We start from the raw sequence: 57671 nt of genomic DNA, 5'->3' as shown, positions 1-57671 counted from the left end.
GCCTGCCAGGCGTCGAATGCTGCCTGCTCCGCCCGCCGGCTCTCGGCATAATTGTCGCGGAAGGCCTCGCCGAAGGCATCGGCGCAGAAATCCGATGCGGCGAACGCCTCGATCGAAGCATTGAGCGTGCGCGGCAGTTTCGGCTTGTCGAGATTGGCCAGGTTCGACGTCACCGGCGCCTCGAGCGGCAGGTCCTTTTCGATGCCCTCGCAGCCCGCTGCCAGCATCGCCGCGATCGACAGATACGGATTGATGTCGGCGCCCGGCGCGCGGTGCTCCAGCCGGCAGGCGCCGTCATTCGGCGTGGTGATGGCGCGGATCGGCGCGGTGCGGTTCTCGAACCCCCAGGCGACATCCTCCGGCGACCAGGCGCCGCGATCGAAACGGCGATAGGAGTTAACCGTCGGCCGGAACAAGAGATGCGTTTCCTGCATCCGCTTGAGCACGCCGGCGAGGAACTTTTCGGCGACCGGTGTCAGCCGGTTCGGCCCGGCGGCGAAGGCCGGCTTGCCGTCGCGCCACAGGCTGACATGGTGATGTGCCCCGCAGGCGCTTTCCTTGCCCGGCGGCTGGAAGCGCGTCATAAAGGTGGCGACTAGGCCACGCTCGGCGCAGAGTTCGCGCAGATGCAACTTGGCGCGCATGGCGTCATCGGCCGCCTGCAACGCCGATTTCGGCGTCAGCGCATATTCATACATGCCATAGCCATATTCGGTGACCAGCGACGCAACGCCGATGCCGATGCTCTTCATGCGGGTGATGAATTCGGCGGCAAAATCCTGATACTCGCCGCTGCGCACCAGATCATAATTGATCAGCGAATGGCCCCACGGCTTCAACTCGCGGTAGCGCCCGGCGCGCATCAGGTCGTGGTCGGCGTGGAAGATGCCGAACTCGTATTCCAGCGCGATCATCGGCTCGTAGCCGAGCGCCCTGGCGCGTTCCTCGACGCGGGCCAGCACGCCGCGCGGATCGAACGGACAGACCGCGCCGTCGAGCATGTAGGAACTCGTGATGGCAGAGGCGAATTTCGGCTTCCAGCCATGCTGGACGACCGTCGCCGGATCGATGATCCCCTTGATGTTGGGAAAGCCGTTCTCCTCATTGGCACTCGGCGAGGCGAAGGCAACATCGCCCATCGGCTGGCCGTCGCCATGGGTGACGCAATAGAGGATGGCGTTGATGGATTCGCCATAGGTCGAAAGTTTCAACGGCGTGATCTTGGAACGGAACGCCCCTGATGTGTCGACCGTATGCACCTCGATGAACTCGACGCCGCGCGTCGCCAGTTCGCGCTGCAGCGCCTCCAGCTTCGGCGCGTACGCTGCAGCCTTGTCCTCAAATTCCACGTTCAGACCTCCACCAGGAAAACTCGGAGCAATTCCAGGAAAAGTGTGAAACGGTTTTCCGTCCGGAATTGCGTTAGAAGAAAGAGAGAGACGCTCCGCTATTTTGCGTTGCGCCTGAAAAATCGCGACAACAGTTCATCGAGCTCGTAGCGCCCGCTGATGCCGCTCGGCCGAAAGGCCATGCAAAGCACGATGACGACGCCGAGCGCCACACCAGACAGCCCGAGCAATTGCGGCAGTTGGATGCCGGCGATCGTCACGCCGGATTCGATGCTGCGGATGAATTCGAGCCCGACCGAAAGCACGATCACGCCGGTCACCGCGCCGGTCACCGTCGCCATGCCCCCCAGGATCAGCATCGCCAGCGTGTTGAAAATCATCTGGAAGTAGAACAGTTTCGGGCTGATCGTGCCGGCGAAATAGGCGTAGAGGATGCCGGCCAGGCCACAGATCAGCGCCGACAACACCCACGACATCAGCCGTAGCTTTTTCGCATCGATGCCGAGTGCGGCAGAAGCCTGCGGGCTCTGGGCGCTGGCGCGGAGCTGCAGGCCCCAGCGGCTGTCCTTGAACAGCCGCGCCAGCACGATCACCACCACCGAAAACACCATCATCCAGGGCAGCCCGACCACCTTCGGGATGCCGAAGAAAGCCTGGTTGCCCTTGAACAGATCGGTCCAGTTGAGAAACACCGAATGAACGATGATCAAAAGCGCCAGGCTGACGATGGTCGCGGCGACGCCCGACAGGCGGCTGATCACCTTGCCGCTGACGGCGGCGACGATGCCGACCGCGATGAGCGCGATGAGCGCCGACGACACCGGATCGAGTTGCAGCGTCGCAAAGCCGAACGGCGCATGGGGGATCGACAGCTTCTTCATGGCCAGCGGCGTCGACAGGATGGCGACGCCATAGGCGCCGAGGCCGACAAAGGCACTGTGGCCGAGATTGGCTATGTTGCTGTTGCCCATGAACACTTGCAGGCCGACGACGACGATCAGGTTCACGAAGGCGCCGAGCGCCAGATAGGTGTAGTAGGTCGGCGCGAAATTCAGGATCAGCAGCCCGACCACCAGCACAGGCAGCGACGTCACCAACCCGCCGATGAGCGAGCGCGTCAGCGCAGCACGGGGCTGTGCGACAGCAGCAGGCGCAGATGCGGTCTCTTCGATTGCCTGCGACACCTCAAATCTCCTTGTCGCCGAGTTCGACCCGCTGGCCGAGCAGGCCTTCCGGCCGGTAGACAAGCAGCGCGACGATGATCACGTAGGTCAGCGCGTCCTTGAAGCCCCCATATTCCTGCGGCAACGCAACCAGCAGGCCGACCTCGATGAAGCCGAGCAGCATGCCGCCGGCCGCCGCCCCCGCCAGCGAGCCGAAGCCGCCGATCACGCAGGCGACGAACGCCTTCAAGACCAGGCTGAAGCCAAGATCGGGCGAGACGCTGCCGCGCCGCGCGATGATGAAGACGGCGGCGATGCCGGCCAGCGCGCCGGAGATGGCGAAGGCGGTGGCGATCACCCGATTCGCCTTGATACCCATCAGCCGCACCGTGGCGAAATCGCGCGATGCAGCGCGGATGGCGAGGCCAAGCGTCGAGCGGTTGAGAAACAGCACAAGGGCCAGGATGGTCAGGCCGGAGACGATAAGCTCCATCACCTGCAGCGACGACACCGCGAAAGGACCGAAGAACCACATCTGGTTCAGCCCGTTGAGGATCGAGACCGATTGCGGCTTTGGCGAGATCAGCAGCATGAACAGGTTCTGCACGACGATCGAGACGCCGAAGGCGGTAAGCAGCCCGGTCGTCGTCGGCGCATAGCGCACGGGCCGGAACGCCACCCGCTCGAAGGCGATGGCAGCCAGCGCCGCTGCGGCGACAGCAAGCAGTACCGCAACGATAGGTGAGGTCATTCCGAGCGCGGCGGCCAGGAATACGCTGTAGGCCGAAACGCCGATGATCTCGCCATGGGCGAAATTGACCAGGCCCATGATCGAGAACACCACCGCGAGGCCGAGTGCCACCAGCGAATATTCCGCACCGAAGGCCAACGCATTGAGAAGCTGCTGCAAGGCATAGTCCATGTCGCCGCCTACCCGCCGATATAGAGGTTGAAGAGGCCGTGTTCGTCGGCAAGGCTGGACGGCGGCCCGCTGTGGCGAAGCGTGCCGGCACTGACGACATAGACGCGGTCGGCGAAGCGTAGCGCTTGCCTGGCGTTCTGCTCGACCACCAGCAGCGTCAGCCCTTCCGCCTTCAGCTCGCCGATGAAATCGAAGATCTGCACGACGATCTTCGGCGCCAGCCCTAGCGACGGCTCGTCGAGCAGCAAAAGCTTCGGCCGCGACATCAGCGACCTGGCGATGGCCAGCATCTGCTGCTCGCCACCGGAAAGCGTACCGGCCGCTTGCCCGTAGCGTTCGGAAAGAACCGGAAACAACGCCAGGAAGCGCTCGATATCCTGGTGCACGCCCTTGGGATCGCGCCGTATCGCCGCGCCAAGCCGCAGGTTCTCGCCGACCGTCAGATTGGCGAAGATGTGCCGGCCTTCCGGCGTCGAGGTCAGGCCGGCGCGAATGCGGTCCTCGGTGCGGACACGCGAAATGTCCTGGCCGTCGAGAACGATGCGGCCGGAAGCCGGCGTGACCAGACCGGTCAGCGCGTTGATGGTCGAGCTCTTGCCGGCGCCGTTGGGACCGAGCAGGGCGACAAGTTCGCCCCGCCCGACCTTCAGGCTGAGGTCACGCACCGCGCTCACCGCGCCGTAGCGGACGACCAGATTGTCGACGCTCAACACGACGAGGCCTGCGCTGCGAAGGCTCGATCCATCATGACTGATGCCCGTCAGTTCAGCGCCGGAACGAAGGTCGGGGGCGTGTCGGTGATCAGCACCCGCTTGCCGTTCGCGAATCCCATCACCGGCACCGCCTTGACCGGATAGCCCTTCTTCTCGGCGAAGGAGATGATCGGCGCCGTAGTGCCGGGATAACCGCCCGGCGCGCGGATCGCCTCGCGCAAGGCGGCGGGCTCAACGGTGCCGGACTTCTTCGCCGCCTCATAGCTGATCTGCACCATGTCGGCGCCGAGCGCGTCGAAGATGCCGTTGATCTTGTAGCCGTCGGCCTTGCACTGGGCGAGGAACTTGTCGATCGGGCTGTCGACGCCAGTCGCGCCATGGGTGGCGAACATCACCTTCTCCAGCGAGGCGGGATCACCCACGGTGCCCTCCAGCGACTTGTCGTCGAAGGCATCGCAGCCGGCGACCCAGCCGTCATAGCCATTGGCGCGCAGCTGGCGGATGAAAATGCCGACATCCGGCAGCACGCCGCAGATGTGGATGGCGTCCGGCTTCTGCGGCAGCGCCTTGATGCTGGCGATTTGTGGCGACCAGTCTGATGTGCCCCAGGAGTAGTTGAGCTTGGAGACGACCTTGCCGCCGAGATGTTCGAACACTTCGCCGAACCATTCCGGCAGCTTTTCCGAATAGGAACCGGCATCGGGCGAGACCATCAGCGCCACGGTGCGTGCACCCTTGCCGTAGAGCGCATTGGCGGTCGCTGCCGCATTGATCGGATCCGGCACCGCGCCGGCGATGAAATTGTCGAGGCCGGCCTGCTGCATCTCGAGCTGCGTGTTCGGCGCCGAGAACACTGTGGCGCCGTAGGGCGCGGCGATTTGCGCTGTCGGGATCAGCGCATCCGGGAACGGCACACCGGTGATGATCTGGGCGCCGGCGTCGAGGAATTTCTGGCCGAGCGACACCGAAAGCTGCGGATCGGAGCGGTTGTCCTCGATCATCAGCTCGACCTTGGGATCACCGGCGCCTGCAGCCTTGTTCAATTTGTCGGCCATGCAGCGTGCCCCTTCGGCCTCGCTGTAGGGCGCGTAGGTGCCGGTCATCGCCACGGCGAGACCAATCTTCAGGTCTGCGGCGCCGGCATGCGTCACCTGCAAAAGCCCCGCCGCCACGACCGCGGCCCCCAAAATCATCTTGTCCATTGAACCCCTCCTTCTCCCTTGTTGTTGACGTTGCGGGGCGCCGTCACGATGTCTCGGACTGCCCGACATAAACCTCGATGACGCGCGGATCGCGCCACACCATTTCGGTCTGCCCGGACGCGATCACCTGGCCCTGGTCCATGACACAGAGCCGGTCGCAAAGCCGGTTGATGAAGCGCAAATCGTGATCGATGACGATGGTCGCGCAGCCGACATCCCTGCGAATGCCCTCGATCGCCACCGCGAGCGTTTCGGACTCACCTTCATTGAGACCGGCCGCCGGCTCGTCGAGCAGCAGCAGCGATGGACCCAACGCCAGCGCGCGGGCGATTTCGAGCCGGCGCTGGCTGCCATAGGACAGCGTTCCAGCCGGAACGTCGGCGAAGCCGTCCAGCTGATATTGGGCAAGCAGTTGATCGACGCCGATGCGTGCCGCCGCTTCCGGCCGCACCGCCTGGCACGTGATATGAGCGACCTCGACATTCTGCCGAACGGTCAAATCCTTGAACAGGCGGATAGTCTGGAACGTACGCGCGACGCCCGCCCGGGCGCAATATTCGGGACCGTGGCCTGTGATCTCCTTGCCCCCCAGCCTGACACTGCCGGTGTCCGGCTTGAGCACGCCGGAGATGGCGTTGACCAGAGTGGATTTTCCCGCGCCATTGGGGCCGATCAGGCCGAGGATTTCGCCGGCCTCGCAGGCCAGCGAGGCACTGCGCAACGCCTGCACGCCGCCAAAGGTCTTGCTGACTGCCTCAACCGACAGCATCGGTCACATCTCCCATCCGGCCGATGGCTATTTCTCCTGTCGGCCGGTCAACAGGATGCTAGACCCCGGACTTTTCCATAACAAGTATTTTTTTCCATTTTAGAAAATATTCTTAAAGGGCTCGAACTTTCGAGCCCGGATTCCGGTCAGGCCGGGATCAGACCCCAGCGCCGGCCGGCAGCCCGTCGCGCGGCACGGTGTTCGACATCAGCATGATCACCGGCTCGTCGCCCAGCGCGATATAGGCATGCTGCATTTCGCCGTCGAAAAGAATGCTGTCGCCCGGCTGCAGCACTGTGGGGTCATAATGGATCGTGTGCAGTTCCAGGCTGCCGCTCAGCACGTGGATGAACTCCTCGCCCGAATGGCTGCGCCAGCCGCCGTTCTCCTCGAAGCTCCGCGCGCGCAGCGTTACACGCCAGAAAATGTTGGTCTTGTCGCGAAAATCGCTGCACAGGACCTCGAATTCCATCGCGTTGCCCTGGTGCAGGATGCCGCTGCCGGCGCGCGTGATCGAGCGCCGCGCCTGCATGCCCGGCTTCGGGCTGAACAGGAAGGAGGCCACCGGCACATGCAGCACGCCGGCGATCATCAGCGCGACGTCGACCGTCAGCCGGGCTTTGCCGTTCTCCAGTTTCGACAATTGCGAAACCGAAAGGCCCGAGCGTTCGCTGAGATCGCGCAGCGTGATGTTCTGCTCCTTGCGCGCATCGCGGATCTTGCTGCCCACATTGCCCTGCATCGCCCGCGCCCTTGGCTGTCGTGTTTCCAATTCGACAAACTCTAGCCGGGCGGCCTTGGGGCGTCCAGCCTCTAGAGCGATTCCAGGAAAAGTGTGCGGCGGTTTTCCCGGGAAAAGCGCATCGCGCTTTCCCTGGGGAACTGCGTCAAAACAAAGAGATAAAGCGGTTCGCCGTTCGGCGAATCGCTTTAGACGGCTACGGCTGGTTTCGGCCATAGCGACATCGCGACGGTGGCAAAGGCATCCTCCAGGGCGCGGCTGACGAGCTCGAATGTTTCCGGATCGGAAAGCAGGTCGTTGCGGACTTCGAGATAGAGGCAGGGCCTGCCCTGCTCCAGCCCGTGCCGGTTCAGCGTGTAGCCGACGGCCTGACGCCAGTCATACGGCTCGTTGTCGCCGATCCTCAACCCGGCCTCGGCGCCCCGCGCGCCAAGCGTTTTCAACACCGAAGTGACGAAGGGGGACGGCTCCCGCCACAGCACGCCGATGTCGACATTGCGCCTGACACCACCCATCACCGGGGTGAAGGAATGCACCGAGATCAGCGCCTGCCGGCCCGCCGCGGCCTCGATAACAGCCTGTTCGACCGGCGCCCAGGCGATCATCTTGCGCAGCCTGACATCGACTGCATCGGGTGCGAGATTGCCGGGCACCGGAATGCCGCCGAGATCCGGGCGCATGAAATCCCATTCGCCGGCAGGCCTGTTATAGTCGAGGAACAGCCGCGAATAATGCGCGACCACGGCCGGCGCCCGCAATGTCTGCGACAGGCGGCGCGTCAGGGCATCGATGCCGATGTCGACAGCGAAATGCGTGCCGAGATAGGGTGCTGAGAGGCCAAGGTCGGACCACGGCGCGGGCACCAGATTGCCCGCATGTTCGGCGATGAGCAGATAGGGGCTTGCCGCCTCGACGCGCAGCCGCTCGACGCTGGCGGCGGCCAGCGCGGCGATTGCTCCATCGTCAAGCCCTGCAAGGTTCGCGGCGCTCACCGGGCCGACCTCTCGATCAGCCGATGACGGAGCGGACATGATAGGCCTTCGCCGCCGTCGCTTCCGCCAGGCCGGCACGGCCATTGGTGCGCCCGAGGCCGGAATTCTTGATGCCGCCCCAGGGCAGGTGCAGGTCGGCGTGGTCGCAGCGGTTGAGATAGACCGTGCCGGCCTCGACCTCGTCGAGCAGCGCCACGCCGCGGTCGATATCCCTGGTCCAGATCGAGGCGCTGAGGCCGAAATCGCTGTCGTTCATCAGGCCGATCGCCTCGTCATCGCTGCCGACGGACTGGATACAGGCCACCGGCCCGAACAGCTCATCGCGCATGATCTGCATGCTGTGATCGACACCCACCAGCACTTCCGGCGCGACATAGGCGGCGCCGAGGCCAGAGGCCTTGAGCGTTCCGTCCCGCCGCATCAGCCGCCGGGCCCCTGCCCGCACCGCGCTGTCGGTGAGACCACTAATGGTGTCGGCCGCACTCGCGCGCACCACCGGGCCGACCATCGGCTTCTCGGCAAAGGGATGGCCGATGGTCCATTTCGCTGTTTCGGCGACCAGCGCTTCTACGAAGCGGTCATGGATCGCCTGGTCGACATAGATGCGCTCGACCGAGCAGCAGGACTGGCCGGCATTGGAATAGGTGCCCTCGGCGATCTGCGGGATCGTCGCCTCGAGATCGGCATCGGCGCGGACATAGGTCGGATCCTTGCCGCCGAGTTCGAGATGAACCTGCGTGAAGGTACCGGCAGCGGCGGCATGGACGCGCCGGCCGCCATTGACCGAACCGATGAAATTCACCGCGTTGAAGGCACCTGACGAGATCAAACGCTCGGCATCGGCATGATCGAGATGCAAGCTTTGGAACACGCCCTCGGGGCCGCCGGCGGCACGGAAAGCCTCTTCCGCCAGTTCGGCGATCAATGGCGTCTGCGGCGAATGCTTGAAGATCACCACATTGCCGGCCGCGAGCGGCGCGGTCACGAGATAGCCGAGCATTGCGGTCGGGTAATTCCAGGCGCAGATCGACAGATGCAGGCCGCCCGCCACCGGCTTGGCATAGCGTCGGATGTTTTCGTCCGAAGGATACGGCACATCGGCCAGCGTTTCCGGTGCGATGTCGGCAAGCAGCTGTCCGACCAGCGCCAGGCGCGGCGTCTCGTCGGCCTGCCACAGCGGCCGGCCGATCTGCCACGCCACCATCTCGGCCAGCGGCGTTGCCCGCGCCTTCATCTCCTCGCCGAAGCGCAGCAGGATCGCCAGCCTGTCGGCCAGCGGCGTCCGCCGCCAGGACGGCAGGGCGCCACGCGACCGGGTCAGCGCTGCCTCGATGGTGGAACCGTCGACATAAGAGCGCGTCGTGTAGGTCGAGCCGTCGACAGGAGAAGTCACGGAAAAGGTCCGCGCGCCGGAATGCAGGTTCATGCTGTTGAAATCCATCCGAGCTGAGAGGTCATTTTGAGGTACGATATCGCGATTTTCCATTTTGGCAAATTTTTTCTAATACCGCTTGATGGATTCTTAGTCCGCCCCTATTGTCACCCTCGATCGGCATTTCGACAGAAGCAGACGAGGGGTTCAGATGATCGCTTACGATTTCACCGGCAGGCATGCGGTCGTCGCCGGCGCAGGCGGCGGCATGGGCGAGGCGATCACGCTAGCGCTGCTCGACGCCGGCGCCTCCGTCACCGCCATCGACGTGAAGGCCCGGCCGGCCTCCCTCGCTTCTTACGACGACAGGCTCACCTTCGCGCAGGGCGATCTCACCGACGCCGCCTTTGTCGAACAGACGATCGGTACGGCGGGCCGCGAGCGCGGTGGCATCGACTATCTCGCCAATGTCGCCGGCGTGCTGTGGTTCGGCCGCGACAAGTCGGCCCTCGAGATGGATCTCGATGTCTGGGACGAGGTGTTCAGGATCAATTTGAAATCCTTCGTGCACACGGCGCGCTCCGTCGTCCCCCATATGCGCTCGGGCGGACGTGGCGGCGCCATGGTGCATTTCTCGACCATCCAGTGGTATCGCGGCGACGCCAACCCGCAGGACGCCTACCAGGCATCCAAGGCCGGCGTCTGCGCGCTCTCGAAATCGCTCGCCATGCAGCTGGCGGGTGAGCGCATCCGCTCCAACGCCATCTGCCCCGGCATGGCACTGACCCCGCTGCAGGCGCGCTGGGACACCGAGGAGAAGCGCTCGGCCGTGGCGAGTTACGCGCCGCTCGGCCGCATCGGCACGCCGCAGGACATGGCCAACGCGGCCTTGTTCCTGCTTTCCGACGCAGCGAGCTACATCACCGGCATCGAACTCGCCGTCGACGGCGGCCTGCTGATGCGCATGTAACCAGCACGCCCGCCGCCGGAGGCCATGGTCCAGACCGCGACCCTCAAGCTCGACAATTGCCGGCTCTCTCAGCGATCACAATCTGTCAACTTTCCGTTCCATGCCATCCCAGGGATTCGAACGCCCCTATATCGATATTGCGGGCCACGAACCGCCGGCGATGACAGGATCACCGCGACGCGACGGAGCAGATTGCCCGTGTCCGGAAAGCGATATCCATACCGCTTTTCCCGTTGATAGGGAGGCGCGACCATGCGCAATTTCACACCGAGGATCATAGCAATCGCATCGCTGCTGGCGGCGGTGCCGTTATCGAGTGCTTACGCGGTCCACCGCCACAGGATCGAACCGCAGGCCATGTCTGTCGAGGCAAGAGCGGTCCTCGACCAGTTGCAGGGCGTGAAGCAGGGGATTGTCGAGGCAAGGGATGCCAAGGCGATCACCCCGGAGCAGGAGCACGATCTGATGATGAGGGCCGACAGAATCCATCGCTCGGCCACGGACGGCGGCGCGTACCAAGGTTTGCTCAGCCAGATCGAGAATCTGGATCAGCGATTGCAGGATGATTCAGGCGGCGGCATCTACATCGGCGATGGCGCCGATGGCGGCTACTATCCAAACGGCTGACGCAGGCCGACAATGATCGCACGGTGCCTCCGGCGATTTTCGGAGGCGCCGGCTTTTCCGATAGCAGATAGAAGAAGGCAAACGCCTACTGAGCCGACGCGACAACGCAGACGGAAGCGATGTCTCCGATGCCCTGACCAGAGCAATCAGTTAGACTAGCACGCAGCGTCATGAACTGGCCGCTATCGGACAGGGGCCTCTCTCCAACTTTGGTACCCTCTGGACACAGCTGTGGAAGGCTGAAAAATGGGGAACGCAACTCCGCGTTTGGAGTTGAATCGGAACATGAGGAGGATGGCGCTGAATCTGGAAGACATTGCCGGCCATCCGGCCCTGCATCGCCATGTTCAGGCACAGTCCCTGGCGCTGATCCGGATCTATGAAGAGAGCCCGCGGCTGGCCTCCATTTTCGCCACGCAGCAGCGTTGGCTGATGGGCCATGTCGGCCTTGCCATGCATTTCAGGCGCGACTCGAACGACCGCCGCAAGGAGCTGACGGTATCGCGTTTCATCGAGTTTGTGCACCAGCACGCCGTGGCCAGCCGCAACACGGCGGACGCTTTCATCAAGGAGATGCTGCACTACCACATTGCCGAATATGTGTCGGGCGGGGACGGCCGCACACACCCCTTGCAGCCGACGGCGGCAACCGTGCAGACTTTTACCGGCTGGGTCCTTGCCCATTTGCGGACGCTGGATCGCCTCGACGGCGCTGACCGCTTGGCCAGGTTCCTGGAACACCCCGAGATGGTTGCCAGGCTGCAGCCTCTGGTGGCGGACGGCCTGCTTGCCTCCAAGCCGGTGCGCGAACCCAACCAGACCTTTTCCCTGTTCATCTGGCTCAACAATGGCGGCATCGTCATGGACTGGCTGATGTCGGGCATCGACCCCGATCATGCCGGCCTGGACCGGATTCCGACCAGCGTGGTTTCGATCGGAGATTTCGCCAAATGGCTCAAGCTGTCGCGGACCCATCTTGCCCGCAAGCTGCGCGCCGCCGAGGAACTCGGCAGCATCGGCTGGCTCGGCCAGCGCGGCCATTCGGTGATGTGGGTGTCGAACACCTTCTACCAGGAATACATGACCGTCCAGGCCGCCAAGCTGGCCATTGTCGATGCGGCCTTCGACGCCTGTTTTCCAGCCCCGGAAGACCGCTGAGGCTCGGCGCGGATCGATATCTGCCCGGACCGTGAACGTTATCTCCTGGCGCAACACCGCAGATGCCTTCCTCAAGGAGTTGCTGCATTACAATTTCATCGAGTACCTCTCGGCAACTCAGGATGGCCGCATCCGCCCCATACAGCCCACAGTGAACACGCTGGACACGCTCGCCGGCTGGCTGATGGCGCATCTGCACACGCTGGACAGTCTCGACGGCGCGAACTGTCTGGCGACGTTTCTGGAGCGGCCCGATGCGCCCGCCAGGGTGCAACCGCTGGTGGCTGACGGCCTGATCTCCTCCAGTCCCTTGCGTGAGCCCAAGCAGACCTTTTCGCTGTTCTCCTGGCTCAACAATGGCGGCGTGGTGATGGACTGGCTGATATCGGGCGTCGATCCCGACCATGCCGGCCTCGCCCAAATCCCGACAGGTATCGTCTCGATCGGCGATTTCGCCAAATGGCTCAAGCTGTCGCGAACCCACCTGGCACGCAAACTGCGCGATGCCGAAGACCTCGGCAGCGTCGGCTGGCTCGGGCAGCGCGGTCACTCGGTGATGTGGGTGTCGGGCGATTTCTACCAGGAGTACATGACCGCCCAGGCCGTGAAGCTGGCTATCATCGATGCCGCTTTCGAGACGGGCCTCCCGCCGGCCGCTGCCGGCGATTGCTCTATCTCTTCTAGAGCCGGCTCTGTTCGCATCCCCCAGCGCGGGATGCGAAAACGTGATATGCTTTCCCTACAGGTTTGCCGCTGCTTGCGCGGCACCTGTTCGGAGAGGAACCCGCATGAAAAAAATCTATGAGAAGCCGACGCTGGACAAGCGTGAAAGACTGTCCAGCGTCACGGCGGTTTGCGCGCCGTCGACTTGCGCGACCTGATCGCCGGGCGATCAGACCTCCAGCGTTCTCAGTCGATATCGAAAGAGACGCCCTGGGCGAGCGGCAGCGCCTTGGAATAGTTCACCGTGTTGGTGGCGCGGCGCATATAGGCCTTCCACGCATCGGAGCCGCTCTCGCGGCCGCCGCCGGTTTCCTTTTCGCCGCCGAAGGCACCACCGATCTCGGCGCCCGAGGTGCCGATGTTGACATTGGCAATGCCGCAGTCCGACCCGTCGACACCGAGGAAGCGCTCGGATTCCTGCAGGTCGCGGGTGAAGATCGATGACGACAGGCCGGCTCCCACCGCATTGTGCTCGTCGAGCACGGCGTCGAAATCCGAATATTTCATTACATAGAGGATCGGCGCGAAGGTCTCTTCCGTCACCGGCGAAACCTGGCTTTGCATTTCGACCAGCGCCGGATGCACATAATACGCGTCCGGGTGGCCGTTCTCGACCCGTGCCCCGCCGGTCACCTTGCCGCCATGGGCGGTGGCTTCCTTCAGCGCCTTCTGCATGGCGTCGAATGCCGCCTTGTCGATCAGCGGCCCGACCAGCGAGGAGGTTTCCAGCGGATTGCCGACCGACACGCTTTCGTAAGCCTTCTTGAGACGTGGAACCAGGGCGTCATAGACGCTGTCATGCACGAACAGGCGCCGCAGCGTCGTGCAGCGCTGTCCCGCCGTGCCCATCGCTCCAAAGGCAATTGCGCGCAGCGCCATGTCGAGATCGGCTGTCGGGCAGACGATGCCGGCATTGTTGCCGCCAAGCTCCAGCACGGCGCGCGCAAAGCGCTTGGCCAGGCGCGGGCCGACGTCGCGGCCCATGCGGGTCGAGCCGGTGGCCGAAACCAGCGGCACCTTGGGGTGATCGACCAGGATCTCGCCGACGGCACGATCGCCGATCAGCACCGGCGCCAGACCCTGCGGTGCGTCCGCGCCGAAACGCTTGACCGCACGCTTGAAGATAGCCTCGCAGGCAAGTGCGGTCAGCGGCGTCTTCTCCGACGGCTTCCACACCACCGCGTCGCCGCAGACCAGCGCCAGCGCTGCGTTCCACGACCACACCGCGACCGGGAAATTGAAGGCGGAAATGACGCCGACGACGCCAAGCGGATGCCAGGTTTCCATCATCCGATGGCCGGGACGCTCGGTGGCGATGGTCAGACCGTACAATTGCCGGGAGAGGCCGACGGCGAAATCGCAGATGTCGATCATTTCCTGCACTTCGCCAAGCCCCTCGGACGGGATCTTGCCGACCTCGATCGAGACCAGCCGGCCAAGCTCGGCCTTGTGCGCGCGCAGCTCCTCGCCGAGCAGCCGCACCAGTTCGCCACGCCGCGGGCCCGGCACCATCCGCCACGCCTGGAAGGCCTTGTGCGCGGCATCGATCACCTTGGCCGCATCAGCCGGCGAGATCGTCTTCAGCGCCGCGATCTGCTCGCCCGTCACCGGGCTCTTCACGATCAGGTCGCCGCCGACAAGCGCCTCCTTGGCCACACCCAGTTTCGCCAGAAGCTCGGTCGTTTCCTTGGCTATCGTCATTTTTGTCCCTTTCATATCCCGTCGCCATCATATGGCGCTGGGTTAAGCCTTCGCCGTGTCGCCCGCGTACCGAAAGGCACTTCGGGCACAGTCATGGCGTGGCATTACTCGTTTCAGGGGAAAATCACCACCCCGGCATGGTCCAAGCCCGAGCTACACGATTGAGCCAGATGGGCAGATGACGCTCAGTTTGCCTTTTTCGCCGGCGGGCGCACGGCGCCGTCCTTCATCAGCCGGTCGATGTGCATGCGGATATGGGCTGCTTCCGCCGCCGTATTGGCAAGCGCGATGGCGCGGTCGAAGGCGACGCGCGCCTCCTCGCCCCGGTCAAGCTGCATCAAAAGGCCACCCTTGAGGCCGAAGAAGTGGAAATAGCCGGAAAGTCGGTCTTCCAGCGGCTCGATCATGGCGAGCGCCTCTACCGGTCCACGCACCTTCGAGACCGCGACGGCCCGGTTGAGCGTGACCACAGGTGATGGCTGCATCTGCTCGAGCAAGCGGTAAAGCAGGTCGATCTCGTTCCAGTCGGTGTCCTCGGCCTTTTCGGCCCGCGCATGCAGCGCGGCAATAGCCGCCTGCACCTGATAGGGGCCGGGCTTGCGATGGCGCAGCGCCTTGTCGACCAGCGCCAGCCCCTCATCGATCATCTTGCGGCTCCACAGGCTGCGATCCTGATCCTCGAGCAGCACGATCTCGCCGCTCTCGTCAAATCGAGCCGGTGCGCGCGCATGCTGCAGAAGCAGCAGTGCCGTCAGCCCCATGATCTCCGGCTCGGTCTGGAACAGCCGCAGCAACAGCCGTGCCAGCCGGATCGCCTCTTCGCACAGCGGCGCGCGGGCCGGCGCCTCGCCGCTGTTGGTCGAATAGCCCTCGTTGAAGATCAGGTAGACCATGGCGGCGACAGCGGCGAGCCGCTCGGAGCGCTCGACGGCGCCCGGCGTCTCGAACGGCACGCCGGCGTCCGCAATGCGTGCCTTGGCGCGGGTGATGCGCTGCTCCATGGCGCTTTCGCCAACCAGGAAGGCGCGCGCGATCTGCTTGACGGTGAGGCCCGAGACGATGCGCAGCGCCACCGCGATCTGCTGCGTTGCCGGCAGATCGGGATGGCAGCAGATGAACAGCAGCCGCAGAATGTCATCCCGGTAATGCGCCCCGTCCAGCCGCTCGGCGATATCGCTCTCGGCGTCTTCCAGGTCGGAAATCTGGTCTTCCTCCGGCATCGGCGCCTGCTTGGCGCGCTTGCGCACCGCATCGATGCCGCTGTTGCGGCCGACAAAGATCAGCCAGGCCGCGGGATCACGCGGTGGCCCGTTCTGCGGCCAGTTCTTGATCGCCCTGAGGCACGCATCCTGGAAAGCTTCCTCCGCCGTATCGAGATCGCGGAAATAACGCAGCAGCGCGCCCATCGCCTGCGGGCGGGCGACGCTGATCGCCGAGCTGATCCAGGCGAGTTCGGTCATGCGGAAACCCTGGCGGGATTGAAGATCGAGACCGGCCGGATCTCATAGGAGCCGCCGCTCGGATTGACCTCGGAAAGTTCACGGGCGAATTCCACCGCCTCGTCGAGATCGGCGCATTCAAGCGTGTAGAAGCCGAGGAACTGTTCCTTGGTCTCGGCAAACGGACCGTCGATGATGACCGCTTCGCCCTTGACCTTCCTCAGTGTCGTCGCCGCCGTGGTCGGCAAAAGTCGCGCCACTGGGCCAAGCCGGCCGGCCTTGGCATACTTGTCCTGAACGTCGAGGAGATTGGCCATGACTTCGTCGTCCTGTGCCTTGCTCCACGAGCAGACGACATCTTCGGAAGCATAGCAGAGGATTGCGTAGAGCATGGCTGGTCCTTTTCTCTGTCAAAGGACGAAACAGTAAGACCGATCCCGACACGACGTCGATAAAAAAATCCGATGCGGCGGATTTGGCGGCCGCCGGTCGGCGCCAGTCAGCTTTCGCGCACCTTCAGCCATCGCAGCACGAGAGCCTCCTCGTCATCGAGACCATCGATCGAGTGCTTGCGCTTGTTGGCCTGCGCCATTTCGTCCAGCAATCGCCCCTCTGACCAGGCTTCGAAGACCTGCGGATGGATGTAGCATTTGCGGCAGACGGCGCGCGTGTTCCCCAGCCGCTCGGCAACCTTGTCGATGACGCTGTTCATCACCCGCTTTTGCAGCGCCTGGCTTTGCGGCAACTCCGTCTGTGCAAACAGCGAGGCTGCATGGATGGTGCCGCCCCAGGTGCGGAAATGCTTCGAACTGAACGCATCGCCAACAGCCTCGCGGATATAGCGGTTGACGTCCTCGGAGCGGACTGGCCGCCTGCCGCCGTCCTCATCGAGATACTGGAACAGCTTCTGGCCAGGCAGGTCCTGCGCGCCACGCACGATTCCAGCGATGCGGCGGTCGATCAGCTTCAGCTTCCACTCCTTGCCGGACTTGCCCTTGAAGGCAAAACGGAGGCTGGAACCAACGATATCGACATGCCGGTCGCGCAATGTGGTCAGCCCGAAACTCTTGTTGTCGCGGGCGTAGGCGGCATTGCCGATCCGGATCATCGTGTTGTCGAGCAGCCAGACGACCGCAGCGACGACACGCTCGAGCGGCAGGCCGTGACGGCGCAGATCGCTGTCGATCCTGCGCCGCAGATCCGGCAGGCTTTCGGCAAAGGCGACAAGGCTCGAATATTTGGCGCCGTCGCGTTCTTCGGCCCATTGCGGATGGTAGCGGTATTGCTTGCGTCCGCGCTGGTCCCTGCCGGTTGCCTGGATATGGCCGGCGGCCTCGGGCGAAATCCACACATCCGTCCAGGCCGGCGGAATGACGATCGCATCGATGCGCGCCGTGGTAGTGTCGGGAACCGGCCGCCCGTCCGGCCCCTTGTAGGAAAACCCCTTGCCTGTCTTCAGTCGCCGGATACCGGGCTCAGCATCGCTGACATAGGTAAGCGACGCATGATCGGCCGAGCTTTGCGCCCCGTTCTTCGGCGCACTATTTTTCGGCACAGCATCTTGGTCAGCCGAGCGGCTGGGCGACAATCCGGATTTTTGCAGCATGTCAGCTCCACGCAAATATCCGTAGATAAGCTACTGGCCGATTGCTGGTTCCACACGCGTCCGAAAAGCCTGTGCGCCGATATGCCGATATAGTGTCGGTCGCGGCGGAACCGGCGCCTACAGAGCGCCTTGCAGCTGGATCGACGGAGCTGACAAGCGCCGCCGAGCCGCGAGCTTGAACTTGTAGCGCAGACAGCGCCAGGCTTCCGAGCGTCGCTTGGGGGCTGCCGCGGCCACCGCCAGGAAGCGTGCCGCGGTGTCCAGATCGCCGCGCGCATAGTGGACCCGGGCGATCTTGAGGGCGACAAGCCCTTCCCTGGCCTTGAGCGCCGACATCGGGATGTTGCAGTCGGTAAGCGTGCGCAATTGTCGGCGCCAATCCAGGAAGCGCCGTACCGGGTTGATCGCATAGCGGTCATCGGAACGCACCGGCGAAACCTCATAGACCATGACGGGTTGCGAAACCATGGCGAGCGATGCCTTGCTCATCAGCCGCGCCCAGAACAGCGTGTCCTCGTCATAGGCCAATCCGACCGGGAACCTCGTCTCGCCGATCAGGGCTCGAGATGCCAGGACGCTGCCCACGGCGACCGACCGTATGTCGCCTTTCACATAGGCCGAAGCGTTTGCCAGGCACGCGGCTTGATAGCCGTTCGGCACCTTGATCTGCCGATCCTGGCCGTTCACCCGTCGCCGGTAGGCGCCCACGATCATATCGGCTTTCGGCTGCTCTACCGCCTTCCGGAGCAGCGAGCGCAATCCGCCTTGCAGATGCAGGTCGTCGGCATCGATCAGGTAGACCCAGGGATGGACCGCCTCGGCCAGCGCCACATTGCGAGCCCCGCCGGCATCGCGGCAACTGGCCGGCAGCACGCGCAACGGCAACGACAGTTCTGCTGCAGCATGCCGCGCCACGGCTGCCGTGCCGTCCGTCGATGCATCGTCGACCAGCAGTATCTCGCCGATGATCTCGGCCTCGCTGCGAAGCGACGCCAGCGTTGCCCCGATGGTCGCCGCCGCATTACAGGCAGGAATGACGACGCTGATCGCTCTCAATTACAAAACCCCGCGCTTCGCGCTTAAGAACACAATTATCGTCCACCTCGAAACGAATGCAGATTAGCGGCTACATCGGTGTTTGAGAAGCAGTCTTGTCCATTCCATCCAGAATTGCAGGAAAGAACCCGCTGCGTGTGCGGCCTGCTTTCAGGCCTTTTCGAGCACGACCGGAATGACATCGACAGCTTGCTCGCCGACCTGTCCTCCCGTGGTCTTGAGCACGCCGACGATCGGCGCCACGTCCGAATAGTCGCGGCCGTAGCCAACGGTGATGTGGTCATTGCTGGCCCGCATGCCGTTGGTCGGATCGAATTCCTGCCAGCCGGCATCGCGTCCGCACCAGACCTTGACCCAGGCATGCATGGCATCGGCGCCTTCCAGCCGGGGTTTGCCCTTCGGCGGGATGGTGCGCAGGAATCCGCTGACATAACCCGCCGGAATGCCGAGCCCGCGCAGGCCGGCGATCATGATGTGCGAAAAGTCCTGGCAGACGCCGCGCCTCAGCTTGAAGGCATCGCTGGCCCGGGTTCGCACCGTGGTCGCTTCGCCGTCATAGGTAAAATCGTGATGGATCCGATTGCACAGGTTCATGGCCGTGCCGGCGGCAGAGCCGGCGATGCTGTCTCGTGCGTAGGTGGTGATCGCACCATCGATGCCGGCGTGAGTGCTGGCCGTCAGGAAATGGTGCGGTGCATCAGGCGCCAGCGACCGCACCGCGGCGAGCTCCTGCCTGAGCCGGCCGATATCGGGCGACACGTCGAGCCCGGGCTCGGGTCGCGACACCGAGACGCGTGCGCTCATCCTGATGTCGAGCGCGTCATGCGCGTCGCGAAAGGCGATCGAGGTGACGTTGTTGCCGAAGAAATCGGAAAAGTCAGAACGCTCGTTGGGCGCCGGCGCAAAGGACAGGGATGCGGCGATGACACGCTGCACGCCTGATATCGTCGACGGCAGCACGCGGATCTGGTGGCGGCCGCCGCCGGCCGCCGCGGCATAGTCGTAGTGGAGATGAAGCCTGATGTCGTAGAGCATAATCTAGCCGAAATAGGCTTTGGCGAGGCTGTTGTAGAGGCCGCCGATTTCGTAGGCGAGCTCGTCCAGCGCCTTTGCCGTCATGTCCGAAGGCTCCTTGATGGCGATCTGGGTGTTGAGCTGCAGAATCTCTTTCGCCGCTGGCGACATGTGCCCCTCCCCGCCGACCGACGGCAACAGGCCGATCTCGGCCTTCAGCCTTTCGAGCTGGAACAGGATGGAGCGCGGATTAAGTGGATCGAGCGCCAGCAGGTCGATAACCGTGCGCCGGCCGGCCTGCACCGGATATTGCCGGCGGTGGGTCATCACGCTGTCGCCGATCTCCAGCATCATGTCGAGCGCGCCGTCCGGCGCCTTGGCGCTGGTCAGCCGGGACAGTGTGCGGGCGATCTGGATGCCGCGCTCCAGCCGGCGGCCGATCTCGAGGAAGCGCCAGCCGGCGAAGCGGTACATGTTCTCGTGCAGCAGGCCGGAAAAGCCGGCGAGCTTGCGCAGGATGACCGTCATCGCCCGGGTCGCGTCGTCGCCGGGCGCCACCGTCGTTGCGAACTGATGGATGGTCTTCGACAGGTCCTTCAGCGCCAGCCAGCCGTCGGGCGAGAAGCGGTCGCGGATCTGCCCGGCGCTGTAGACCGCACTATCCAGCGTGCCGATCAGACCCGACGGGATCGCCGTCTCGACGTCGATCCCGAACGGTTCGAGATAATCCCTGATGTCGACGAGCAGCGGCATGTCCGGGTCGGAGGTTTCGGCCAACCGCACATGATAGGCGCGCAGGATGCGCACTGTGTCTTCCGAGCGCTCGATGTAGCGGCCGAGCCAGGTCAGGTTCTCCGCCGCGCGGCTGGGCAGGCTGCCAGGCCTGGTGCGGGTAAAGCTGTCGCCTTCTTGCGGTAACAGCGTCTCGCGCTCGACCGGTTTGTCGCTGACAACCCAGACATCCGCTGCCTGGCCGCCACGCTGCATGGCGATCGCCGTCGGGTCGAGCGACAGGCCTACGCGGGCAAAACCGCCCGGCATCACCGTCCAGCCGTCCGGCGTGCGCGCCAGATAGACGCGCAGGCTCGCCGGCCGCGGCTCCAGCCAGCCGCCGACATAGACGGGTGTCGTCGAAAGCGTCACCGCTTCCTGGCCGACGAAGTCGCCGCCATAGCGTTCGATGCGCGCCACCAGCTCCGCCCGCTCGCCGGCGGACAGCGCCGAGCCGAGCTTCGTCTGTTCGTCATCCTCGAAGGCAAGTCTCGTCGACAGCGCCGGCCCGATCACCATGCGATCGATATTGGCCAGCACATGCGCGCGTTCGGTCGCTTGCCCGCACCACCATGTCGCGACACTTGGCAGCAGCAATTCCTCACCCCGCAAGGCACGTGAAATCTTGGGCAGGAAGGCGAGCAGCGCGCGCGTCTCCATCAGACCGGAGCCCAGCGCATTGACGGTCGCAACCGCGCCCTGGCGGATCGCCTCAACCAGGCCCGGCGTGCCGATCTGCGAATCCGGGCGCAGTTCGAGCGGGTCGGCGAAGGCGGCATCGAGCCGCCGCCACAACACGCTGATCGGCATCAGGCCGGAAACCGTGCGCACCATCAGCCGGCCGCCGGAAACGGTCAAATCCTCGCCTTCGAGCAGCATGATGCCGAGATAACGGGCGATATAGGCGTGTTCGTAATAGGTTTCGTTGAGCGGCCCCGGCGTCAGGATAGCGACGCGGCCGTCGGTTTCCTTGGCCATGCCGATCAGCGCATCGCGAAAACGGCGAAAAAAGCCGGCAAGGCGGTGCACATGCATCTCGCCATAGATATCGGACAGCGCGCGTGTGGTGGCGACACGGTTTTCCAGCGCGAAGCCGGCGCCGGACGGCGCCTGGGTGCGATCGCCCAGCACCCACCACTGGCCATCAGGCCCGCGGCCGAGCTCGAAGGCGCAGAAATGCAGGAAATGGCCGCCGGCCGGCCTGGTGCCAACGACGGGCCGCAAATATTCCGGACTGGCCGCGATCAGTCCTGCCGGCAGGATGCCTTTTTCGACCAGCCGGTTGGGCCCGTAGATATCGGCGATGGTTTCCTCGAACAGCTCGGCGCGCTGCACGAGGCCGGCGCTGATCGCCGCCCACTCGCTCTCCTCGATGAGCACCGGGACATGCGCCAGCGGCCATTCGCGCTCATTGGCGCCGGCCTTGTCGTAGACGCGGTAGTAGACGCCGGCATCGCGCAGATACTGGTCAGCGCGGGCGAAACGCTGGCCGAGCTTTTCAGGCCCCAGCTCGTCAAGCGATTCGATGAAATGCTTCCAGATCGGGCGGGGGTTGCCTGACGCATCGACCATCTCGTCGACGACGCCATCGATCGGCTGGTAGTGCTCCAGCAGGCTGTGGATCTGCGGCTTGCCGCGTACCCTCTTGTGATTCCCCTTTGCCATCGCTGATCAGAGTCTTGCCGGCCGCCGAAGGTCAAGGGTCATCGGGAAATCTTCAGCGGGTTGTTCCTCACGCAGCACATAGGCGGATGGCGTATGGCCGCGCGGTTCGAAGCGGGCGAGCCGCCTTGCCTCCGCCTCGTTGCCATTGACCGGAAAGGTGTCGTAATTGCGCCCGCCGGGATGGGCGACATGGTAGACGCAGCCGCCGACCGCCCGGCCCGACCAGCGGTCATAGATATCGAACACCAGCGGCGTGTTGACCGGCAGCGCCGGATGCAGGCCTGAAGCCGGCTGCCAGGCCTTGAAGCGTACGCCCGCCACCGCGATCTCGCGGTTGTCGGTGACCTTCATCGGCACGATACGGCCATTGCAGACCACCGCATGGCGTTCCGGATTGAGCCCTTCGGTCTTGACCTGCAGCCGTTCGACCGAGGAATCGACGAAGCGCACGGTGCCGCCGATCGCGCCCTGTTCGCCCATGACATGCCAGGGTTCGAGCGCTTGGCGCAGTTCCAGCTTGATGCCGGCATGCTGAACCTCGCCGCAGAACGGGAAGCGGAATTCGAGCTGGGCGTCGAACCATTCGGGCCTGAATTCGAAGCCGTTGAGCTTGAGGTCGTCGAGCACGTCGAGGAAATCAGCCCAGACATAGTGCGGCAGCATGAAACGGTCATGCAGCGACGTGCCCCAGCGCACGAAGCGGCCGTCGAGCGGGCTCTTCCACGCGCGGGCGATGATCGCCCTGACAAGCAATTGCTGCGCCAGCGACATGCGCGCATTGGGCGGCATCTCGAAGCCGCGGAACTCGACCAACCCCAGCCGGCCGGTTGGCCCATCCGGCGAGAACAGCTTGTCGATGCAGATTTCCGAACGGTGCGTATTCCCGGTGACGTCGGTCAACAAATTGCGGAACAACCGGTCGACCAGCCACGGCAAGGGAGCCGCGCCCTGGTCCGGATGCGGCACCTGCGCCATGGCGATCTCGAGTTCGTAGAGCGAGTCATGACGCGCCTCGTCGAAGCGCGGCGCCTGGCTGGTCGGGCCGATGAACAGGCCGGAGAACAGGTATGAGAGCGACGGACGCCGCTGCCATTGCAGCACCAGGCTCTTCAACAAATCCGGCCGGCGCAGGAACGGGCTGTCATTGGGCGTCGCGCCACCGACCACGACATGGTTGCCGCCGCCGGTGCCGGTGTGGCGGCCATCGATCATGAACTTGTCGGCGCCAAGCCGCGTCTGCCGAGCCTCCTCGTAGATCGCCGTCGTCGTCGCCACGCAATCCTGCCAGTTGGACGCAGGATGGATGTTGACCTCGATGACGCCGGGATCGGGCGCGACGCGGATGACGTTGAGGCGCGGATCGTGCGGTGGGCCATAACCCTCGATATGCACGGGAAGACCAATCGCCTTTGCCGCGTTCTCGGCTGCCGCGACCAGTTCGAGATAGTCTTCCAGCGCCTCGACCGGCGGCATGAACACGCACAGCCGGCCGTCGCGGGGTTCGACCGAAAGTGCGGTCCGCACCGCGCCGCCGATCTCGGTGATCTCCTGCTCGACCCGGTCCTGCTGCCCGGTCGTGGCAGTAAAGGAGGCCGCCTGCTGGCGGCGCGCCATCTCGTCGGCGCCTTCCAGTTCGGCTGGCGCAGCGGAGGGCAGTATGGCTTCGCGCGCGGGCAGCGGGCCGCGCGGCAGCGACGGATCGACCGGCACGATGTAAGGGAATTGTGCCGGCGGCACATAAGGCAACGTGCCGAGCGGCAAGCGATAGCCGACGGGTGAATCGCCGGGCACCAGGAACAGCCGGCCACGCCGCGTCTTCCATTTTTCCGAGCGCCAGCGCGGCCCCGACGCCTGGCTGTTCCAGCGCTGGACGGGCAGCACATAGCCGGACGGTTTGGTCAGCCCGCGTTCGAACACTTTCGCCATGCGGCTGCGTTCTTCCGGATCCTCCAGCTTGGAGTTGGATGGATCGACGTTGTCGGGCAGCTTGCCTTCCTTGAGCAGCCATTCGGCCGGATCCTCATAGGCTTCGCTGACCATGGTCCTGTCGATGCCGAGTTCGCCGGCGATCGCGGTCAGCAGGCTTTCAGCCTGCTTCGGGCCGATATCTGCCTCGCTCTTTTCGCGCGCGATCAGCGACGGGTCGCTCCACACCGGCTGGCCATCGGCGCGCCAGTAGAGCGAGAAGGTCCAGCGCGGCAGGCTTTCGCCCGGATACCATTTGCCCTGGCCATAGTGGAGAAAGCCGCCAGGCGCGAAGCGCTCGCGCAGTTTTCGGATCAGCGCATCAGCCTTTTCGCGCTTGGTCGGGCCGACGGCGGCGGTGTTCCATTCGGCCGACTCGAAATCGTCGATCGACACGAAGGTCGGTTCGCCGCCCATGGTCAGCCGCACGTCCCCGGCCGCGAGTGCTGCATCCACCTTGTTGCCGAGTGCGTCGAGCGCCTGCCAGCTTTCATCGGAGAATGGCTTGGTGATGCGCGGATGCTCGGCGATGCGGTCGACCCGCATCTCGAAGCCGAATTCGACATTGGCGAAGCTCGCCATGCCGGAAATGGGTGCCGCGTTGCGGAAATGCGGCGTGGCGGCCAGCGGCACATGGCTTTCGCCGGTCAGCAGGCCCGATGTCGGGTCGAAGCCGATCCATCCGGCACCGGGAAGATAGACCTCGCACCAGGCATGCAGATCGGTGAAGTCGACGGCGGTTCCCGGCGGCCCATCGAGCGCCACCAGATCCGGCTTGAGCTGGATCAGGTAGCCGGAGACGAAGCGCGCGGCGATACCGAGATTGCGCAGGATCTGCACCAGCAACCAGCTTGAATCGCGGCACGATCCCTTGGCGGCGGCCAGCGTTTCCTCAGGCGAGAACACACCGGTCTCCATGCGCACGATATAGGCGATCTCGCGTTGCAGCCGGGCATTGAGGTCGACCAGGAAATTGACGGTGTTCTTCGCGCTGGTGTCGATGGTTTTCAGGAAGGCCGACAGCAGCGGACCCACCGGCTCGGGCGTCCGGTAGATCGTCAGATCATCGCGTATCTCTTCCGGGTACTCGAACGGAAACGTCTCGGCCGATGGCTCGACGAAGAAATCGAACGGATTGTAGACCGTCATGTCGGCGACGAGGTCGACCTCGATCTTCAACTCGGTCACCGGCTCCGGAAAGACGAAACGGGCAAGGAAGTTGCCGTAGGGGTCCTGCTGCAGATTGACGAAGTGGTTCGCCGGCTCGACCTTGAGCGAATGGCTCAGCACCTTGGTGCGCGAATGAGGCGCCGGCTGCAGCCTGATGATCTGGGGCCCGAGCACCACAGGCCGATCGTATTTGTAATGGGTCAGGTGATAGACAGCTGCCAGAATTGCCATGGGGGCCCGGAACTCAGCGTTTCAAACGATTTCGCTGAACCCTGACACATCAGGCGGCCATTCTCCAAGCAGAGATGTTGCGGTGCACCTAATTTAAGCAACGGTTGCCGGCTAAGCTGTGTTGAGATTCAGGTCAGGCCGAGCCGAAAATGGCTGATACCGAGAACCGGAGCGGAGCGTACTTGAAGTACGTGAGCACCGGAAGCGCAGGTATCGGCCATTTGCAGGCCGGCCTCACCTGAATATCGGCACAGCTTAAAAGAACGCCTGTATCCCCGTCTGCGCCCGTCCCAGGATCAGCGCGTGCACGTCATGCGTGCCCTCATAGGTGTTGACCGTCTCCAGGTTCTGCGCATGGCGCATGACGTGATAACCGATCTGGATGCCGTTGCCGCCATGCATGTCGCGGGCCTGGCGGGCGATGTCGAGCGCCTTGCCGCAATTGTTGCGCTTGACGATCGAGATCATTTCCGGCGCCATCTTGCCTTCATCGAGCAACCGCCCGACACGCAAGGATGCCTGCAATCCCAGTGCGATCTCGGTCTGCATGTCGGCGAGCTTCTTCTGGTAGAGCTGCGTGCCGGCCAGCGGCTTGCCGAACTGCTTGCGATCGAGGCCGTACTGGCGGGCGCGATGCCAGCAATCTTCCGCGGCACCCATCGAGCCCCAAGAAATGCCGAAACGGGCCCGATTGAGGCAGCCGAACGGGCCGCCAAGGCCCTTGGCATTGGGCAGCAGCGCGTCCTCGCCGACCTCGACGCCTTCCATCACCACTTCGCCGGTGATCGACGCCCGCAGCGACAGCTTGCCGCCGATCTTCGGCGCCGAAAGCCCCTTCATGCCCTTTTCCAGCACGAAGCCGCGGATCTCGTCCTTGCCGTTCTCGCCCTTCAACTTCGCCCAGACGACGAACACGTCGGCGACCGGCGAATTGGAAATCCACATCTTCGAGCCGCTAAGCTTGTAGCCGTTCGCGGTCTTCTCGGCGCGCGTCTTCATGCCGCCCGGGTCGGAGCCGGCGTCCGGCTCGGTCAGGCCGAAACAGCCGATCCACTCGCCGCTGGCGAGCTTGGGCAGGTACTTCTTGCGCTGTTCGTCGGAGCCATAGGCGTAGATCGGATACATCACCAGCGACGACTGCACTGACATCATCGAGCGATAGCCGGAATCGACACGTTCGACTTCCCGCGCGACCAGCCCGTAGGTCACATAGTTGGCGCCGAGCCCGCCGAATTCCTCGGGGATGTTGATGCCGAGCAGGCCGGCCTCGCCCATTTCGCGGAAGATAGCGGTGTCGAATGTCTCGTTGAGGTAGGCGTCCTCGATCCGCGGCGCCAGCTTGTCGGCGGCAAAGGCCGCCGCACCATCGCGCACCATGCGCTCGTCTTCCGAAAGCTGGTCCTCGATCAGGAACGGGTCTCCCCAGACGAATGCATTCTTGTCGGCGGCCATGGCGTTCTCCCAAACCAATGTATGTCGCCCAAAAATGTTCAGTGGTTTTGGGGTGACATGCATGAAGCAAAATCTTGGCCCGGCTTATCGGCCTGCGCCTCGAAAAAATCAAACGAAATTGCTTCACCGATCAATGAGCGTTAGTAATGGATCATGAGTGTCCAGCGCCGCCTTTTGCCCAACATCAGCGCCCTTGCCGCTTTCGAGGCGGTCGCCCGGCTCGGCAGTTTCACCGCTGCCGCCCAGGAACTCGACCTGACCCAGGGCGCGGTCAGCCGGCAGATCAGATTGCTGGAAGACCAGTTCGGCCGCCGGCTGTTCGAACGCGACAGCCGCAATGTCAGGCTGTCGACATCGGGCGAAATCTACGCCGAGGCGGTGCGTTCAGCGCTTGGCCAGTTGCGTGACGCAGCCCTTGGATTGATGAGCAATCGGCATAGCGGCATCCTGAACCTTGCCATTTTGCCGACCTTCGGCACGCGTTGGCTGATGCCGATGATCCCCGATTTCGTCGAAAACAACCCCGACATCACCATCAACTTCGTCACCCGCGTCGGCCGCTTCGACTTCGCCCGCGAGCGGCTGGACGCCGCCATCCACTATGGCCTGCCGGACTGGCCGGAGGCCGACTCGACACTGCTGGTGCGCGAAACGGTGGCGCCGGTGGTGTCGCCCGAATTCCTCGCCGGCCGCGCTATCGCCTCACCGGCAGATATCAGCCGCTTGCCACTGCTGCACATGGCGACACGGCCTGGCGCCTGGACCGAATGGTTCGAGCATCAAGGCCTGAGCGCGCCGACCGGACCGGGCATGCAGTTCGAACAGTTCGGCACCGCCGCCCAGGCCTGTATGGCGGGGCTCGGCGTCGCCCTGTTGCCGTTGATCCTCATCGCGGGCGAATTGCAGCGCGGCCAGTTGGTGCCCGCGCCCGGGCAGCCCATGCAAAGCCGCAGCGCCTACTATCTCGTCGTCCCGCACGACAAGCGCGGCCATCCGCCGGTCGCCAGTTTTCGCGACTGGCTGCTGGGCCAGGTTGAGAAGGAGCCGGCTGTTCTGGCGTGGTAGCTACTTCCGCTTCAGTGCATCCGCCAGTGCCGCACCGAATGCCCCTTGCTGCGCCGGCCGTTCCGGCTGGCGCTGCGGTGCCGGCGAACGCGGGGCCGGCCTGCCGCCACCATTGTCGCGCGGCCCGCCGCGCGGTACGCCACCCTCGCCACCATCCTTGCGCATGGACAGCGCGATGCGCTTGCGCTTGATGTCGACGTCGACGACCCGCACCTTGACCACGTCGCCGGCCTTGACCACCTCATGCGCATCCTTGATGAACCTGTCGGCCAGTTGCGAGACATGCACCAGCCCGTCCTGATGCACACCGATATCGACGAAAGCGCCGAAGGCGGCGACATTGGTGACGGTGCCTTCCAGCTGCATGCCGGGCTTCAGATCCTTGATGTCGTCAATGCCGTCGGCGAAGGTCGCCGTCTTGAAGCCGGGGCGCGGATCGCGGCCGGGCTTTTCCAGCTCCGCCAGGATATCGCGCACCGTCGGCAGGCCGAAGCGCTCGTCGACGAAGACGCGCGGATCGAGCGCCTTGAGCGCGGCACTGTCGCCCATCAGCGCACGCACATCGCGCCCGCAGGCGGCGACGATCTTCTTCGCCACGCCATAGGCTTCGGGATGCACCGACGAGGCATCGAGCGGCTCGCTGCCATTGGCAATGCGCAGGAAGCCGGCGCTTTGCTCGAACGCGCGCGGCCCGAGCCGCGGCACCTTGAGCAAATCCTTCCGGCTGGCGAAGGGACCGGTCGCATCGCGATGCGCAACGATGGCGTCGGCGAGCGACGCGCCAAGGCCGGAGACGCGAGCCAAAAGCGGCGCTGAGGCGGTGTTGAGGTCGACGCCGACTGCATTGACCGCGTCTTCCACCACCGCTTCCAGCGAGCGGCCGAGCCGGTACTGGTCGACATCGTGCTGGTACTGACCGACACCGATCGATTTGGGTTCGATCTTGACCAGTTCGGCCAAGGGATCCTGCAGTCGCCGCGCGATCGACACCGCGCCGCGCAGAGACACGTCGAGACCGGGGAATTCCGCCGCCGCCGTCGCCGATGCCGAATAGACCGAAGCGCCCGCCTCGCTGACGATCACTTTCAGCGGCTTCGGGCCACCATCAGCCGGCATGTCGGACAGCATGTCCGCCACCAGCTTTTCGGTCTCTCGGCTGCCGGTGCCGTTGCCGATCGAAATCAGCTCGACCTTGTGCAGGCGAATAAGCTTGGCAAGTTCCGCCTGGGTGCCGCGCACATCGTTCCTGGGCGGAAACGGATAGACAGTCGTCGTTGTCAGCACCTTTCCGGTGCCGTCGACCACCGCCACCTTGACGCCGGTGCGGATGCCGGGGTCGAGCCCCATCGTGGCGCGCGAACCGGCGGGGGCCGCCAGCAGCAAATCCTTCAGATTGCGGGCGAAGACGTGGATCGCCTCTTCCTCGGCCCGCTCGCGCATGTCCCGCATCAGGTCGAGCGTCAGGTGCAGCGACAGTTTTATCCGCCAGGTCCAGCTCGCCACCTCCATCAGCCAGCGGTCGCCCGGCAGGCTGCCGCCGATGGCATAGGCATTGGCGATCATCCGCTCGACCGGCTTTACCGGCGACGTGTCGTCGGCATCGACCTCGATGTCGAGCGACAGCACCTCCTCGTTGCGGCCGCGCAGCATCGCCAGCGCGCGATGGCTCGGCACATTCGCCCAGCGCTCGACATGGTCGAAATAATCGGAGAATTTCGCGCCGGCCTCCTGCTTGCCGTCGACCACCCTGGCCCGCATGAAAGCGCGTTCCTTCATGTAGGTGCGCAATTTGCCAACCAGATCGGCATTCTCGGCGAATTGTTCAGACAGGATGTCGCGCGCCCCTTCGAGCGCTGCCTTGGTATCGGCGACCTCCTCGGTGACATAGGCCATCGCCAGCTCGGCAGGCACCAGCGCGCGGTTCGCTAGAATGGCTTCGGCCAGCGGCCCCAATCCCCGCTCCCTGGCGATCTCGGCCTTGGTCCGGCGCTTGGGCTTGTAGGGCAGGTAGATGTCTTCCAGTTCGGCCTTGGTGATGGCAGCGACGATCTTGCCCTCGAGCTCCGCGGTCAGCTTGCCCTGCTCGCGGATGGAGCCGAGGATGGTGTCGCGGCGCGCATCAAGCTCGCGCAGATAGGAAAGCCGTTCGGCAAGGTCGCGCAATTGCGTGTCGTCCAGCCCGCCGGTGACTTCCTTGCGATAGCGCGCCACGAACGGCACCGTCGCGCCTTCATCCAGCAGTTCGATTGCCGCGGCCGCCTGTTCGGGCCGGGCAGCGATCTCGGCCGCGATGATGGCTGCAATGCGCTTGATGTCGGATGCCATGTCGTTCCTGCTCTCACCCAAAGAGCGGCGACCATAGGCGCAGACGTCCGGCCCGCCAACCGCCGCGTTTTGATCAGCCCGGCGGGTCCACAGGAAAGCGAGCGCTAATGTGGCGACTCGGGCCCAGTCTAGACCAGGCGGCTCAGCGCCTCGAAGAAAGCGACGATCTCGACATCGAGCGGATCGTCCACCGGCTCCGGCTGCGACGACATCTTGGCGATCACCACTTCGGTCCTGGGATCGACATACAGCCATTGGCCGTGGATGCCGATGCCGCAATAGGCGCCGTTTTCATGTCCGGTCTGGTACCATTTGTTGCGGTAACGGCCCTTGGGAAACAGCGGCAGCATCGCGCCGCGCTGCCAGGCGTCCGCACTGCCGCCGGTCGCAACTGTATCGCGCACCCAGGCTTCGGGTACAATGCGGCGGCCATTGGCCATGCCGCCTTGCCGCATCATCTCGCCGACACGTGCCAGATCGCGCGGCGTCACCGAAATGCCGCCGGCGGTGCGGGCCGTGCCTTCCATGTCGACGCCTATCGAGGCTTCACTGAGGGCGCCGATCGGCAGCCACAGTTTCTCGCGCATCAGGTCGGTGAAACGCTGGCCGGAGGCGCGCTCGAGCAGCAGGCCGAGCAGGTCGGAATTGGGCGAGCGGTAGCGGAAGGTCTGGCCGTGCGGCTCGGCCAGACGCTGCAGGGTCAGGATGAATTCGCGCAGGCTCTCCGTGCCGCCGCCCGGATTCCACAGCGTGGCGCGGCGATAGCGGGCAAAGGCGCTCTCCGGATCGAGATAGGCTTCCTCGAAATCGAGGCTGACGCTCATGTCGAGCACATGCCGCGCGCTCGCATCGCCATAGGCCGAGCCGGCGGCTTCAGGGATGTAGGCCGTCACCGGTGCTTCCGGGTCGAACACCCCCTCGCCTTCCAGTATGCCCGCGACAATGGCGGTCAGCGACTTGCTGATCGAAAAGATGATGTGGCGGGCGCCGAAATCCATATGCGGCGCGAACCAGTCGCCGATGATCTTGCCGCCTTTCATCACCGTCAGCGCGTCGGTGCTCGAACGTGCGAGAAATTCAGCCACCGTCTCCGGCGCATCGCCGACCGAAACCTTTTCGCCGAGCAGCCCGCCCATGTCCCGCACGGGGGCTTCGACAACGCCCGACGCTGCCGCCACGCGGGCGGTCGGCACCAGTTCGCCGAGATTCTGGAACGACCACCGGTTGAACGGATTCTCGCGCCAGTTGGCGAGCAGCACCTGGTTGCGGCGGAAGCCGTATCGGGTCTCGAACGCGGTCTTGCCGGTCATGGCGGTTCCTTCCAGGTCGTTTCTTCTTGTGGGGCTCAGCGAAGTGCCGTGGCGATGGCGTGCACGGCCTTCAGCGTCGCTATGGAATAGGCGACATTGCCGAAATCCGGATAGGTCGAAAGCTTCACCACGACCATTCCGGTGTTCCAGTCGATATGGATCATCTGCCCGAACACGCCCCGGCACATCAGCGCGCGCGAGCGCGGATCCTCGATCCAGAACTGGTTGCGATAGCTGCCTTCCGGCAGACTGTCAGAGAAATCCGGCCCATGCCTGCCGTTGCGTGTCGCCTCGATCCATTCGGCCGGCACGACGCCGCCACCATTGTCGAGGATCAGCTGGCCAAAGCGGCCATAGTCGCGCAGCGTCGCGTTGAAGCCGCCGTCGGCAACCGCATAGCCGGCGCTGTCGACGGTGAAGCAGGCGCTTTCATCAGCGCCGAGCTTCTGCCAGAGTTCTTCCGAAACCAGCTGCGGCAGCCGTTTGCCGGTCACCCGCTCCATGATGAAGGCAAGCACGTCGGTCTCGATCGAGCGGTATTCGAACGCAGCACCATGCGGGCGGATCGTTTCCTTCAAGCCCAGGATCAGCTCGAACATGTGCGAGGGCCAGCGAAAGGCCGGATCGCTGTCCGGCGGCACCGGCTTCCAGCCGGTGGCGACATCGACCTGGCCAATGTCCGAATAGCGGTCGGTATATTCCTCGGAGAAGCGGACGCCGCTGGTCATGTCCAGCACATGCTGGACACTGGCGCCGGCCCAGCCTGTCGCGCTGAGTTCTGGCAGATAGGTCGTCACTGGCTTGGCCGGATCGATCAGGCCGCGCCCGACCAGTATGCCGAACACCGAACCGGTGACGGACTTCGCCATCGACTGCGACAGGTGCAGCGTGCGCTCGTCCATGCCGTTGAAATAGCGCTCATAGGCTATCCTGCCGTCCTTCAGCACCAGGAAGCCGTCCGTATAGGTCTCGTCGAGCAGCCCGGCGAGCGTTGTCGGCTTGCACTCGCTGTCTTCGACCGCCAGCCCGTCGAGATCGACCTCGGCGCGTTCGAACCGGTTGCGATGGCCATTGCCGCGCCAGACTTCGGCGGTCGGCAGGAATTCACGGATGTGCTGGAACGCCCAGCGGTTCCACGGTGGCCGGTCCCAGTCGAGCTTGGGAACCACCATGGCGGGCGGCGATCCCTGCATGATCGGCGGCCGCGGATCGGAATTGCGATAGGACGTCATCGAGCCTCCCCGTAAGCGCGAAGAAGGGAGGCCGAAGCCCCCCTTCCGCTGGATTTTGGACCCGAGCTATTTGCGCAGGTTGGTCCAGATCTTGTTGTAGATTTCCACCACATCTGGCGGACATGGCGGAACGAATTCCGCCGTCGGCGCACCTGCCGGCGGATTGAGTTCCGGCGAATTGGCGAAATCCGCCTGCAGGAACTTGTGGCTGCCGGCAATGCCGTTGTCGTAGCCGGCGAATTCCGAGATCAGCGCCGCGTTTTCCGGGGCCATGATGAAATCCTGGAACAGCTTGGCATTGTCGAGGTTCTTGGCCCCCTTCAACACCGCCACATTGTCCATCCAGCCTTCGATGCCTTCCTTCGGATAGGCATATTTGATGGCCGGGATTTTCTGCCGCGAGCGATAGGTCGCGCCGTTCCACTGTTCCGTCACGATCACGTCGCCGGAGGTGATCTTGGTGATGGTGTCGTAGCTGAAGGTCTTCCATGACGGCTTCGCGGCCGTCAGGATGTCGTTGACCTTCTTCAGATTGGCCTTGTCGGCGCCGCAGCGCGGCACGCCGGCATAACGCTCGGCCGCATGCATGACGGTGTTGACGTCGTCGAGAATGTTGATCTGGCCTTTCAGCTCCGCCGGCGGATCGAAGAGGACAGCCAGCGTGTCGATGTCGCCCTTGAACTTGTCCGTGTTGACCGCGAACGCCGTGGTGCCAAACTGCCAGGGCGCGGTGTAGTGGCGGCCGCTGTCCCAGTAGATGTCGACGAAGCGCGGATCGATGTTCTTGCCGTTCGGCATCGCATTGGGCTCTGTCTTTTCGAGCAGGCCCTCGTCGACCATGATCTTCACGGTGTAGTCGGACGGCACCACGATGTCGTAGCCGGAATTGCCGGCGCGTACCTTCGACAGCATGGTTTCGTTGGAATCATAGTCGTCCAGCGTGACCTTGATGTTGTACTGTTTCTCAAACTTTTCGATCAGCTTGGGATTGGTGTAGTCACCCCAATTGTAGATATGCAGCTCGCCATCGGCGAGTGCGGGTACCGCCCACAAAAGCACCGCCGTCGAAACGGCAGTCATCAGTTTCCTAGACATCATGTTCTCCTTTGCCTTCCCATTTATTCACTTGGCGCGTCGGCGCGCGATCAGGAACGATACCGAGACGAAGAGGATCGAGACCAAGAGCAGGATGGTGGAGATGGCATTGATCTCCGGCGTCATCGGCCGCCTGATCTGGTTCCAGATGTAGAGAGGCAGGGTCGTCTGGCCGGGGCCGGCGACGAGTTGCGTGATGGTGAAATCGTCGAAGGAGACGATGAAGGCGAGTGCCGCACCCGACATTATGCCGGGGACAAGCAACGGCAGTGTTATGCGCCGGAACGCATGCCACGGCGTGGCATAGAGATCGGCGGCGGCAGATTCGAGCGTCAGGTCCATGTCCTCCAGACGCGCCCGGATCGGCATGTAGGCGAAGGGAATGCAGAACACGGTATGGGCGAGAATCAGATTGCCGATGCCGAAATTCAGCCCGAAGGCCCCGGCGATCAACGCGAAGAAGGACAAGGTCGCCACCGCCGTGATGATCTCAGGAACCATCAGCGGCAGGTTGATGACCATGAAGGCGGCCGGAAGGCCGCGCCATGGTTTCACCCGCGTCATACCGATCGCGGCCAGCGTCGCGCATATGGTCGAAATCACGGTCGCCGTGGTCGAGATGATCAGCGTATTCTTGGCGGCGTTGTGGAATTCCTCATTGAGCAGCGCGCTGCCGTACCAGGTCAGGCCGACCCCCTCCCAGTGGGTGACCAGAGAACCCGTGTTGAACGAAAAGATCATCAGGATCAGGATCGGCACATAGAGCACGGCAACGCATGTGATGGCGATCGTGCGGAACCCGGGCTGATCCTTGATGTCGACGTTGCGGGGATCAGCCATGCTGGATTTTCCCCGACGTGTTGCGAACGTAGAAGTAGAGAGCGACCAGAACCGCGGCCATCAGGATCAGCGCCTGTGCGCAGCCGAGCGGCCAGTTGCGCCCGGAACCGAATTGCTGGGCGATGAGATCGCCGATCATCAGATGGATACCGCCGCCAAGAATCAGCGGCGTCACATAGGCGCCGAGTGCGGGGATGAACACAAGCAGACAGCCGGCGATGATGCCGGGCAGCGAGAGCGGAATGATCACCCGCCAAAGAACTTGCCGGCGCGTCGCGTAGAGGTCGTTGGCGGCCTCGACCAGCCGGAAATCCAGTTTTTCCAGACTGGCATAGAGCGGCAGGATCATGAACGGCAGGAACGAGTAGAGCAGGCCGAGCTGGATGGCGAAGTTGGTGTAGAGCATGGTGATCGGTTTCTCGATCACCCCAAGTCCCATCAAAAGATTGTTGATGAGACCTTCGTCGCGGATGATGAACATGATGGCCAGCGTGCGCACCAGAAGGTTCGACCAGAACGGGATAGTGATCAGCAGCACCCACCAGTTGCGCTGTGCCGGCGTGCGCGTCGCCATGAAATAGGCGGTCGGAAAACCTAGTAGCAGGCAGACGATCGTCGTCACCACGGCAAACAGAAACGAACGCAGATAGATGATCAGGAAATCCGGCGTGAACTGCAGCGTATCGTCAAAAATGTCCTGCTGGAACAGAAAGTTCAGATAGGCGTCCGTCGAAAACTTCCACTGGACGCCACCATAGGGCGCGGCCTGAAGAAACGAATAGACCAGGATGATAAGCAGCGGCAGCACGCCGAAAATTCCGATGACGATCAGCGCCGGCAGGGAAAGCAGGCGGTTGCGCCTGGCGCTTGCTTTCTCGGCCTTGGCCTCGAACAACGCAGCTTGGGAAAGCGCCATTGTCATCAGTCCTTCAGTATCCGCGCGCCGTCGTCTTCGAAGACGATGCCCACCTTAGCGCCCGGCTCGAATGTCACCGCGCCGGACCGGCTGTTCTGGTGACGCACGATGAAGTTGTCGCCGCCGTCGAGCTTGACGTGGTAGTGCGTGTCGGTGCCGAAATAGACGACATTCGCCAGAGTTCCGGCGACAGTGCCTTTGGATGCATCGGCGATCAGATCCGCGTGCTCCGGCCGCACCACGACCGTCACGGCACCGGTGGGGTCGAAGTTGTCAGGAAACCCTGCCGCCACGGTTGCATCGGAAGCGAGCTTGACGGTGGCGACGCCGGATTTCTTCGACACCACGGTCCCTTTGAGGAAATTGGTTTCGCCTATGAAGTCGGCGACGAAGCGCTCGGCCGGGCGGTCATAGATGTCGCGCGGCGAACCGACCTGCAGGATCTTGCCGGCCGACATCACCGCGATGCGGTCCGACATGGTCAGCGCTTCTTCCTGGTCGTGGGTGACGAAGATGAAGGTGATGCCGGTCTCGTGCTGCAGCCGCTTCAGCTCGATCTGCATTTCCTTGCGCAGCTTGTAGTCGAGCGCGGAGAGCGGCTCGTCGAGCAGCAGCACTTTCGGCTGCGGTGCGAGCGCCCGGGCCAGCGCCACGCGCTGCTGCTGGCCGCCAGAGATCTGGCTGGTGCGACGACCGGCGAGGGCCTCCATCTTGACCAGCTTCAGCATCTGGGCGACGCGCGCCTTGATCTCGGCCTTCGGCTTGCCCAGCATTTCCAGGCCAAAGCCGATATTGTCGGCGACCGTCATGTGCGGGAACAGTGCATAGGACTGGAAAACAGTGTTGACCGGCCGCTTGAAGGGCGGCAGCGGCGCGATATCCTCGCCGTAGAGCAGGATTTCGCCGGCGCTCGGAAAATCGAAGCCGGCTATCAGCCTCAAGAGCGTTGTCTTTCCGCAGCCGGAGGGCCCGAGCAGCGTGAAAAACTCATTTTCGCGGATGGAGACGGAAACGGTATCCAGTGCGGCGACTTGCGCCTCCCCAGTGCCGAATACCTTGCGCACACCACGGACTTCGATCGCATTCTTACCCGGTTGTTCCGGCACGATTACCCCATTGAGAAAGCCTGCTCTTTGCGGCAGGTTTCGTTCCTGTTTGATTGTCACCACATGGCGGCCGGCTTGGCAACTGCGTAACTGAATCTTGATTCAGGAGGCAATTCCCATGCCACGGTCAGGCCTGATAAGTCACCTTGCCGCCGCAGATCGTTGTCACCGGCCGCACGGTATGCAGGGCTTCCGGTGCCGTCTTCTCGATATCGGCCGAGAGTACCACCAGATCCGCCAGATAGCCGGGCTTCAGCCGGCCTTTGCGATTTTCAGCGAATTCGGCATAGGCGCCCTCCACCGTATAGGCCGCAAGCGACTCCTGCAGCGAGAAGCTCTGGTCGGGATCGCCTTCTGCCCACGGTTTGCGCAGCACTGCCGCCTGAATGCCCAGGATCGGATCGACCGGCGATACCGGCCAGTCCGAAGCGAAGACAACGCGCGCGCCGGCCTCTTTCAGCGTTCGCCAGGCATAGCTCAGCGGCCATTTCTCGCGGCCGATGCGCGACAGCGTCGGTTCCAGCGGAAAGTTGAGCGCGCCGGGCGGATGCGGCGGCTGCATCGACGCGATGACACCAAGCTCGGAAAAGCGCGGCACGTCGGTCTCCGTCGTGACCTCGATGTGCTCGATCCGATGCCGGCTGTCGCGCCTGCCGTTTTTCTTCTGCGCCGCCTCGTAGCCGTCGAGCACCGCGCGCACCGCACCATCGCCGATCGAATGCACCGCGATCTGCAGGCCGCGACGATCGGCTTCCACCGCCAATTCAGCGAAATGCTCCGGCGCAAACAACGGCTCGCCGGACCAATCCGGACGATCCGCGTAGGGCTCGACCATCACAGCCGTCCATGAATCGAGCACGCCGTCGTAGAACACCTTGACCATGCCCGACGACAGCCACTCCGATTTGTAGGTCGAAGCCATCGTCGATGCTTTCTCAAGCATGTCGAGGTCCATGAAGTTCTTGAAGTGAAACGGGATTTTCGTACGGCACAGCAATCGCCCTTCTTGCTCGAGGCCGGCAAGCAGCTCAAGCTGGTAGAGGTTGCCGTCCATGTTCTGGATCGACGTGATGCCGTGGCGGGCGCACCATTCCAGGCCGCGATGCATCAGATCCCGGTCGGCGGCAAGCTCCTCGGCGGACGGATAGGGTTCCGGCTCGCCACCCGTAAGACCAAGCCGTGTGCGGTTCTGCCCGAAGTGCTCCAGGATCGGGCCGAAAGCCTCGCCCTCGCGCAATTCGCCCGCCGCGAGGCCATCGGCACCCATCACGATCTCGTTGCCCGGTCCCAATTCCCTGCCGTGCAGGAGGCCCGCCTGCTCCAGCGCCTTGGTGTTCGCCCACATCGTATGGTGGTCGGAGGCCGACATGGCGAACGGGCGATCAGGGATGATTCGGTCGAGATGGTGGCGCGTGACCGGCTCGGGCAGGATCGCATAGTCAACGCCGGCGCCCACCAGCAGCTTGGCGTTCGGCCGTTCCGCCGCGAAGGCACGGATCGCATCACGCAAGGCATCGAAGCCATGCACCCCTGCCAGATGCAGATTGTCGAGTTCCGCGGCACCGCCGAAAAGATGCATATGCGCTTCGATGAAGCCCGGCAGGACCGAGCCGCCCTTGGCGTCGATGATGTTGGTGGCCGGTCCCTTGAGCTCTTCGATGGAGGCGCGGCTGCCAATGGCGATGATGGCGCCGTCCTTGACGGCAATGGCCTCGCTGGCGGGATTGTCATCGTCCATGGTCAACACACGACCGTTGATGACGATCAGATCCGCATTGTGACCCGCACCTGTGACAGACATCGCGACTCCGCGCTTTTGACGACTGACTGAGACCGACAGACCCCGCGTCCAACAACCTGCCACTGGAGCGGCGCTATTGGACAGAGAAGATGCCAGCGCGCCGTCCTCGAAATTCCCCTTGTTATCCCAAGAGACAGCGTGGATAAAGAATGCGACTGATTATTCGCGTTTGTCAACATGCGGAATTTTGAATGTATTGTGGACAGCACCCTGCGCCTGTGTTGAGACCGGGCGGGGAACGAGGACGTCAAGCAGTGAAACGCAGTCTCGACCGCAAAACCAGGATAGCGCTCGAACCGCGCAAGCAGCCGCGGCAACAACGGTCGAGCAAGGTGGTCGATCGGATTCTCGACGCGGCGCTGGTCTTGACGCGGGAGCAAGGAACCAGGACACCGACGACGCTCGCCATTGCGCAGCGCGCGGGCTTGTCGGTCGGTTCGGTCTACCAATACTTTCCCAACAAGGAAGCCATCCTTCTGGACCTCGCCCGGCGCTGGCTGTCATCTTTTCCCGAGGTGATCGCGAAGCGCATCAAGGTCGCCCCGCCCAGCAACCGCGAAGAGTTTCGGCAGGACGTGCGCAGGCTCTTCATCGACACCTCCAGGCTCTATCTTGAAAACGCCAGCCTGATGCCGGTGATCGAGGCTATCTCAGGCAACGCCGACCTCAGGCCGATCCAGAACGAATATGACGACCAGATCATCGCCCTCTACGCCGCATGGCTGCAGCATGTGAACCCGGCTCTTGAAAACAAGATCGCCAGCCGGCTCGGTGTGCTGATGATGGAGGTCGGGCATGTCTGCCGGCTTGTGGGGCTGAAAAAGGATCGCAGGACATACGACCTGATCGAGGACGATGTGGAAACCATGTGGCTCGCTCTGGTGACACCCTATCTCAACCTTGACTGATTTCGCATTTCGAGAGGAATTCTATGAAGACTGTCTATTCGCCGCTTCATGCTGGCCATGCCGGCCAGATGGAATTGGTCACGAGCGCGATCGTGCCGGGTTTCGAGAAGCCCTCGCGGGCCGAATTCATCAAGGCGCGGGTCGAAAGCGAGAAGTTAGGGCCGATCGTCCTGCCGCTCGAGCACGATCTCGCCGCCGCCAAGCGCATCCACAAATCAGACTACATCGACTTCCTGCCGACGGTCTGGCCGCAGTGGGTGGAAGCTGGCCTCACGGGTACGGCGATGCCCTTTACCTGGCCGACGCGCGGCCTGCGCGGCGACGTGCCGCCAAAGCGCGTCGACGCGCTGCTCGGCTATTATTCCTTCGATGCCGGCGCCACCTTCGTCGAAGGCACATGGGCCGCGATCAAGTCGTCCTATGACGTGGCGCTGACCGCCGCCAGCATGGTCAAGGGCGGCGAGACATCCGCCTTCGCTCTCTGCCGTCCGCCCGGCCACCATGCCGGTGCCGGATTCATGGGCGGTTACTGCTACATCAACAACGCCGCCGTTGCCGCGCAATGGTTCCGCGACCAGGGCGCCAAACGCATCTCGATCCTCGATGTCGACTACCACCACGGCAACGGCACGCAGGAGATCTTCTATGACCGTGCCGACGTGCAGGTGCTCAACCTGCATGGCGATCCGATGGTCGAGTACCCGTTCTTCCTCGGCCATGCCGACGAACGCGGCGCTGGTGCCGGCGAAGGCTTCAACATCAATTATCCGATGCCCTTCGGCACCGATTGGGACGCCTGGAACGCCTCACTGGAGGATGCCTGCGCCAAGCTCGCGGCTTATGCGCCGGATGTCGTCATCGTCTCGCTGGGTGTCGACACGTTCGAGAAGGACCCGATCAGCCAGTTCAAGCTGAAGACGTCGGACTATCCCAAGATCGGCCGCCGCATCGCCAAGCTCGGCCTGCCGACGCTGTTCGTCATGGAAGGCGGCTATGCCGTCGAGGAGATCGGCGTCAACGCCGTCGGCGTGCTGACCGGCTTCGAGGATCGGTAAATGCCTGTCGCCCAAAGGTGTGTAGCGGTTTTGGGACAACGACAGGCATAAGCAAAAGACCACTGGGAGCCGGGCGGCAACGCCGCCCGGCTCCCGCGATCAGGTGGCGGCGTCAACGCTGGGCGCGACGGTTGGCTCGGTCGGTTTGCGCGAGCGGCCGAGATAGTAGACGGCCGCCGCAGCGATGACGCCGGCCGCGAGGATGCCCACCGCCAGAACCGGCCGATACCAGAACCAGGCAATCGCGATCGTCGTCGTGCCGACCAGGATCGCCAGGAAGAAGGCGATGATGCCGGTTCCCATCCGCGCCATGCTGCCGAGGAACGGGATGACGTCGAGGATCACACCGATCGGGCTGAGGAACAGGGCAAAGCCGATGGTCAGCAACAGCAGGCCGGCGGCGCGCAGCAGCCAGGTGATCAGCGTGTTTGCACTGACCGCCTCGGCGAACATCTTGTCGGCCGGGACAGTGCCGGTGTCGACCATCAGCAACGCGTCACCCGCCTCGGTCTGGTAAGGCTCGAACCGGCTGCCGGCTTGGCGCGCGACGATGCTGACCACGCCGAGCGGCGCCAGCTCGTAGCCGATGCGGTAGTCGCCCAGCGCCGGCGTTGTCGTGTCGGCGCCGAGATAGATCTTGCCGTCTACGATGCTGAGCGGCCTGGTGCCGGTATAGGCGGTCTTGATCGCGGCCGACTGGTCGGGCGACAGCGCATACGCCTTGTCGCCCTCGATGCGATCGAGCACCGGCGTGTCGAGATCGAAGGCGACGAGCTTGCCTTGCGGTATCTGGAAAGTCCGGCTGTGAACCGCCATCGGCGGGTTCTGGTGGCCGTCCGGCTTCTTGAAATCCGACGAGTCGATCTGGCTGTCGTCCCACACCTTCGAGTAGCTGTAGGTGGTCACCGTCTCCTCACCACCGCCAAGCTTCTTGGTGGTCTCGGATTTGGATTCTTCCTTCCACTGATACATCTCGGCGCTGCGCGACAGCCGCAGCCCTTGCGCCACAATGCCGAAATCCGGATCGGCGAGACCGCTGTCGGCCGTCACCGGGCCGCTGACATGGACCAGCTTCCCCTCATTGGCGGCATCGACGCTGTCAGCGCTGGCCGAGACGACGGCGCCAGCTCCTTCGGCCAGCGAGCGTGCTGTCTGCACCGCGCGGCCCTCGTTCCAGAATAGTCCGATCACCATCAGCACCACCAAAAGCAGGCCGAAGATGACCCCGCCGACCGCCCGCTTGATGCGCCCGAACCACGAGACGGATGTAACTTCCCGAAATGAATCGCTCATTGTTTCCCCCGAAACCACTGGTGCTAAAATTTGAGCGCGGCCGGCGGCCGCGCCTTAGAACCGATCAATCGGCGTGGATCTGCGCCAGCCCGTTGTCGAGCGCATAGGTGACGATTGGCTCGGCCGGCGCGGATGCAGCCCACGCACCGTTCAGAACCGCGAGCACCACCGTGAACGCCAGGAAAACCCGCTTCATGATCACCCCCCATGCCGATGGCCGCGAACAAGCGCCGCCCATCTCGCCAGTCCGAACGAAGGGACGCCCATCCCTGCCGGTCAGCGAAAACCCTATCGGAATCGATCGGTCCTCGATACGGCAGCTTTGCAACAGCGTCTGGCTTTTTCGTGTCGGTGTTTCAGCGACCCCGGAGCGGCGAAGGGGCTTGGCCCCGCCTCTGAGTCGCACCTGAGTCCACCGGATTCGATTTTGTCAAATCGCGTTTGATGTCGGATTCAACTGCGGGTAGATTAGACCCGAATCAGCCGGTCCTTGGGGGGCGCGGCGACCACCCAAAGTCTCTTGTTCCGGAGTTTTTCCGGCACCAGACGCGGACGGCTTCGCGTTCCCTGAATGGATTCGGATCTGGTTGGTGCAGCCCTGCGCCACGCGTGTGTCTTCGTCAAAGTAATGCGTATTCGGGTTCGGCGGCTGGCTTCCAGCATCCGGACAGCAGAAACGATTCCGGCCAAAAGCAACAAGAATGAGCAGTCCCGCCGCGCTACTTCAATCCGACACATTGGGCTCGCGCCTGACGTCGCGCGGCGATCTGACCAGCTTTTTCATGCAACTGACAGCCGAGATCGGCGCCGACAGCTACATGCTGGTCGCCATCGTCCACGACCAGGACCGCAACGATGCACGCATCGTCTCGTCCAACTGGATTTTCGACGCCATCGAGCTGATCGGCAAACGGCTGATCGCCGGGCTTGCGCAAGGCGCGCTCACCGTCGCGCCCGGCATCCGTCCGCAGCCGCTGATAGCATCTCAGGCACCCGAAGCAGACGGATTGATCACCGGCGAAGAGGCGCGCCTTCTCGACGTGCTCGGCCATGCCGAGATCTATTCGCTGCGCCTCAATGTCGGCCGCCAGCGCCTGTTCGCCCTGTTCTCGGCGGCGACTGCCGGCGGCATCGACCAGCCGGCGCTGATGCGGGCGCAGCTGAAATGCTGCTACGCGCTTTCGCACATCCCGCAACTGATCGCCGCCGCCGCCATGCAGGATCCGCTGTCGGATCGCGAGCGCGAATGCCTGTTCTGGGTCTCCGAAGGCAAGACCACCGACGAGGTCGCCGTCATCCTTGGCGTCTCCTCGAACACCGTCAACAGCTACATCACCCACGCCATCCAGAAATTCGCGGCCAGCAACCGCGCGATGGCCATCGCCACGGCGATCAGGAGCGGCATCATTTGAAACACGCCGATATCAAGGAAGCTGCCGAAGCCCTTTTCAACGAGCAGCGCAATCCGTTCGGCGCCTTTTCGCTCGGCTCCGAAACCCATCACGCCGTCACCATTCCCGATGCCGTACGCCGCTGCCGCTGGATCTCCGTCGACATCAACGCCTCGGCCTTCGGCCTGTTCTTTGTCAGCCCTTCGCCCGAACGGGCACGGCTCGTTCCTTGCTTCGATTCCGACTATCCCGGGATTGCTGTGGCGACAAAGTTCATTTCGGGCGCCAATGGCGAGGAGATCGTGCGCCACACCCGCATCTCGACCGAACCGCGTTGGTGGACGGATGACGGTGTTGCCGCCATGGCGGAAATGTTCGGCAATCTCGCCTGGACCGAGCAGATGGCGGCGCTGGCGCCCGGCACCAGCGGCATCGCCTTCCCGGTCCATGCCGACAGGGGTCAATGCGGCCTCGTCGTTTTCCTCGGATCAGAGATCGCCTTGCCGCAGGACACGCTCTACGAGATCCACGCCCGCTGCTTTTCGCTGTTCGCCGCCGTCGCCCGCATCCGTCCGGGCGATGCCGGCCGCATGCGCGCGATTTCCAAGCGCGAACTCGAATGTCTGAAGCTGACCGCCAACGGCAACACCAGCGAAGAGATCGCGCGGCTCCTGAAGCTGTCGGTGCACACCGCCAACCAGTATCTGACCCAGTCGACCCAGAAACTCAACGCCGTCAACCGCAACCAGGCCGTGGCCAAGGCGCTGCGGCTAGGCCTGATCGAATAGGACAATTCGAGGATCTTTCGGCGGCGGCTCGCGATCGATGTCAGCGATAGGCGAGTGGTTCGACCTTGCGGATACGCGCCTCTTCGATCACAGCCTCGAGCAGCGCCGTGTTGTGTTCGGGGTCTTCGCCAGGCTTCTCGAACGACACGTAGTTGACCACCACCGAAGCGCCGAGCTCGCTCAGCGTCAGCTGGAAATAGACGGTGACGCCGGGCGGCCTCAGCTCCAGATCGAGCACGATGCGCGGGCTGCCGCTCCAGTCGACATGCGCCTCGCCGCCATGGCCAAGCCGCAGCGTACCCGGCATGAAGAACAGCTCCACCGCTGAATCGACCAGATCCGACAGGCAGGCGAAATGCTCCAGCCGGATGAAGGCGATGTAGTCGGCGACATCGATCAGCCTCAGTTCCCCCACCACCTGCTCGATGGCGCTGGCGACGATGATCTCGCGGGATTTTGCGTGCGGTTGGCGGTTCATGAAATCTGTCTCCGCTCAGCCTTTTTCGAGTAGACGATCCGCACCAGTTCGGCGACGGCCTGGTAGAATTGCGACGGGATCACATTATCGACCGAAACTTGCTTGTACATGGAGCGGGCGAGCGCCACGTCCTCGAAGATCGGGATGTTGTGTTCCCGCGCGATCTCGCGGATCTTGAGCGCCACCAGATCCTGCCCCTTGGCCAACACCATCGGTGCCGAGTCCTCGTCGCGCACATATTTCAGCGCGATCGAGAAGTGCGTCGGGTTGGCGATGATCAAAGTCGCGCGCGGCACCGCCGTCATCATCCGCTTGCGCGCCCGGTCGCGCGCCAGCGAGCGCAGCCGCGATTTGACGCTCGGGTCACCCTCGGACTGTTTGAACTCGTCCTTGACCTCCTGCTTGCTCATGCGCAGGTCCTGCTTCCAGTGGAAGCGCGACCAGACGATGTCGATTGCCGCGATCAGCCCCATGACGAAGACGATCGCCACCAGGATGTCGACGGCGATGCCACGGATGACGAGACCGAAGGCAACCGGATTGGTGATCATCCCGGCGAGCAGCTTGCGGTGATCTTCCGACAGCGTGAAGATCAGCACGAGGATGGCAAAGCCGACCTTGCCGATCGACTTCGCGAACTCGACGAAGCCCTGGATGCCGAACAGCCTGTTCCAGCCCTTGACGATCGAGATGCGCGAAAATTGCGGCCGCACCCGCTCGCCGACGAATTGCGGCATGTTCTGGAACACCGAGGCGCCGACACCGGCGACGGTTAGCAGCACGAACAGGCTGATGACGGCGCGGCCTACCTCGAGGATGACAATCTTGTAGAGTGCGATGACGTCGGTCTCGGTGTCCATCGGCCAGGCTTCCGGCTTCTCCAGGAACATCGACAGGAACATGCCGAGATCGATGACGGCGTCCTTGGCGTAGAAGACGGTGAACACCAGTATGGCGACGAAGGATGCAAGGAGCGCCGTTTCCCGCGAATGGGGCAGTTTGCCCTGTTCGACGGTGTCGCGGATCTTCTTTTCCGTCGCCTCTTCGGTTTTCGAATCCTTGTCGACCGCGTCAGCCATGGCGCGGCCTTAGGCAGCGTTCTGGGTCGAGGGAAGTTCGAAGGCGCCTTCGCGCGACAGCCGGATCGTCGTCGACACGACCGTCTTGCGCGCCGCCGTGATGTCGGCGAGAGGGACCCCTTCCGAGCCCTGTCCGAGTTCGGCCTCGATCATGCGCCGCGACCGCGCGCCGATCGCCGACAGTACGGACTCGGCAAGTCCCGCTTGCGCGCCGCGCAGGGCCAGCGTGACCAGTTCGGTCGACAGCCCGTCGAACAGCAGCACCCGCGCCTTCTGGGTGAGCAGCGGCAGGTCGTCGAAGGCAAACAGGCGCGCCCGGACGCCATCGAGATCGGGCGTGCCGGCGGCCTCCAGATCCTGCATGACCTCCTCGAGCAGTGGCTTGTCCAGTTCGTTGAGAACGCTAGCGACGCGCGCCTGCCCGGCCGACGTGTCCTTGGTCGACGTTTCCGTCAGCACACTGCTGCGCAGCCGGTTTTCGACGATCCTGCTTGCCGCTTCCGGAACATTGGCCATCGTCACCATGCGCTTGATGATTTCGCCGCGCGTCGACTTGGTCAACGTCAACAGTACGCTCGCCGCCGCCTGCGGCGCCAGCTTGGACAGCACCATGGCCGCGGTCTGCGGATGCTCGCCGGCCAGGAAGGCGCCAAGCCGTGCCGGCTCGAGCTTTTCGAGTTCGGGCCAGATCGGCGGCGGGCCTTCCGGGGCGACCTCGAATCTCTTGTCGCCCATGATCGCGCTCATCTCTTCGGGCGACAGCGACTCATTGAGGATGGTGTCCATCCTGTCGGCGGAATCGAGCAATCCCGCCCCTTCGGTGAACTCGGCCTCGAACTCGGCGACGATGCGCTCGAGATCGCTTTGCGGAATCGTCCGCAGCAGACGGGCGCCCTCGATCAGCGCCTTCAGTTCTTCCTGCTTGAAGAATTTCAGCAGGCGGCTGGCCGACGGCTTGCCCATCGCCACCAATATGGCGGCCGCCTTCTGCGCGCGGGTCAAGGTCACCGGCGTCGTCATGCCACTCGCCTCCGCTGCCACCGGCAAGCCCCGCAATCCATGTCTAGGCGCCCTTCGTGCCGGCGATGATTTCGGTCAGCCGGATGCCGAAGCGCGACGGATCGCTTTCCAGCACGGTGATTTCGCCACGCGCGATCTTGCGGCCGTTGACCACGACGTCGACAGGTTCGCCGATGCGGCGATTGAGCGCCACCGTCGACCCCTTCTGCAGCGCCATCAGATCAGAGACCGGCATCTCGGTGCTGCCGAGGATGATCTGGACATCGACGGGGATGTTCATGATGACGCTCGAATTGGCGCCGGAAGCGGCCCTGAACGCCGCATCGGGGCGTTGCTCCTCTTCGTGCAGGACCCCGCGCAACTCTTCAATGGCACGGTCGAGCTGCTCGTCCGGCTGGTCGAGGTCGGCTTCCACCTTGGTCTTGGCCATGCGTCGTCTCCAAATGTCAGGCGCGGCCGGCAGAAGCCGGCATCAGCGCTTCGATAAAGTCCTGCCCGGCATCGTAGGGATGCCTGACTCGGACGGTGTAATTCTGTCCCAGTTTGCCGAACTCGCACACGAACAGCGTCTTGCCGCGCGCGCTGAGGCGTGCCTGCGACTGCGCCGTTTCCTCGAATTCGATGACCTGGCCAATTTCGAAACCGGCAAGGTCGCCGAGTGTCAGCCGGGCCAGCGGCATCGTGGCCTCGAGTGCTACCGTGGAGCGCATCACCTCTTCCGAAAAGCGCGCGCGCCAGCTGGGGCCGTGATCGTCGTCGCTGACCGGGACAGCCCCGTCGCGGCTGGCCAGCACGACACGCTGCGGCATCGTCACGGTGACGGTACCGCTGTCGGCCGGCGTCGAGATGCCAAGGACGATGCGGATCGCCGCGCCGTCGCGCAGCACGTGTCGTTTCGCCTCGGTGCCCGACATTGCCCGCGGCGCCGGCAGCCGCAGGTCGAGCGAGCGCCTTCCCGACCCGTTGAGGGCCTGCGCGACCTGCTGGAACACCATGGTCGAGACATCGATTTCGATCTGCGACAGATCGCGCTCGATCGGCGATACCGGCAGGTCCGGGTCGCCACCGAACAACGTGCAGACCATGATCGCGATCGCCGGAGCATCGATCACCAGGGTCATCGCATCGGAGGACACGGACGAGCCGACGACGGTCAGGGCAAACGTGTCGCCGGCGCGCGAACGCGCCTCGGGAACGCGGCTGATCTCTATCGCTTTGAGATCGACAATGACCGGAACGCCAAGCTCGCCGGTCAGGCCTTTCTGCAGCAGCGGCACGGCGCGTTCGGCCATGGCGCGGCCGGCATCGATGACCTGGGCGGCCTCGCCGCTGTCGCCGACCAGACGCTCGATGATCAGCGAGCGCGCTTCCGCTGGGCTGCCCGGACTGGTCATGACAGTGCTGGGACCGATCTGTCGCGCATCGTTCAGGCGGCCTTCTTTTCGACGGTACCGGTGTTCATCGTGCTCTGCTCGACGGCGTCGATCGTCGGCCGTTCATAGGATGAGATCGTCTTGCGGCCGAACTCGATCGCCACCTGTGGCAGCGCGCCGTTCATGTAGGCCAGCAGCGTCTGCTTGACGATGATGTAGAGGCGGTTCTTCTTCTCGCGCACCGTCTTGATCTTGGTGGCGACCGGCCCGACCACCGAATAGGACAGGAAGATGCCGAGGAACGTTCCGACAAGTGCGGCACCAATCAAACCGCCGAGGATTTCCGGCGACTGGTCGAGCGCGCCCATCGCCTTGACCACGCCGAGCACGGCGGCGACGATGCCGAGTGCCGGCAGGCCATCGCCCACCGCCACCAGAGCGTGATAGGCCTTCATCTTGTCGGATTTGATGGTCTGGATCTCTTCGTCCATCAGCGCCTCGATCTCGTGCGAGCGGGCATTGCCGATGATGATGATGCGGCAGTAGTCGCAGATGAAATGCGTCAGGTCATGGTTATGCAGCACGGTTGGGAACGCCTGGAAAATCGCCGACTCTTCCGGATTGTCGATATGCGCCTCGACCTCGCTGCGGGATTTCGAGCGCAATTCGCGCATCAGTGAGTGCAGCACGCCGAGCGTTTCGAGATAGTCCTGCTCCTTCGGCACTGCCTGCTTGAAGGCTTCGAGAATGCCCTTGCCGGTGTCCTTGACCGTCTTCATCGGATTGGCGACGAGGAAGGTGCCAAAAGCCGCGCCACAGATGATCACGGCCTCCCATGGCTGGATCAGCACGTGGAGATGGCCGCCCATGGCCATGAAGCCGCCAAGGACGCAGCCGAGCGTCACCACCAGTCCAATCAGAATGCCCACGACAGGTCCTTCCGCATTTCACTTCGCGAGCAAGGGATAGCCCCCGTGCCTTGTGTGAGGCTTGAATCGAAAGCGTCGGAGACGATTCAGTTTCGCGCAAGGAAGTAGGGGTATTGTCCGGACATAGCTTCGGCCGGAGGCACGTCTTTGCTTAATACCTTTACCAGCTACCAGCTCATCACCAAGGACATTTCAAAGTCGATCGACAGGATCGAGCAGCAGCCCGTGGTTGATCGCGACACCAAATATTATCTGGACAACATCACCAAGGTGAAATCGATCGACGATTTCGTCAAAAATGACCGCTTGTTCAAATATGCCATGAAGGCATACGGGCTTGAGGACATGGACTACGCCAAGGCCTTCATGGTCAAGGCACTCAAGGAAGGCGTCTCTGATCCCAACAGCTTCGCCAACAAGCTGACCGACAAGCGTTACGCCGAATTCGTCAGCGCCTTCAATTTCGCCGCCAACGGCGCCAATACGACCGTCTACAACAAAGCGCAGCAACTGGTGACCAGCAACTATGCGCTGCAAGTCCAGATCGGCGCCTCGCAGACGGGGTTCTCCTACTACCAGAGCGAAACCGCCTACTACGTCACCAACATCTCCAAGGTTAAGTCGGTCGACGACCTGATGGGCGACAGCCGCCTGCTGACATACGCGATGGCCGCATTCGGACTCGACGCCGCAACCGAACCGGCCGCAACCGTCAAGGCGATGCTCGAAGGTGGCGTCAGCGATCCCGACAGTCCCGCCAACAAACTGCCCGACAAGAGCTACGCCAACTTCGTCTCGGCTTTCGACTTCGCCCAGTATGGCGATCAGACGACCATGCGCGACGATGTCCAGCAGGCGGTGCCGAAAGGATACGTGGCTGGAGCCGGACTGAAGCTGGTCAAGCCGAGCGCGCAGTACATCAAGGGCGAGGCCGATTATTACGCGGCAAACATCTCCAAGGTAACGTCGATCGACGACCTTATGGCGGACAAGCGCCTGCTCACCTTCGCCATGGCTTCCTACGGACTGAATGCGTCGACCGAAACACCGCAGCAGGTCCGCGCAATGCTCGAGGGCGGCGTCAGCGACCCCAACAGCCCAGCAAACAAGCTGACGGATAAACGGTACGCCAACTTCGTCACGGCCTTCAACTTTGCCCAATATGGCGATCAGACAACGTCGCGCGACGAAGTACAGAAAGACACGCCGAAAATCTATACGACAGAGTCGGCGCTTGGCCTGATCGCGCCGAATGCGGACTACATCAAGTCGGAGACTGCATACTACCTTGCCAACGTCACGAACGTAAAATCCATCGACGACCTGATGGCCAACAGCCGATTGTACAACTATGTGCTCTCGGCCTACGGACTCGATCCGGCGACGGAAAGCAAGGACCTCATCCGCAACGTTCTTGCCGGTGGCATTCGCGACGCCAACAGCGTCGCCAACAAGATGACGAACAAGGCCTATGCCGGGCTGGCCGCCGCCTTCAACTTCGAACAATACGGCGAAGCGGCCACCACCATCAATCCGGCGCAGCAGCCGACCGTCGACAAATACATGCGCCAGACCCTTGAAGAGGATGCCGGCCAGACCAACCAGGGCGTGCGGCTGGCGCTTTATTTCGACCGCAAGGCCCCGACCATCACCAGTTGGTACGACGTGCTGGCCGACACCGCGCTTGCCAACGTCGTGCGCACCGTGCTCGGCCTGCCCGATTCCTTCGCCACCGCCGATGTCGACAAGCAGGCGCAGCTGTTCGAGCAGAAACTCGACATCTCGGATTTCTCCGACCCCGAGAAACTCGGCAAGTTCCTGACGCGCTTTACCAGCATGTATGAGATCAACAACCCAACCTCATCGGCCGTCACCTCGGTCAGCGTGCTGTTTGCCCAGCCGATCACGGTCGGCATCTCCACCGACCTGATGATGGCCATGCAGAAACTAAGGTTCTGAGACCATCATGCGGGACAGCCTGTACGTCGCCCTTTCCTCGCAGATCGCGCTCGAGCGCCGCCTCGACACGATCGCCGACAACGTCGCCAACGCCTCGACGATCGGCTTTCGCGCCACCGGCGTGAAGTTCGAGGACGTCGTGTCCGGCACCGGACCGAAATCGGTGTCCTTCGCCTCCTCTGGCAAGACCTATCTTTCCGGCGCTCACGGTGCTTTGAACGAGACCGGAAATCCGTTCGATTTCGCCATTCAGGGCGATGCCTGGTTCGCCATCGATACGCCTGTCGGCACCGTCATGACCCGCGACGGGCGCTTTTCGATGAACGAGAACGGTGAGCTGATGTCGATCGAGGGCCACCCGGTGCTCGATGCCGGCGGCTCGCCGATCCAGCTTGACCCCCGCAACGGTCCGCCCAAGGCCGGGGCCGACGGTTCGCTGCGCCAGAACGATCAGCTTGTCGGCTCCATCGGTCTCTACAATTTCGATCCGGGCGAAAACTTCGTCCGCTACGGCAATTCCGGCATCGTTCCGGCGCGCACACCAGAGCCTGTCACCGATCGCTCCGATATCGGCGTCGCCCAAGGTTTTCTCGAAGAATCCAACGTCAATCCGGTGCTGGAGATCACCCGGCTGATCATGGTCCAGCGTGCCTTCGAGAACACCGCCGCCCTGATGCGGCAGACCGACTCCTCCACCGACGAGGCGATCAAGACGCTCGGCTCGAAGTAACCCATGTCGCTCGACCAGCCATCCCTGCGCGCACCCGAAAGACAGCTTCAGCCGGCGCCGGAAGACCGGCTTGCCGCGCTGGAACGGGTCTGGCGGCGTTTCGCCGACACCGAAGCGCTGCTCAAGCGCGGCGGCCGCGTCACCGAAGTCACGCCCACGCACTACAAGGTGCACGGCCTTTCCGATTTCGCCAGGCTGGGCGACATCGTCGAGCAGCGCGGCCATGCCGGCGCGCGCCGCGGCGAGATCGTCAAGATCAGCCGTGACGAGGTCGTCGTGGCACCCTTCGAACGCAGCGCCGATGCCGGCATCGGCGATGCCGTGTTCCGCCGCGGTCCGCTCGCGGTGGCGCCGCATGCCTCGTGGCGCGGCCGCACCATCGACGCGCTCACCAGGGCAATCGATGGCGGCCCGCCTTTGGTCAGGGGCGACGACGCATCGAGCGGCGCCCAGACGACGCCCGGCGCCATGGCGCGGCAGCGCGTCGGCACCGCCTTCATGACCGGTGTCAAGGTCATCGACATCTTCACGCCGCTCTGCTTCGGCCAGCGCCTCGGCATCTTTGCCGGCTCCGGCGTCGGCAAGTCGACGCTGCTTGCCATGCTCGCCGGCGCCGACGCATTCGACACCGTCGTCGTGGCGCTCATCGGCGAACGCGGCCGCGAAGTGCGTGAATTCCTCGAGGACACGATCGGCGACAGCATGGCCAAGACCGTCGCCGTCGTCGCCACCAGCGACGAGAGCGCCATGATGCGCCGGCGGGCGCCGGACACCGCCATGCGCGTGGCCGAGCATTTTCGCGACCAGGGGCACCGCGTGCTCCTGGTGCTGGACTCGATCACCCGCTTCGCTCACGCCTTGCGCGAGGTGGCGACGGGGACCGGCGAGCCGCCGGTCGCCCGCGGCTATCCGGCCTCGGTATTCACCGAACTGCCCAAGCTGCTCGAGCGCGCCGGGCCAGGCGCGGAAGGCAAGGGGTCGATCACTGCCATCATCTCCGTGCTGGTCGACGGCGACGATCACAATGATCCGGTCGCCGATTCCGTGCGCGGCATTCTCGACGGCCATGTCGTGCTCGACCGCACGATCGCCGAACAGGGCCGCTATCCGCCAGTCAATCCGCTGTCGTCCATATCGCGCCTGGCCGGCAAGGCCTGGAGCGCCGAACAGCGCGCGCTGGTGACAAGGCTGAAGTCGATGATCTCGCGTTTCGAGGACACGCGCGATATCCGCTTGCTGGGCGCCTATCAGGGCGGCGTCGATGCCGAACTCGATATTGCCGTGCGCCAGGTGCCGCTGATCTACGAGGCACTGACGCAAGCGCCGAAGGATCGTCCGTCGGTCGACCCGTTCTCCGATCTCGCCCGCCACCTCAAGAGCAAGCTGAACGCCGATGCCGGAGACTGAACGCGAATATACCGAGCGCATCCTGCGCGACATGATCGCCGCGGCCAACGCTGCGGAAGAAGCCCGAGCTGACGAAGCGAGAGCTGCCAAGGCAAAGGCTGACCGCGCCAAGGCCGACAAAGCCGAAGCTGTTCTGGCCAGGGCTGGCAAGCCTCCCCTGCCCAGGGCTCCCCGGACGGAGGCTGCGGAGATGACGCAGGCCAGCCGCGACTCGCTGATCGACGGTCTGTTCCCGCTCACCGAATGGCCGCAGCCACCAAAGGCGCAGTTTCCCAGGCTGAACAAGAAGTCCGACCGGCGCAGCGATTTCGTCATTGCCGCGCTCGGCATCACGCTCGGGCTGATCTGCGCTTCGTTTCCCTGGTACATCTTCTTCAACCAGGACCAGTTTGGCGTCCAGGCGATGAAGTTCGGCGGCACCGGCACCAATTCGGGACGGGCGGGCGGCGGCGTGGTCGCCGAACGCAGCGCGCCGCTGACGGCAAAGGACGTCCCCGCGGCCAATCTCGATCTGCTTGCCACAGGAACCGTGCAGGATGATGCCAATTCAGCACCTGCGCCCGATGAGCAACCCTTTCCGGCCGACGCGGCGAAATTCCGCATGGTTCATGTCGCCAACGGCCGCGCCATGATCGAGGACGATGCTGGCCTCTGGATCGTCCAGCGTGGCTCGATACTGCCTGACTCCAGCCAAGTATCCTCCATCGAGCAGCGCAACGGCAAATGGGTCATGGTCACCAGTGCCGACCAGGTAATCGAACTCTCCAAATAAACGCCCCCGTCTCAGGCCTCCGGGCATCCGCAAGGTCCGCGCAAGACTGGCGGCCTAGTCTTCGGGAACCCGCCCGGAGATTCCCATGGAGCCCGTTTCCCTTTTCGACCTCGCCGCCAAGCAAGCCCAGTGGCTGGCCGTGCGCCAGTCCGCCGTCGCCGGCAACATCGCCAACGCCAACACGCCGGGCTACACGGCAAACGACGTCGAGCCGTTCGAAAAAGTGCTCGACCGCACAGCCGTATCGCTGCAGGCCACGCAGGCCGGCCATCTCGGCAACGCAGCGACCAATGCCGGCTTCACCATCAAGCCGCAGGAAGATGACGGCGTCGTCATGCCGTCCAAGAACTCGGTCGTGCTGGAAGACCAGTTGCTGAAGGCCGGCGAGGTGCGCCGCTCCTTCGAACTCAACACGGCGATCGTCAAGGCGTTCCATTCGATGATGATGATGGCGGTGAAGAGCTGACCATGGACGCGCTGACCGCAGCCCTCAAAGTCGCAGCATCCGGCCTCGGCGCCCAGTCGGAGCGTCTGCGCGTGGTTTCCGAAAACCTCGCCAACGCCCAGTCGACCGGCACCGCGCCCGGCTCCGACCCCTATCGCCGCAAGACCATCAGCTTCGTCTCTGAGCTCGACCGGACCTCCGGCAGCTCGACGGTTGCGGTGAACTCGATCGATCGTGATCCCAGCGACTTTCCGGTCGAGTTTCAGCCCGGCAACGAGGCCGCCGACGAAAAGGGCTACGTCAAGATGCCCAACGTCAACGTGCTGATCGAAATGGCCGACATGACCGAGGCCAACCGCTCCTACGAGGCCAACCTTCAGGTCGTCAAGCAGGCGCGCGACCTGATTTCCATGACCATCGACCTGATGAGGAACCAGTAATGATCAGCGGTATCGGAGCCCTTCAGTTCAAGTCGTCGATCGGCGGCGACGACGCAGTGACAAGCCTGCTCCAGGGCGGTGCGACACCTTCGGCCGGCGGCAATGTCGGCACCTCCTTCGCCGAGGCGCTGAGCCAGGCAGCCTCCAAGACCGTCAACACACTGCAGAATGCCGAGCAGGTGTCGGTGCAGGCGCTCAAGGGCGACGTCGACACCCGTCAGGTGGTCGACGCCGTGATGAGCGCGCAGCAGGCGCTGCAGACCGCCGTCGCCATTCGCGACAAGGTGGTTTCCGCCTATCTCGAAGTCAGTCGAATGGGCATCTAAGGATTCCGCCATGAAAGCACTCGCCATCGCCGCCACCGGCATGAATGCCCAGCAGACAAATCTGGAGGTCATCGCCAACAACATCGCCAACATCAACACCACCGGCTACAAGCGCGCCCGGGCCGAATTCTCCGACCTGCTCTATCAGGTCGACCGCACCCAAGGTGTGCCCAACCGCTCCAACGCCTCGCTGGTGCCGGAGGGCGTCTCGATCGGCCTCGGCGTCAAGACGACGGCCGTGCGCAACGTGCACACACAGGGCGAACTGACCAGCACCGGCAACAGTTTCGACCTGGCGCTCACCGGCAGAGGCTGGTTCCAGATCGAGGGTGCCGACGGCGGCACGCTCTACAGCCGCGCCGGCGCGCTCAACACCAACGCCACCGGCCAGCTGGTGACAGTCGATGGCGCTGCCGTCATTCCGGCAATCAACGTCCCCGTCGATGCCGTCGAGGTCATCGTCAACAAGACGGGGCAGGTCTTTGCCCGGATCGACGGCCAGACTGCCTTGCAAAGCCTCGGCCAGCTTCAGATCGCCAATTTCGCCAACGAGGCGGGTCTTGCGCCACTCGGCGACAATTTGTTCCAGGAAACCACCGCTTCGGGGCCGGCCAATGTCGGCGTCCCGGGCGATCCCGGCTTTGCCACCATCCAGCAGGGCTATCTCGAAGCCTCCAACGTCGACCCGGTCAAGGAAATCACCGAGCTGATCTCGGCACAGCGCGCCTATGAGATGAACTCCAAGGTCATCCAGGCCGCCGACGACATGGCCTCCGTCGTCTCCAAGAACATCAGGTAACGCATGATGTCGACGCCCGGCCGCCTGTTCGCATTCCGCCGCACCGCGCTCGTTCTTGCGCTGGTGGCCGGCGGCATGCCGGCTTTTGCCCAGGAATCGACAAGCCAATCGACAGACCAATCGGCCGATCAGTCAGCCACGCAGATCGCCAGCAATCAACCGATTGGCGACGTCGTGCTGATTCCCAACCGGGTCATCTATCCCGGCCAGACCATCGAACTCACAGCCCTGAAACAGGTGACCCTCATCGCCGGCAAGCACAAGCCGGACGGAGTCGTCACACGGGCCGAGGAACTCGACGGCAAGGTCGCCAAGCGCACGCTGCTGCCCGGCCGCTACATCCCCTCCACCGCCATCCGCGAGGCCTGGCTGGTAGAACAGGGTGCGTCCGTGCAGGTCTTCTTCATCGCCGGCGGACTGACGATCTCCGCCACCGCCGTGACGCTGCAGCCAGGTGCCGCGGGCGACCTCGTCAAGGTTCGCAACATCGACAGCGGCAAGATCCTGTCCGGCACGGTGATGGCGGATGGAACCATCCAGGTCAGCGCTTCATGATGCGCGGCCTTTCCCTGATATTGGCTGCTGTGCTTGGCCTGCAGCCGGCACTGGCCGACGGCCTGACGCCGAAGGCCAAGCGCGAGCTCGCCGCCAAAAATGGCGGCGTCTACAACGATCCCGAATATGATCCGGCCACCACCAGCCGCATGTTCCGGGTTTCCACCGGGCCAAGTTCGCTGCCGCCGGGCCAGGTCGCCTCGCGCATCAAGGACATCGCCCAGCTGCAGAGTTCGCGCGACAACCAGCTCGTCGGCTACGGCCTGGTCATCGGGCTTGCCGGATCGGGCGACAGCCTGCGCAACGCGCCGTTCACCGAACAGTCGATCCGCGCCATGCTCGAAAATCTCGGCATCGCCACCGAGGGCGGCCGCGCGCGCGCCAAGAATGTCGCCGCCGTCATCGTCACCGCCAACATGCCGCCCTACGTGCAGTCGGGCGCCCGCATCGACATCGATGTCTCCTCGATGGGCGACGCGACCTCGCTCGCCGGCGGCACGCTGATCATGACGCCGCTGAAGGCCGCGGACGGCGAGATCTATGCCGTCGGCCAGGGCTCGGTTATCGTTTCCGGTTTTACCGCCAAGGGACAGGCCGAGCAGCTGACGCAAGGCGTGCCGACGGCCGGCCGCGTGCCGAACGGCGCCATCGTCGAGCGTGCGGTCCAGGCCGAGTTCGACGATCAGGCGGTACTGACGCTGCAATTGCGCAATCCCGATTTCTCGACCGCCATTCGCATCGCTGATGCCATCAACGACTATACTAGCCAGCGCTTCGGTGCCCGGGTCGCGGCCGAGCGCGATTCCCGCACGGTGCAGATCAGAAGGCCGAAAGGTGTTTCGGCTGCCCGCTTCTATGCCGAGATCGAGAACCTGGTGGTCGAATCCGACACACCGGCCCGTGTCGTCATCGACGAGCGCACCGGCACCATCGTCATCGGCAACGACGTCAAGATCTCGCGGGTCGCCATCAGCCACGGCACGCTCACCGTGCGCATCACCGAAGCACCGCGCGTTGTGCAGCCCGAGCCCTTCTCCAAGGGCGAGACCGCCGTCGAGCCGTTCACCGCCATCGAAGCCAGCCGGCCCGACGCCCGCGTTGCGGTGCTTGACGGACCCGATCTCCAGACCCTCGTTTCCGGCCTCAACCGTCTCGGCGTCAAGCCGGACGGCATCATTGCCATTCTGCAGGGCATCAAGTCGGCCGGCGCCCTGCAGGCCGACCTGGTTCTGCAATAGGCGATGCCGATGATCCGCTCCCTCTCACGCCACGAAAGACGCCGCCCCGCCGCAATCCTGCTCGTCGCTGCTGTTGCCGCCATGTCCCTTGCCGGCGGCACCGCACGCGCGGAGGAGACGGTCCGCCAGGTCTTGCCGGGAGCACCGGTTGCACCCGCGCCGCAGCAATTGAAGCGGGAAAAGGCGCCCGACCAAAGCGAGATCGAGCGCTTCTGCTCCAACAT

53 protein-coding genes and 1 pseudogene (2 of these 54 cut by a window edge) are annotated in these 57671 nt (G+C 63.7%); 20 read left to right on the top strand and 34 right to left on the bottom strand.

The annotated features are described in order from the left end of the window. The 9 genes from FCU66_RS09485 to FCU66_RS09445 form a co-directional block, all read right to left on the bottom strand. A protein-coding gene (locus FCU66_RS09485) for a glutamine synthetase family protein (RefSeq protein WP_136616818.1) crosses the window boundary here: on the bottom strand, positions 1-1349 show its 5' portion. 46 nt of this gene lie to the left of the window's left edge; 1349 of the gene's 1395 nt are visible here — the first part of the coding sequence; its start codon is at positions 1347-1349; its stop codon lies beyond the left edge, outside the window. A gap of 98 nt (positions 1350-1447) precedes the next feature. Further along, positions 1448-2533 carry a branched-chain amino acid ABC transporter permease gene (locus tag FCU66_RS09480; protein WP_136616817.1) on the bottom strand — a complete coding sequence of 362 codons (1086 nt, stop codon included), beginning with the start codon at positions 2531-2533 and terminating at the stop codon, positions 1448-1450. Position 2534: 1 nt separating this feature from the next. Continuing rightward, positions 2535-3434, bottom strand: a complete 900-nt coding sequence (locus FCU66_RS09475) for a branched-chain amino acid ABC transporter permease (RefSeq protein WP_136616816.1) — start codon at positions 3432-3434, stop codon at positions 2535-2537. 8 nt (positions 3435-3442) lie between these two features. Beyond that, the gene (locus tag FCU66_RS09470; RefSeq protein ID WP_136616815.1) at positions 3443-4147 is read right to left on the bottom strand and encodes an ABC transporter ATP-binding protein; all 705 of its coding nucleotides are present in this window, start codon (positions 4145-4147) and stop codon (positions 3443-3445) included. A gap of 47 nt (positions 4148-4194) precedes the next feature. Beyond that, a complete protein-coding gene (locus FCU66_RS09465) occupies positions 4195-5349 on the bottom strand; it encodes an ABC transporter substrate-binding protein (RefSeq protein WP_164757578.1) in 1155 nt (384 codons plus the stop codon). Between the two features lie 43 nt (positions 5350-5392). Then, complete coding sequence (locus tag FCU66_RS09460) at positions 5393-6118, bottom strand: ABC transporter ATP-binding protein (RefSeq protein WP_136616814.1); 726 nt, start codon at positions 6116-6118, stop codon at positions 5393-5395. Positions 6119-6275: 157 nt separating this feature from the next. Beyond that, a complete protein-coding gene (locus FCU66_RS09455) occupies positions 6276-7076 on the bottom strand; it encodes a helix-turn-helix domain-containing protein (protein ID WP_246093837.1) in 801 nt (266 codons plus the stop codon). Further along, on the bottom strand, positions 7049-7852 hold the full coding sequence (locus FCU66_RS09450; RefSeq protein WP_168991773.1) for an N-formylglutamate amidohydrolase: 804 nt from the start codon (positions 7850-7852) through the stop codon (positions 7049-7051). The genes FCU66_RS09455 and FCU66_RS09450 overlap by 28 nt, the downstream gene beginning before the upstream one ends. Before the next feature lie 16 nt (positions 7853-7868). Next, positions 7869-9278 (bottom strand): aldehyde dehydrogenase family protein, encoded by a 1410-nt coding sequence (locus FCU66_RS09445; protein ID WP_136616812.1) that lies wholly within the window; start codon positions 9276-9278, stop codon positions 7869-7871. Positions 9279-9435: 157 nt separating this feature from the next. On the opposite strand from FCU66_RS09445, the gene FCU66_RS09440 reads away from it, so the two are divergent. The 4 genes and pseudogenes from FCU66_RS09440 to FCU66_RS09425 form a co-directional block, all read left to right on the top strand. Beyond that, on the top strand, positions 9436-10194 hold the full coding sequence (locus FCU66_RS09440; RefSeq protein ID WP_109659473.1) for an SDR family NAD(P)-dependent oxidoreductase: 759 nt from the start codon (positions 9436-9438) through the stop codon (positions 10192-10194). Between the two features lie 252 nt (positions 10195-10446). Next, positions 10447-10821: a hypothetical protein gene (locus tag FCU66_RS09435; RefSeq protein ID WP_136616811.1), complete on the top strand. Its 375-nt coding sequence runs from the start codon at positions 10447-10449 to the stop codon at positions 10819-10821. A gap of 294 nt (positions 10822-11115) precedes the next feature. Next, positions 11116-11979, top strand: a complete 864-nt coding sequence (locus FCU66_RS09430; RefSeq protein WP_168991772.1) for a hypothetical protein — start codon at positions 11116-11118, stop codon at positions 11977-11979. Beyond that, positions 11936-12640 (top strand): annotated as a pseudogene (locus tag FCU66_RS09425) (hypothetical protein); the annotation flags it as partial. The gene FCU66_RS09430 and the pseudogene FCU66_RS09425, both read left to right, overlap by 44 nt. A 248-nt stretch (positions 12641-12888) precedes the next feature. Here the strand turns inward: FCU66_RS09425 and amaB are convergent. From amaB to FCU66_RS09380, 9 genes are all read right to left on the bottom strand, one after another. Further along, complete coding sequence (gene amaB / locus FCU66_RS09420; RefSeq protein WP_136616834.1) at positions 12889-14403, bottom strand: L-piperidine-6-carboxylate dehydrogenase; 1515 nt, start codon at positions 14401-14403, stop codon at positions 12889-12891. A gap of 185 nt (positions 14404-14588) precedes the next feature. Continuing rightward, positions 14589-15863: an RNA polymerase sigma factor gene (locus FCU66_RS09415; RefSeq protein ID WP_136616809.1), complete on the bottom strand. Its 1275-nt coding sequence runs from the start codon at positions 15861-15863 to the stop codon at positions 14589-14591. Further along, complete coding sequence (locus tag FCU66_RS09410) at positions 15860-16234, bottom strand: YciI family protein (RefSeq protein ID WP_136616808.1); 375 nt, start codon at positions 16232-16234, stop codon at positions 15860-15862. The genes FCU66_RS09415 and FCU66_RS09410 overlap by 4 nt, the downstream gene beginning before the upstream one ends. Positions 16235-16341: 107 nt before the next feature. Then, the gene (locus FCU66_RS09405) at positions 16342-17448 is read right to left on the bottom strand and encodes a DNA topoisomerase IB (RefSeq protein ID WP_136616807.1); all 1107 of its coding nucleotides are present in this window, start codon (positions 17446-17448) and stop codon (positions 16342-16344) included. A 117-nt stretch (positions 17449-17565) separates the two neighbouring features. Continuing rightward, the gene (locus FCU66_RS09400) at positions 17566-18504 is read right to left on the bottom strand and encodes a glycosyltransferase family 2 protein (RefSeq protein WP_136616806.1); all 939 of its coding nucleotides are present in this window, start codon (positions 18502-18504) and stop codon (positions 17566-17568) included. 150 nt (positions 18505-18654) lie between these two features. After that, a complete protein-coding gene (locus tag FCU66_RS09395) occupies positions 18655-19539 on the bottom strand; it encodes a transglutaminase family protein (protein ID WP_136616805.1) in 885 nt (294 codons plus the stop codon). A 3-nt stretch (positions 19540-19542) separates the two neighbouring features. Next, positions 19543-21954: a circularly permuted type 2 ATP-grasp protein gene (locus FCU66_RS09390; protein ID WP_136616804.1), complete on the bottom strand. Its 2412-nt coding sequence runs from the start codon at positions 21952-21954 to the stop codon at positions 19543-19545. 6 nt (positions 21955-21960) lie between these two features. Then, positions 21961-25320: a transglutaminase family protein gene (locus FCU66_RS09385; RefSeq protein ID WP_136616803.1), complete on the bottom strand. Its 3360-nt coding sequence runs from the start codon at positions 25318-25320 to the stop codon at positions 21961-21963. Between the two features lie 255 nt (positions 25321-25575). Further along, positions 25576-26772, bottom strand: coding sequence for an acyl-CoA dehydrogenase (locus FCU66_RS09380; protein ID WP_136616802.1), 1197 nt, complete (start codon positions 26770-26772; stop codon positions 25576-25578). Positions 26773-26925: 153 nt separating this feature from the next. Here FCU66_RS09380 and FCU66_RS09375 point away from each other — a divergent pair, with 153 nt between their 5' ends. Next, on the top strand, positions 26926-27837 hold the full coding sequence (locus FCU66_RS09375; RefSeq protein WP_136616801.1) for a LysR family transcriptional regulator: 912 nt from the start codon (positions 26926-26928) through the stop codon (positions 27835-27837). Here the strand turns inward: FCU66_RS09375 and FCU66_RS09370 are convergent, their stop codons facing one another. The 8 genes from FCU66_RS09370 to FCU66_RS09335 form a co-directional block, all read right to left on the bottom strand. Continuing rightward, positions 27838-30162 carry a Tex family protein gene (locus tag FCU66_RS09370; RefSeq protein WP_136616800.1) on the bottom strand — a complete coding sequence of 775 codons (2325 nt, stop codon included), beginning with the start codon at positions 30160-30162 and terminating at the stop codon, positions 27838-27840. It lies immediately after the preceding gene. 128 nt (positions 30163-30290) lie between these two features. Next, positions 30291-31472: a serine hydrolase domain-containing protein gene (locus FCU66_RS09365; RefSeq protein ID WP_136616799.1), complete on the bottom strand. Its 1182-nt coding sequence runs from the start codon at positions 31470-31472 to the stop codon at positions 30291-30293. A gap of 35 nt (positions 31473-31507) precedes the next feature. Next, positions 31508-32704 (bottom strand): serine hydrolase domain-containing protein, encoded by a 1197-nt coding sequence (locus tag FCU66_RS09360; protein WP_136616798.1) that lies wholly within the window; start codon positions 32702-32704, stop codon positions 31508-31510. 66 nt (positions 32705-32770) lie between these two features. Continuing rightward, complete coding sequence (locus FCU66_RS09355) at positions 32771-33799, bottom strand: extracellular solute-binding protein (RefSeq protein ID WP_168991771.1); 1029 nt, start codon at positions 33797-33799, stop codon at positions 32771-32773. Between the two features lie 27 nt (positions 33800-33826). Continuing rightward, entirely contained in the window at positions 33827-34639 is an 813-nt protein-coding gene (locus FCU66_RS09350; RefSeq protein WP_136616797.1) for an ABC transporter permease, read from the bottom strand. Next, positions 34632-35561: an ABC transporter permease gene (locus tag FCU66_RS09345; protein ID WP_136616796.1), complete on the bottom strand. Its 930-nt coding sequence runs from the start codon at positions 35559-35561 to the stop codon at positions 34632-34634. Before FCU66_RS09345 ends, FCU66_RS09350 begins: the two co-directional genes overlap by 8 nt. Next, the gene (locus tag FCU66_RS09340) at positions 35561-36661 is read right to left on the bottom strand and encodes an ABC transporter ATP-binding protein (protein ID WP_136616795.1); all 1101 of its coding nucleotides are present in this window, start codon (positions 36659-36661) and stop codon (positions 35561-35563) included. Before FCU66_RS09340 ends, FCU66_RS09345 begins: the two co-directional genes overlap by 1 nt. 127 nt (positions 36662-36788) lie before the next feature. Next, positions 36789-38462, bottom strand: a complete 1674-nt coding sequence (locus FCU66_RS09335; RefSeq protein WP_136616794.1) for an amidohydrolase — start codon at positions 38460-38462, stop codon at positions 36789-36791. A gap of 254 nt (positions 38463-38716) precedes the next feature. On the opposite strand from FCU66_RS09335, the gene FCU66_RS09330 reads away from it, so the two are divergent. Beyond that, complete coding sequence (locus FCU66_RS09330) at positions 38717-39370, top strand: TetR/AcrR family transcriptional regulator (protein WP_136616793.1); 654 nt, start codon at positions 38717-38719, stop codon at positions 39368-39370. Between the two features lie 23 nt (positions 39371-39393). After that, complete coding sequence (locus tag FCU66_RS09325) at positions 39394-40425, top strand: histone deacetylase family protein (protein WP_136616792.1); 1032 nt, start codon at positions 39394-39396, stop codon at positions 40423-40425. A gap of 99 nt (positions 40426-40524) precedes the next feature. Here the strand turns inward: FCU66_RS09325 and FCU66_RS09320 are convergent, their stop codons facing one another. Both FCU66_RS09320 and FCU66_RS42515 read right to left on the bottom strand, forming a co-directional pair. Next, a complete protein-coding gene (locus FCU66_RS09320) occupies positions 40525-41718 on the bottom strand; it encodes a TMEM43 family protein (protein ID WP_136616791.1) in 1194 nt (397 codons plus the stop codon). A 64-nt stretch (positions 41719-41782) separates the two neighbouring features. Next, the gene (locus FCU66_RS42515) at positions 41783-41914 is read right to left on the bottom strand and encodes a hypothetical protein (protein WP_281285510.1); all 132 of its coding nucleotides are present in this window, start codon (positions 41912-41914) and stop codon (positions 41783-41785) included. A gap of 505 nt (positions 41915-42419) precedes the next feature. On the opposite strand from FCU66_RS42515, the gene FCU66_RS09315 reads away from it, so the two are divergent. Together FCU66_RS09315 and FCU66_RS09310 are read left to right on the top strand one after the other, a co-directional pair. Then, positions 42420-43130, top strand: a complete 711-nt coding sequence (locus FCU66_RS09315; protein WP_136616790.1) for a helix-turn-helix transcriptional regulator — start codon at positions 42420-42422, stop codon at positions 43128-43130. After that, positions 43127-43897 (top strand): helix-turn-helix transcriptional regulator, encoded by a 771-nt coding sequence (locus tag FCU66_RS09310; RefSeq protein WP_136616789.1) that lies wholly within the window; start codon positions 43127-43129, stop codon positions 43895-43897. The genes FCU66_RS09315 and FCU66_RS09310 overlap by 4 nt, the downstream gene beginning before the upstream one ends. 40 nt (positions 43898-43937) lie before the next feature. Here FCU66_RS09310 and FCU66_RS09305 read toward each other — a convergent pair whose 3' ends face one another. From FCU66_RS09305 to motA, 6 genes are read right to left on the bottom strand one after another with little or no spacing between them, the layout of a single operon-like run. After that, positions 43938-44375: a hypothetical protein gene (locus tag FCU66_RS09305; RefSeq protein WP_136616788.1), complete on the bottom strand. Its 438-nt coding sequence runs from the start codon at positions 44373-44375 to the stop codon at positions 43938-43940. Next, positions 44372-45454 carry a flagellar biosynthesis protein FlhB gene (gene flhB / locus FCU66_RS09300; RefSeq protein WP_136616787.1) on the bottom strand — a complete coding sequence of 361 codons (1083 nt, stop codon included), beginning with the start codon at positions 45452-45454 and terminating at the stop codon, positions 44372-44374. Before flhB ends, FCU66_RS09305 begins: the two co-directional genes overlap by 4 nt. A 9-nt stretch (positions 45455-45463) precedes the next feature. Then, positions 45464-46474, bottom strand: a complete 1011-nt coding sequence (locus tag FCU66_RS09295) for a flagellar motor switch protein FliG (RefSeq protein ID WP_136616786.1) — start codon at positions 46472-46474, stop codon at positions 45464-45466. A gap of 43 nt (positions 46475-46517) precedes the next feature. After that, positions 46518-46904, bottom strand: coding sequence for a flagellar motor switch protein FliN (gene fliN / locus FCU66_RS09290; RefSeq protein ID WP_023761675.1), 387 nt, complete (start codon positions 46902-46904; stop codon positions 46518-46520). Between the two features lie 16 nt (positions 46905-46920). After that, the gene (locus tag FCU66_RS09285; RefSeq protein WP_136616785.1) at positions 46921-47868 is read right to left on the bottom strand and encodes a FliM/FliN family flagellar motor switch protein; all 948 of its coding nucleotides are present in this window, start codon (positions 47866-47868) and stop codon (positions 46921-46923) included. A 32-nt stretch (positions 47869-47900) separates the two neighbouring features. Beyond that, on the bottom strand, positions 47901-48776 hold the full coding sequence (gene motA / locus FCU66_RS09280; protein WP_023809996.1) for a flagellar motor stator protein MotA: 876 nt from the start codon (positions 48774-48776) through the stop codon (positions 47901-47903). Between the two features lie 147 nt (positions 48777-48923). Here motA and FCU66_RS09275 point away from each other — a divergent pair, with 147 nt between their 5' ends. The 11 genes from FCU66_RS09275 to FCU66_RS09225 form a co-directional block, all read left to right on the top strand. Further along, complete coding sequence (locus tag FCU66_RS09275; protein WP_136616784.1) at positions 48924-50735, top strand: DUF1217 domain-containing protein; 1812 nt, start codon at positions 48924-48926, stop codon at positions 50733-50735. A gap of 7 nt (positions 50736-50742) precedes the next feature. After that, complete coding sequence (flgF, locus tag FCU66_RS09270) at positions 50743-51465, top strand: flagellar basal-body rod protein FlgF (protein WP_136616783.1); 723 nt, start codon at positions 50743-50745, stop codon at positions 51463-51465. 3 nt (positions 51466-51468) lie between these two features. Next, entirely contained in the window at positions 51469-52872 is a 1404-nt protein-coding gene (fliI, locus tag FCU66_RS09265; protein ID WP_136616782.1) for a flagellar protein export ATPase FliI, read from the top strand. Beyond that, complete coding sequence (locus FCU66_RS09260) at positions 52859-53644, top strand: hypothetical protein (protein ID WP_136616781.1); 786 nt, start codon at positions 52859-52861, stop codon at positions 53642-53644. The genes fliI and FCU66_RS09260 overlap by 14 nt, the downstream gene beginning before the upstream one ends. A gap of 85 nt (positions 53645-53729) precedes the next feature. Next, positions 53730-54110 carry a flagellar basal body rod protein FlgB gene (flgB, locus tag FCU66_RS09255; protein ID WP_109659404.1) on the top strand — a complete coding sequence of 127 codons (381 nt, stop codon included), beginning with the start codon at positions 53730-53732 and terminating at the stop codon, positions 54108-54110. A gap of 2 nt (positions 54111-54112) precedes the next feature. Beyond that, positions 54113-54529 carry a flagellar basal body rod protein FlgC gene (gene flgC, locus FCU66_RS09250; protein ID WP_027038254.1) on the top strand — a complete coding sequence of 139 codons (417 nt, stop codon included), beginning with the start codon at positions 54113-54115 and terminating at the stop codon, positions 54527-54529. Next, positions 54529-54855 (top strand): flagellar hook-basal body complex protein FliE, encoded by a 327-nt coding sequence (gene fliE, locus FCU66_RS09245; protein WP_136616780.1) that lies wholly within the window; start codon positions 54529-54531, stop codon positions 54853-54855. The genes flgC and fliE overlap by 1 nt, the downstream gene beginning before the upstream one ends. Before the next feature lie 10 nt (positions 54856-54865). Then, a complete protein-coding gene (flgG, locus tag FCU66_RS09240; RefSeq protein ID WP_136616779.1) occupies positions 54866-55654 on the top strand; it encodes a flagellar basal-body rod protein FlgG in 789 nt (262 codons plus the stop codon). Positions 55655-55657: 3 nt separating this feature from the next. Then, positions 55658-56209, top strand: a complete 552-nt coding sequence (flgA, locus tag FCU66_RS09235; RefSeq protein ID WP_136616778.1) for a flagellar basal body P-ring formation chaperone FlgA — start codon at positions 55658-55660, stop codon at positions 56207-56209. After that, entirely contained in the window at positions 56206-57447 is a 1242-nt protein-coding gene (locus FCU66_RS09230) for a flagellar basal body P-ring protein FlgI (RefSeq protein ID WP_136616777.1), read from the top strand. Before flgA ends, FCU66_RS09230 begins: the two co-directional genes overlap by 4 nt. 3 nt (positions 57448-57450) lie before the next feature. Beyond that, positions 57451-57671, top strand: partial view of a MotE family protein gene (locus tag FCU66_RS09225; protein ID WP_168991769.1) — the beginning only. Its footprint extends 364 nt past the window's final position; only the first 221 of its 585 coding nucleotides appear in the window; the start codon lies at positions 57451-57453; its stop codon lies beyond the right edge, outside the window.

The sequence above is a fragment of the Mesorhizobium norvegicum genome (assembly GCF_004919685.1).
GTDB classification, from domain to species: Bacteria; Pseudomonadota; Alphaproteobacteria; order Rhizobiales; family Rhizobiaceae; genus Mesorhizobium; species Mesorhizobium norvegicum.
Note: the sequence above shows the minus strand (reverse complement) of the source record. Positions and strands in the feature narration are given on the sequence as shown.

Bases quoted from the DNA above. Each gene is read 5' to 3' on its own strand.
- FCU66_RS09475 (WP_136616816.1), bottom strand. From the start codon at position 3,434: ATGGACTATGCCTTGCAGCAGCTTCTCAATGCGTTGGCCTTCGGTGCG.
- FCU66_RS09465 (WP_164757578.1), bottom strand. From the start codon at position 5,349: ATGGACAAGATGATTTTGGGGGCCGCGGTCGTGGCGGCGGGGCTTTTG.
- FCU66_RS09460 (WP_136616814.1), bottom strand. From the start codon at position 6,118: ATGCTGTCGGTTGAGGCAGTCAGCAAGACCTTTGGCGGCGTGCAGGCG.
- FCU66_RS09455 (WP_246093837.1), bottom strand. From the start codon at position 7,076: ATGGCCGAAACCAGCCGTAGCCGTCTAAAGCGATTCGCCGAACGGCGA.
- FCU66_RS09445 (WP_136616812.1), bottom strand. From the start codon at position 9,278: ATGAACCTGCATTCCGGCGCGCGGACCTTTTCCGTGACTTCTCCTGTC.
- FCU66_RS09440 (WP_109659473.1), top strand. From the start codon at position 9,436: ATGATCGCTTACGATTTCACCGGCAGGCATGCGGTCGTCGCCGGCGCA.
- FCU66_RS09435 (WP_136616811.1), top strand. From the start codon at position 10,447: ATGCGCAATTTCACACCGAGGATCATAGCAATCGCATCGCTGCTGGCG.
- FCU66_RS09430 (WP_168991772.1), top strand. From the start codon at position 11,116: ATGGCGCTGAATCTGGAAGACATTGCCGGCCATCCGGCCCTGCATCGC.
- amaB (WP_136616834.1), bottom strand. From the start codon at position 14,403: ATGACGATAGCCAAGGAAACGACCGAGCTTCTGGCGAAACTGGGTGTG.
- FCU66_RS09415 (WP_136616809.1), bottom strand. From the start codon at position 15,863: ATGACCGAACTCGCCTGGATCAGCTCGGCGATCAGCGTCGCCCGCCCG.
- FCU66_RS09410 (WP_136616808.1), bottom strand. From the start codon at position 16,234: ATGCTCTACGCAATCCTCTGCTATGCTTCCGAAGATGTCGTCTGCTCG.
- FCU66_RS09405 (WP_136616807.1), bottom strand. From the start codon at position 17,448: ATGCTGCAAAAATCCGGATTGTCGCCCAGCCGCTCGGCTGACCAAGAT.
- FCU66_RS09395 (WP_136616805.1), bottom strand. From the start codon at position 19,539: ATGCTCTACGACATCAGGCTTCATCTCCACTACGACTATGCCGCGGCG.
- FCU66_RS09390 (WP_136616804.1), bottom strand. From the start codon at position 21,954: ATGGCAAAGGGGAATCACAAGAGGGTACGCGGCAAGCCGCAGATCCAC.
- FCU66_RS09385 (WP_136616803.1), bottom strand. From the start codon at position 25,320: ATGGCAATTCTGGCAGCTGTCTATCACCTGACCCATTACAAATACGAT.
- FCU66_RS09380 (WP_136616802.1), bottom strand. From the start codon at position 26,772: ATGGCCGCCGACAAGAATGCATTCGTCTGGGGAGACCCGTTCCTGATC.
- FCU66_RS09375 (WP_136616801.1), top strand. From the start codon at position 26,926: ATGAGTGTCCAGCGCCGCCTTTTGCCCAACATCAGCGCCCTTGCCGCT.
- FCU66_RS09370 (WP_136616800.1), bottom strand. From the start codon at position 30,162: ATGGCATCCGACATCAAGCGCATTGCAGCCATCATCGCGGCCGAGATC.
- FCU66_RS09365 (WP_136616799.1), bottom strand. From the start codon at position 31,472: ATGACCGGCAAGACCGCGTTCGAGACCCGATACGGCTTCCGCCGCAAC.
- FCU66_RS09360 (WP_136616798.1), bottom strand. From the start codon at position 32,704: ATGACGTCCTATCGCAATTCCGATCCGCGGCCGCCGATCATGCAGGGA.
- FCU66_RS09355 (WP_168991771.1), bottom strand. From the start codon at position 33,799: ATGTCTAGGAAACTGATGACTGCCGTTTCGACGGCGGTGCTTTTGTGG.
- FCU66_RS09350 (WP_136616797.1), bottom strand. From the start codon at position 34,639: ATGGCTGATCCCCGCAACGTCGACATCAAGGATCAGCCCGGGTTCCGC.
- FCU66_RS09345 (WP_136616796.1), bottom strand. From the start codon at position 35,561: ATGACAATGGCGCTTTCCCAAGCTGCGTTGTTCGAGGCCAAGGCCGAG.
- FCU66_RS09335 (WP_136616794.1), bottom strand. From the start codon at position 38,462: ATGTCTGTCACAGGTGCGGGTCACAATGCGGATCTGATCGTCATCAAC.
- FCU66_RS09325 (WP_136616792.1), top strand. From the start codon at position 39,394: ATGAAGACTGTCTATTCGCCGCTTCATGCTGGCCATGCCGGCCAGATG.
- FCU66_RS09320 (WP_136616791.1), bottom strand. From the start codon at position 41,718: ATGAGCGATTCATTTCGGGAAGTTACATCCGTCTCGTGGTTCGGGCGC.
- FCU66_RS42515 (WP_281285510.1), bottom strand. From the start codon at position 41,914: ATGAAGCGGGTTTTCCTGGCGTTCACGGTGGTGCTCGCGGTTCTGAAC.
- FCU66_RS09315 (WP_136616790.1), top strand. From the start codon at position 42,420: ATGAGCAGTCCCGCCGCGCTACTTCAATCCGACACATTGGGCTCGCGC.
- FCU66_RS09305 (WP_136616788.1), bottom strand. From the start codon at position 44,375: ATGAACCGCCAACCGCACGCAAAATCCCGCGAGATCATCGTCGCCAGC.
- flhB (WP_136616787.1), bottom strand. From the start codon at position 45,454: ATGGCTGACGCGGTCGACAAGGATTCGAAAACCGAAGAGGCGACGGAA.
- FCU66_RS09295 (WP_136616786.1), bottom strand. From the start codon at position 46,474: ATGACGACGCCGGTGACCTTGACCCGCGCGCAGAAGGCGGCCGCCATA.
- fliN (WP_023761675.1), bottom strand. From the start codon at position 46,904: ATGGCCAAGACCAAGGTGGAAGCCGACCTCGACCAGCCGGACGAGCAG.
- FCU66_RS09285 (WP_136616785.1), bottom strand. From the start codon at position 47,868: ATGACCAGTCCGGGCAGCCCAGCGGAAGCGCGCTCGCTGATCATCGAG.
- flgF (WP_136616783.1), top strand. From the start codon at position 50,743: ATGCGGGACAGCCTGTACGTCGCCCTTTCCTCGCAGATCGCGCTCGAG.
- fliI (WP_136616782.1), top strand. From the start codon at position 51,469: ATGTCGCTCGACCAGCCATCCCTGCGCGCACCCGAAAGACAGCTTCAG.
- FCU66_RS09260 (WP_136616781.1), top strand. From the start codon at position 52,859: ATGCCGGAGACTGAACGCGAATATACCGAGCGCATCCTGCGCGACATG.
- flgB (WP_109659404.1), top strand. From the start codon at position 53,730: ATGGAGCCCGTTTCCCTTTTCGACCTCGCCGCCAAGCAAGCCCAGTGG.
- flgC (WP_027038254.1), top strand. From the start codon at position 54,113: ATGGACGCGCTGACCGCAGCCCTCAAAGTCGCAGCATCCGGCCTCGGC.
- fliE (WP_136616780.1), top strand. From the start codon at position 54,529: ATGATCAGCGGTATCGGAGCCCTTCAGTTCAAGTCGTCGATCGGCGGC.
- flgG (WP_136616779.1), top strand. From the start codon at position 54,866: ATGAAAGCACTCGCCATCGCCGCCACCGGCATGAATGCCCAGCAGACA.
- flgA (WP_136616778.1), top strand. From the start codon at position 55,658: ATGATGTCGACGCCCGGCCGCCTGTTCGCATTCCGCCGCACCGCGCTC.
- FCU66_RS09230 (WP_136616777.1), top strand. From the start codon at position 56,206: ATGATGCGCGGCCTTTCCCTGATATTGGCTGCTGTGCTTGGCCTGCAG.